Genomic DNA, 56,881 nt, shown 5'->3' on the forward strand with positions numbered 1-56,881 from the left:
CAATCAAAAAACAATCGGTATCAACAAACTTGGCACACTATTGAGTTCTCAAACAACAGGCACTACCGGCACCCAACACAACCAAAACACTGCGTCATCGCTCCGAAGCAACTTTACAAGCTTACCCGCACCAACCCGATCCCGCAAATCCGCTCCCCAGCCACACCACCAGGCAAAAACCCGGCACCACAACCAACCAGCAAACCCACACAACCGACCACGAAACCAAAGCCACCCCACCGCATGCACAGCACACGCCGGAACAACATCAACTTCATCAAAGGGGGATTGTCACCCACACCGGGGCAACTCCATAACTATACGACCACCCCACCCCCACCACCAAATCAACCCACACCCCAAGCAGGAGACCCGCGAACGGCGCGAGAAACAGCGCGAGCCGGCACCCACCCGAAGGAAGGTGCCGGCTCGCGCCGCCGCCGAAGAGGGAACGCGCCGATCAGCCGACGTCGAGCATGGCCAGGTTCCGCTTGCCACGACGGACCAGCAGGTAGCGCCCGTGCAGGAGGTCGTCCTCCCCGACGGTGTGATCGGCGTCGGAGATCTTCGCGTTGTTCACGTAGGCCCCGCCTTCGGCAACCGTCCGACGAGCAGCCGAGTTGCTGGGCGACAGCCCGGACGCAACCAGCAGTTCCACGATCCCGAGAGCGTCCCTCGACGTCGGGACGGAGTCGAGTTCGGCCGTAGCTGCCTGAAGTGTCACGAGATCGAGGGCTGCAAGGTCGCCCTGCCCGAAGAGGGCTGCGGACGCCGCGATCACCTTGTCGGTTGCGTCGGGCCCGTGGACGAGCGAGGTCACGTCGTAAGCAAGGGCACGCTGGGCTGCCCTCGCCTGGGGCCGTTCCACTGTTGCCTGCTCGAGCTCCTCGATCTCCGCCCGGGTGCGGAACGTGAAGATGCGCAGCCGCTCGGCGACATCGGCGTCGGAGGTGTTGAGCCAGAACTGGAACATGGCGTACGGGCTCGTCATCGCCGCGTCGAGCCAGATTGCGTTCCCCTCGCTCTTGCCGAACTTGGTACCGTCCGAGTTCGTGATCAACGGCGTGCCGATCGCGTGGACGCCCTTGCCCTCCACCTTCCGCACGAGCTCGGTGCCACTGGTCAGGTTGCCCCACTGGTCGGAGCCGCCGGTCTGGAGGACGCAGCCGTAGTCACGGAACAGCTGCAGGTAGTCCATGCCCTGCAGGATCTGGTAGCTGAACTCGGTGTAGCTGATGCCCTCGTCGGAGTTCAGGCGCTTGGACACCGTCTCCTTCTTGATCATCGTGCCCACACGGAAGTACTTGCCGACGTCGCGCAGGAAGTCGATGACGCTCATCGGCCCCGTCCAGTCGAGGTTGTTGACCATGCGTGCAGCGTTGCCACCCTCGAAGTCGAGGAACTTCTGCACCTGGCCCTGGAGGTAGCCGACCCACTCGGAGACGGTTTCCTTCGTGTTCATGGTCCGCTCTGCCGTCGGGCGTGGATCTCCGACCAGACCCGTCGATCCTCCGACCAGGCCCAGGGGCCGGTGACCGGCCAGCTGGAGGCGGCGCATCGTCAGGAGCTGCACGAGGTTGCCGAGGTGCAGGCTGGGAGCGGTGGGGTCGAACCCGCAGTAGAAGGTGATCGGCGAACCGGCCAGCAGTTCCTTCAACTCACCTTCATCGGTGGACACATAGATCAGCCCACGCCACACGAGCTCGTCGTAGATATCGTCGAACGACGGATCGTTGCGTTGGCCTTGAAGGCCACTGACCGGGGTACCTGTTTGCTGGGACACCCCTTCAAATTATCAGCCGGCGATACCAGCGGGAATTTCGCCCGATGAGATGACGCGGAGACGCTGCGTCGGCCGGGTCATTGCGACGTAAAGATCTCCGACCCTTGCAGTCGCGGAATCGAGCATCTCCTGGGGCTCGAGGATGACGACGCCGTCGAACTCCAGGCCCTTCGACTCCCGGGGGCTGATGACCACGATGTCCTGTCCGGGCCCACCGGCACCGGTCCCGACGCGATCGCGGTACTCGGGCGCCAGCGCCGCACGGACGTCGGGCAGTAGCCGCTCGGGCGCGATGACGGCCAGCAGGCCGCCGTCGATCGCGGCCAGTTCCTCGGGCATCGCGCGCACCAGGGACGGCACGAGGTCCTGCACTGTGTCGAGGACGGGCGAGAACCGGCCCTCCCGGACGGCCTTGGGTGCGGAAACCACGAGCCCGGCGGCATTGGCCATCCGCACGGCGGCTTCCGCGATCTGCGAAGGCGTCCTGTAGTTGACCGTCAGCTCCTCCAGCTGCCACCGCTCCCCCACGAACGGCTCGAGTGCCTGCTGCCAGGACCTGGAGCCGGCGGCTGAACTGGTCTGCGCGATGTCTCCGACGATCGTGAAGGACTTGAGGGGGCACCGCCTCATGAGCAGGCGCCACTGCATCGGGGACAGCTCCTGCGCCTCGTCGACGACGATGTGCCCGTAGGCCCAGGTGCGGTCGCCCGACGCGCGGTCGGCCGCGGACAGTCGCGTCACCGAGACGGCATTGTGCTGCGCCAGGTCCTCGGCCGTGAGCACACCGTCCACACCGGAGTCCTCGAGCGACGCGTTGACGTTCTCGAGGGTGCGCTCGGCATTGGCGAGATCGCGCTTCTGCTCCTGCTCCCGGGCGGCGGTGTCACGTCCCGCCGACACATCGAGATCCCCCAGGAGCTCCGCCGCCTCATCGAGCAACGGCACATCAGCCTCGGTCCACGGTGCGTCGACGGGCCGGAGCAGTGCTGCCAGTTCGGCGTCGCTCAGCGTGGGTGCGGCTGCGCGCAGCAGTTCGGGACGGGAGAACAGCTCCGACACGAGCTTCTGCGGTGTGAGCGGCATCCACGCGAGATTCAGCGCTATCCGCACGTCCCGCGAGCTGCGGACGTCTTCCGCGAGATAGGACCGGTCGGCGTTGTTGCCGCCGCCCGACGACTCTTCGAGCTTGTCCAGCAACTGCTCGGTGAGTTCACGCAACAGGATCTTGACGAAGGTGACGCGGGCTTCGTTGTGGGGCTTGCCGGTGGCGCGGGCACGTTCGCGCGCGCGGGCCACCTGGCGCGGCGTGAGCGTGAGCATCGTCCCTTCGACGTTCAGGCGCTTGTTCTCGGCGGGCACACGCTCCCGGTTGGCAACTGCAGTGCGGATGACCTCCGCCATCCCGATGCGGCCCTTGAGGGCGGCTGCCTCCTCGCTGGTTTCCTGCACCGTCGCGATCCCCGGCATGAGCGTGCCGATACCCGCCATGACGACGCCGGTCTCGCCGAGGGACGGCAGCACGCGCTCGATGTACTTCATGAACGCGTCCGTCGGCCCGACCAGCAGGACTCCGGCGGACTTCAGCCGATCACGGTGGGTATACAGCAGGTAGGCGGCACGGTGGAGTGCAACGGCAGTCTTTCCTGTGCCTGGTCCGCCCTGCACGACGGTGACGCCGGGCAGGGGCGCGCGAATGATGCGGTCCTGTTCTGCCTGGATAGTGCCGACGATGTCGGACATCTGGCCGGTACGCCGCGAGTTCAGGGCCGCGAGCAGGGCTCCCTCGCCCTGCAGGGAATCGTCATCGCCGAGCAGGTCGGCGTCCAGCACATCGTCCTCGATGGCGACCACGTCGCGCCGCGACAGGATGAGGTGCCGACGGCGTCGGACGCCCATACGCTCGAAGGCCGTGGCCTGGTAGAACGTGCCCGCCTCCGGTGCGCGCCAGTCGACCATCAGCTGCCGGAGGTCTTCATCCGAGAGCCCGATACGCCCGATGTACCTCTTGTTCCCGCTGTCGAGATCCAACCGCCCGAAGACGAGCCGGTCATCGACGGCGTTCAGCTGGGCGAGGCGGTCCTCGTACATGGTGGCGAAGGCGTCGCGCTCGGACCGGTTCTGGTGGGACCCTGCTGCCTGGGTGCGCCGGACGTCGGCGAGCTGCTCGGCTTTCTCGGCCCGGAGATCATCGAGGCGGCGGTACAGGCCGTCGACGTAGTCGCGCTCGCCTTGCAGCTCGGCTTTGGCCTGGGACGTCTCGTGCATCGGAAACTTCCTTCCAGAAAAAGGCGGACCGTCAAGTCTAGCGCGGCGCGGGCCGTACCATCTCCAGCGCGTGCACCGTACGGCCTGCCAGGGCGGTGCGTCCGCCAAGAGCGCCGAGTTCGAGAACCACTCCGCATCCGACGACGACGGCACCTGCCCTGTCGAGCAACGCACACGCCGCGGCGAGCGTTCCACCCGTGGCAAGGACGTCGTCGAGCACCAGGACGCGCGCCCCGGCGGGCAGGTCCGACTGGTGGATCTCGAGCGCAGCCTGCCCGTACTCGAGGTCGTACGACGCGCTGTACACGGCCCGCGGCAGCTTGCCTGCCTTGCGGATGGTGACGACGCCTGTGCCGGTCGCGTAGGCGACCGCGGCAGCAAGCAGGAAGCCGCGAGCCTCGACTCCGGCGACGGCGTCGAAGGTTCCGGCGAATGGCTCGGAGATGGCGTCGACAACTGCGTGGAAGGCCTCGGCGTCGGAGAAGACGGGGGTGAGGTCGCGGAACAGGATGCCCGGTGACGGGAAATCAGGGACGACGGCAGTCAGGCGGCCGAGCGCTTCTCTCGCTCGGAGAGCGAGCGCTGATGTCCCCCCTTGTGCGGCCGTTCCCGCAGCCAGGGTTCCGTCGGTATCCGTTTCGCTGTTCTTCACGGATCAACCTTACGGGCTGCGCGTGGTTTGCCCGGCCGGTAGCGGGACACCGTGGGGTCGTCCGGCAACCAGAAACGCCACGGGTACTCCCCGGTTCCGGCGGCACCACTCACACCGACGCGCGGCCCCCGTCGGACCTCCCGGGGGGGCTCCGTGGGCAGGACGAGCCGGAAGGGGTGCGCCAGAGCGTCAGCGCCGTCGAACCGACGGTCGAGTCCCAGCGCCTGGGCGAGTCGCGCAGGGCCGCGCGCGAGATCGAGGTCCGACGCCGGATGGGAACGGCGCCCGCGCGCGAGATCCACCCCCTCGACGATCTCCCCGGCGCGCAGCAGGAGTCCTGTGGCCCACCCCTGGGTTCCACAGACGATGTTGGCGCAGTAGTGCATTCCGTAGGTGAAATAGACATAGATGTGCCCGGCGGGGCCGAACATGGTCGCGTTCCGTGCGGTCTGCCCGCGGAACGCGTGCGAGCCGGGGTCGTCGGCACCGAGGTAGGCCTCCACCTCGGTGACCCGGACCGAGACTCGGCCGTCGTCGGAGTGGTGCGTCAGGTGCGCACCGAGGAGCCAGGGAGCGACGTCGAGCGCACTGCCTGCCAGCTTCTCCCTGACGCCCGGGTCCGTGCCGTTGTGCTCGATCACGCATCGACCGTAGCAAACGGGCACCTTCCGATGTCCTTCTGTCGTGTCCGAATCCCGCTAGTAGGACCCTGCGCGGGGTGACAGGATGACGGCATGGACTTCTGGCAGCAGTACCGGGCGATCGACGCCCGCGACGTGCGCTTCGACGGGCAGTTCGTGACTGCCGTCTCGAGCACGGGCATCTACTGCCGGCCCTCCTGCCCGGCACGAACGCCGAAGCCTGCCAACGTGACCTTCTACCGGACGTCCGCCGCGGCGCACGACGCCGGCTACCGTGCGTGCAAACGTTGCCTGCCCGAGGCGGTGCCGGGCGACCCCGCGTGGAATCTCCGCAGCGACGCCGCCGCGCGGGCTATGCGGCTCATCGCGGACGGCGAGGTGGACCGGACGGGCGTCGGGGGTCTCGCGTCGCGTCTCGGCTACTCCCCGAGGCACCTGAACCGGATCCTCAGGGAGGAACTGGGCGCAGGCGCGCTCGCGCTCGCCCGGGCGCACCGCGCACAGATGGCGCGGACCCTGCTCACGGCGTCACCCCTGCGGTTCGCGGACGTGGCCTTCGCTGCGGGGTTCGGCAGCATCCGCCAGTTCAACGACACCGTGCAACAGGTCTTCGACCTCACGCCCAGCCAGCTCCGACACGCATCACGGCAGGCTCCCCAGGGGAGGCAGGATGCAGGTACCGACGGCACGCCACGTGGCGGACCCGTCCGACTCTCCCTCTCCCTACCCGTGCGGTTGCCCTACGACAACGGCATCTTCCGGTTCCTGTCGGCGCGGGCCGTGGCCGGCGTCGAACGGGGGGACGAATCGACGTACGAGCGGCTCCTCCGGCTGCCGGCCGGACCCGCCTGGTTCGGAGCAAGCTCCGTGGAGCGACGCGGCGCCGGGCAGGCTGCGCTACCGGTGACGGTCTCTGTTGCCGGCCTCGGGGATCTCCCCGCGCTTCTCAGCCGGATCCGGCGGCTGTTCGACCTGGACGCGGATCCCGTGGCCATCGACGCCGTGCTTGCTCGCAGCCCCTCCTTCGCCGACCTCGCTGCATCGGTCCCCGGCCTGCGCCTCCCGGGATCGCTGGATCCGCACGAGACCTTGATCAGGGCGATCGCCGGGCACCAGGACCCTGTCACCACGGCGACGACATCCTTCGGCCGCCTTGCAGCGTCGGGCCCGCCGGTCGACGTCCCGGGCACCTCGCTCACCCGGATGTTCCCGTCGGCCCAGGACCTCGCCGACGCTCCCGAACCGCTGATGCCGGGCCCACGCCGACGCAACGACGTCCTTCGGGCCGCAGCTGCGAAGCTGGCGAGTGGAGACCTTCCACTCGGTGTCGGATCGGATCCGGCCGCACTGCGCGCGGACCTGCTCGACCTGGACGGCGTGGATCCCTGGATCGCCGATTATGTGGCGATGCGCGTCCTCGGGCACCCCGACATCCACCTTCCCTCCGATGCCGCTGTCCTCAGTGGCTGGTCGGAGGTCGGTCGGCAAGGCACCGGCCTCGACGAGGCCATGGACGCCGTCCGTCCGTGGCGTTCCTACGCGACCGCGCATCTCTGGCGAGTCGCCGACGGCATCGACCGGGCCGGAGCACGTGCCGGCTCTCCCCGACGTCAGCGCATGACTCCCCACCCACGTACCCACTCGCCCTCCATCGAACGGACGACCACGCCATGACCGCGTCACCCATAGCACCCGCTGCTCCCCCTTTCCTGCGGGGTACCACCACCACCACCATCGACACACCCGACGGCGCCTTCACGATGATCGAGGCGGAGGGAACGGTGCTGGCGTCAGGATGGACGGACCTCGTCGACGAGCTGACGGGACAGATCCACCCGAGCATCCGGTCGGCGCAGTTCGATCCGGCTGCGTCGGCCGTGCAGCCGATCCTGGACGCCGTCGCCCGCTATTACGACGGCGACTTCGCCGCGATCAGGACGGTGCCGGTGCGGCAGGTCTCGGGCCCCTTCCGGACCCACGCGTGGGACGTGCTGCGGGGCGTCGAACCGGGCGCACCCGTGACCTACCTGCAGTACGCCGAGCGGGCGGGGAACCCCACCGCCATCCGGGCCGCGGCGGCAGCCTGCGCGAAGAACGCCGCAGCGCTCTTCGTGCCCTGCCACCGCATCATCCGGACCGACGGCACGCTGGGCGGGTTCCGCTGGGGATTGGCCCTCAAGCAGCGTCTGCTGGATCGGGAGGGCGGGCGCCTGCCGGTGGCCTGATCCGAGGCGGAATCAGGCATGCGCGACGAGCCGCTGCCGGGCCGCCATGTCCCGGTACAGGTCACTGGTGTCCAGCAGCTGCTCATGCGTGCCGACGGCGGAGACTCGTCCCTGGTCCAGCACGACGATCTGGTCGAAGTCGGCGACGGTCGACAGGCGGTGCGCGACCACGACGACCGTACGATCGCGCGACGCCTCCCCCAGCGTCTGCTGCAGCAGCTGCTCCGTCCGCGAGTCGACGGCCGATGTCGGCTCGTCCATCAGCAGCACGGGCCGGTCGGCGAGGATGACACGTGCCCAGGCGAGGCGTTGCCGCTGCCCGCCGGAGAGACGGATGCCGTCCTCCCCGAGGTTGAGCTCGAGTCCGTCGTCGGACCGATCGCCGAGCTCGTCCAGACCGACGGCGGCGAGGATCCGGCGCAGCTGCTCATCCGTGGCGCCGGGCGCTGCCAGGCGCATATTGTCCGCGAGGGTCCCGCTGAGGACCGGCGCTTCCTGCTCCACGAGGCCGATGCGGGAGCGGAGTTCCGACCGCGGTATCTGCGACAGTGCGGCGCCGTCGAGGGTGATCCCGCCACCCGTCGGTTCGTAGAAGCGTTCCAGCAGGGCCAGCACGGTGGACTTCCCGGCGCCCGACGGCCCCACCAGCGCCGTCCGGCTCCCGGCAGGGACTGTGAAGCTGACACCGTCGAGGACGAGCTGTCCGCCGTCGCCGATCGGGTCCTGACGCTCCGAGCCCTGATGATCGCTCGTCGGACCGGTCGAACGGGACGGCCCGGATGCACGCGACACCTCGGCGTCGTCCTCCGCCACGGCGTACCTAAAACTCACGTCGCGGAGCTCGATCGTGCCGCTGCTGGTCGCGCCGGCGGGGCGCTCGCCGCTGACGGACGCGGGATGTTCCTCGTCCCGGCGCTCCGGCTCGAGCCTGGCGATCTCCTGGATCCGGTCCAGCGCCGCGAGACCGGACTGGATCTGGACGAAGGCGCTCATGGCGGAACCGATGGGCATGACGAGGAGGAAAAGATAGAGGATGAAGGCGATGAGGTCGCCGAGCTGCAGCTCACCTGCGGCAACACGGATACCACCCACCGCGAGTACGACGATGAACGCACCCTGGACGCAGATGGACATGATGGGCTGCACGGCGGCCTGGAGACGGGCCATCGCGATACCGGCACGGAACGCCTTGGTGGCTTCGACGTCGATCACCGCGGCCTCGCGCTCCTCCGCGACCGACGCCTTGATGGTGCGGATGCCGGAGAGCCCGCGTTCGACGGCGGCGGTCATCGAGCCGACGGCGTCCTGCACGTCACGGCTGCGCGTGCGGATCAGACGCCCGAGGAACAGGACGCCACCGGCGCCCAGCAGGACGGCGGTCAACGTGATGCCGAACAGCAGCGGGTCGATCAGCACCATCAGGACGACGGCGGCGCAGAACATGAGGATCGAGGACACGATCTCGAAGAGGCCCGACGTGATGACGCTGCGCATCAGGGTCGTGTCCGAGCCGACGCGGGACATCAGGTCCCCGACGCGCCGACGGTCGAACTCGCGGATGGGCAGGGCCAGCAGCTGCCCGACGAGGGAGCGTCGGACGCCGAGGACGACGGACTCCGCCGTCCTCTGCAGGAGGTAGGACTGCGCGGCCCCGAAGACGGCACCACCCAGGGTGATGACGACGAGGAACCAGACGAAGACCGTGGCGGGCTCGCTCGCGGACACCGCGTTGACGAGCTGCTGCACCATCAGCGGCTGGGCGATCGAGAGGCCGGTCGAGATCAGGGAGACGACGGCGACCAGGACGAGGACGCGGGCGTGGCCCCTGAGGTAGGGGAAGAACTCCCGCAGGGTGGCGCGCTGGGCGATGGGCTGCATGATCACACCCTGCGCCGGGCTCCCCGACGTGTCAAAGGACTTCGCGACAGGCGTAGCAGGCGAACCCCGGGTGCCGTCCGGCGTCCGCGGTTCGCATCGAAGGCAGTACCCGACTGCCGCCCGGACGCACCTACCGATCAGACGTGCAGCGTGGTTCCTGCGATGGAACCACGCCGCACCGACCCCTCACGCCCCTGCGTACGCCGCGACGCCGTCCAGCTCGGACTTCAGCGCGCCGAGCTGGCGCCGGACGGCCGCCGGAGCAGTACCGCCCTGTGCGTCCCGGCTCGCCAGCGATCCTTCGACCGTCAGAACCTCGCGCACCGCGGGCGTGAGCTGCGCCGAGATGCCGGCGAACTCCTCGTCGGTGAGGTCCCACAGCTCTACGCCGCGCTGCTCGGCGACGCGGACCGCCGCGCCCGAGAGCTCGTGCGCCTCGCGGAACGGGACGCCCTGCCGGACGAGCCATTCGGCGATGTCGGTGGCCAGCGCAAAACCCTGGGGCGCAAGTGCCGCCATCCGCTCGGTGTTGAAGACGAGCGTCGCGATCATGCCTGAAACCGCGGGGAGCAGGACCTCGAGCGTGTCGATCGCGTCGAACACCGGCTCCTTGTCCTCCTGCAGATCGCGGTTGTAGGCAAGCGGCATGCCCTTGAGGGTCGCCAGCAGTCCTGTCAGGTCACCGATCAGGCGTCCGGCCTTGCCACGCGCGAGTTCGGCGACGTCGGGGTTCTTCTTCTGGGGCATGATCGACGAGCCGGTGGAGAACGCGTCGTCGAGCGTCACGAAAGAGAATTCCTTGGTAGCCCAGATAATGATCTCCTCGCTCACCCGGGACAGGTCGACGCCGATCATCGCCGTCACCCACGCGAACTCCGCGTAGACGTCCCGCGAGGCGGTGCCGTCGATGGAGTTGTGCGTGGCGGAGAAGAAGCCGAGATCCGCGGCCACGGCCTCCGGGTCGAGGCCCAGGGACGAACCGGCGAGGGCACCGGACCCGTACGGTGAGACCCCTGCGCGACGATCCCAGTCCTGGAGCCGCTGCACATCACGCAGCAGGGCCCAGGCATGGGCCAGCAGATGGTGGCTCAGCAGCACCGGCTGCGCATGCTGGAGATGCGTGCGTCCGGGCATGGGCGCCTCGAGGTGCGCCTCCGCCTGGTCGACGAGGGCGCCGATCGTCGCGAGGACGCCCTGCGCAACGATCCTCGCGTGATCGCGCAGGTACATGCGTCCCAGCGTTGCCACCTGGTCGTTGCGTGAACGTCCGGCGCGCAGCTTGCCGCCGAGCGCCGGCCCTGCGCGCTCGATCAGGCCGCGCTCCAGGGAGCCGTGCACGTCCTCATCACTCTCCGCGGGAAGGTAGGCACCCGATCGCACATCGGCATCGAGGCCGTCCAGTGCCTCGAGCATCCCCGCCAGCTCGGCGTCGTCCAGCAGGCCCGCCCGGTTCAGCACCCGGGCGTGCGCGCGGGAGCCCTCGATGTCGTACGTCGCGAGCCGCCAGTCGAAGTGCGTCGACTTGCTGAGGGCTGCGAGGGCGTCGGCGGGACCGCCGGCGAACCGGCCACCCCAGAGCGAACCCTCGTTCGTCCCCGAACGCCCCCCTACCTCGCTCCGCTCGGCCGGGGACCCCTGCGTCCGTGGGCCCACCGAACTGCGCCCCGCGGAGAAGCCGCCGTCGTGCGCTGGAGCCATCAGGCGCCCGCCCGCTGGTCCCGGCTGGAGGCCACCTTGGAGGACAGGCCGAAGATCTCGATGAAGCCGCGGGCCATCGACTGGTCGAAGGTGTCGCCGGAGTCGTAGGTGGCGAGGTTGAAGTCGTACAGGGCGACGTCGGAGCGACGGCCCGTGACGGTCGCGCGGCCACCATGGAGGTCCATGCGGATATCGCCGGTGACGTACTTCTGCGTGTCGTCGACGAAGGTGTCGAGTGAACGCTTCAGCGGGGAGAACCACTGGCCGTCGTACACCAGTTCGGTCCAGCGCTGGTCGACGGTCTTCTTGAAGCGGGCCTGCTCGCGCTCGATAGTGACGTTCTCGAGTTCGCGGTGCGCGGCGATGAGGGCCATGGCGCCAGGCGCCTCGTAGATCTCGCGGCTCTTGATGCCGACCAGGCGGTCCTCGACGATGTCGATGCGGCCGATGCCCTGGGCGCCGGCGCGGCGATTGAGCTCCTCGATGGCCTGCAGCGGCGTGACGGTGTTGCCGTCGATGGCGACCGGGATGCCCTCCTTGAAGGAGATGATGACCTCGTCCGCGGCGGGCGGGAACTCGGGGGACTCGGTGTAGTCGTAGACGTCCTTGGTGGGCGCATTCCAGATGTCCTCGAGGAAGCCCGTCTCGACCGCACGGCCCCAGACGTTCTGGTCGATGGAGAACGGGTTTTTCTTCGTGGTCTCGATCGGCAGGCCCTTCTCCTCGGCGAAGGCGATGGCCTTGTCACGCGTGAGGGCGAGGTCGCGGACGGGTGCGATGCACTTCAGGTCCGGGCCGAGCGTCTGTATACCGACTTCGAAACGCACCTGGTCGTTGCCCTTGCCGGTGCAGCCGTGCGACACGGTGGTGGCGCCGAACTGGCGTGCGGCCGCGACGAGGTGCTTCACGATGACGGGGCGCGAGAGCGCGGACACCAGCGGGTACGCGTCCATGTACAGGGCGTTGGTCTTCAGCGCGGGCATGCAGTAGTCGGTGGCGAATTCCTCGCGGGCGTCGGCCACGTAGGCCTCGACGGCGCCGCAGCCGAGCGCGCGCTGGCGGATGGTCTCGAGCGATTCGCCGCCCTGTCCGACGTCGACCGCTACCGCGATCACCTCGGCTCCGGTGGCTTCGGCGATCCAGCCGATGGCGACGGAGGTGTCGAGTCCGCCTGAGTAGGCGAGGACGATGCGTTCTGTCACGGGATGTGCTCCTTCGTTTGTCCGGGGCGGAGCCCGGCGGTTCGTCTGTCGTGAATCTGTCGTGGATTTGGCGTGGAAATGTCGTGTGGTCTGTGGTGCTGCTTGCCGCGGCACAGGCTCTCCTGCCAGCCTAGCGGCGTGGTGCTCAGGCCGGCTCGGGGGACCCCTGCGGTTCCTGCGCGAGGCTGAGGAAGCGCTCCGCGACGGCCGCACCGCCGTCGGGCTCCCGGCTCACGAGCAGAACGGTGTCGTCGCCCGCGATGGTTCCGAGGATGGACGGGATCACGGAGTGGTCGATCGCGAGCGCCAGGAAGTTCGCCGCTCCGGGCGGTGTCCGGAGGATCACGATGTTCCCCGAGGATTCCGCGGTGACGAGCAGTTCGTTGCACAGCTTGGCGAGCCGCGCGTCGAGGATCTCCTGGGAGACTCCGCTCTGGACGTGGCGTCCCCCGCCCTCCACCGGCACCGCGTAGATGAGGGCGCCGTCCGCTCCGCGCACCCGGACGACGCCGATCTCCACCAGGTCCCGCGACAGCGTGCCCTGGTTCACCTGGACGCCCTCGGCCGCGAGGAGGGTCGCCAGTTCCGCCTGCGAGCGGACGGACTGCGCTGTCAGGAGGTCCGCGATCCGGGCGTGACGTGCGGTCTTCGTGACGGGGCGGATCGAGTCCCGGTGCACGGTCATGACGGTTCCTCCGACTGCGCGACAAGCCAGGTCATCAGTGCCTTCTGCGCGTGCAGCCGGTTCTCCGCCTCGTCCCAGACCACCGACTGCGGGCCGTCGATGACGCCCGCCGCGATCTCGTAGCCGCGGTACGCCGGGAGGCAGTGCAGCACGACGGCGTCCGGCGCGGCCTGGGCAATCGCCGCCTCGTCGACGGCGTACGCGCGGAACAGGTCCTGGTGCGCGGCTTTCTCGTTCTCCTGGCCCATCGACACCCAGGTGTCGGTGGCGACGACGTCGGCGCCGGCGAGCGCGACGGCGGGGTCGGTGGTCACGAGGACCGATCCCCCGGTCCCGGCGGCGCGCTCCACCGCGGCGGCGACGACGGCGGCATCGGGCAGGTAGCCCTCGGGGCCGGCGACCCGGACGTGCATCCCGGCGGTGACCCCTGCCAGGAGGTAGGAGTTGGCCATGTTGTTGGCGCTGTCCCCCAGATAGGTCATCGTGAGGCCCGCGAGCGTCCCCTTGTGCTCGCGGATGGTGAGCAGGTCCGCGAGCAGCTGGCACGGGTGGTAGTCGTCGGAGAGGGCGTTGATGACGGGGACCTTCGACGCCGCTGCCATCTCCTCGAGGCCGGCCTGGGCATAGGTGCGCCAAACGATCGTCGCGACCATGCGCTCGAGGACCTTCGCGGTGTCAGTGATGGACTCCTTGTGCCCGAGCTGCGAGTCACCCGCACTGATGATCAGCGGTACCCCGCCGAGGTCGGCGATGCCGGCGGCGAAGGACACGCGGGTGCGGGTGGACGTCTTGTCGAAAATGACCGCGACGGTCCTGCGCCCCGCACCGTCGCCGGCGAACGGCGCGTGCGCATAGGGATTCGCCTTCAGTTCCGCGGCGAGGTCGAGGACCTCGGCCTGCTCCGCGGGCGAGAGGTCGGTGTCGACGAGGAAGTGGCGCGTCATGCTGTTGCCTCCGTGGCGCTGGTGCGGGCAGTCGTGAGGATCGCGGGCAGGGCATCGATGAAGGTCGCGGCCTGCTCCTCGGTGAGGATCAGGGGCGGAGCGAGGCGGATGGTGGCGGGGCCTGTCGCGTTGATGATGAAGCCCTCGGCGAGGGCGGCCTGGACCGCTGCCGAAGCGTGGTCGCCGTCGAGGTCGAAGCCGATCAGCAGGCCCTCGCCCCGTACCGCCACGACACCGTCGACGTCCGCCAGCCGCCGCCGGAGGTAGGCCCCGACGTCGGTCGCGTGCCGCAGGGCGCCCGACGCCTCCAGCACGTGCAGCGTCGCCAGGCCGGCCGCCGTCGCCACCGGATTGCCGCCGAAGGTGGTGCCGTGCTGGCCTGCGCTGATGAGCGTCGAGACCCGCTCGCCGAATGTCACGAGGGCACCGATGGGGAAGCCTCCGCCCAGGCCCTTGGCGAGCGTCATGGCATCCGGCACCACGCCGTCCACCCACTGGTGCGCGAACCAGCGACCCGTCCTCGCGACGCCCGTCTGGACCTCGTCGAGGATCAGCAGGGCTCCGTGCTCGCGGGTCAGCGCCCGCGCCGCGCGGAGGTATTCGGGCGACAGCGGGCGAACGCCGGCCTCGCCCTGGATCGGTTCGAGGACCAGTGCGGCCACGGTGTCGTCCATCGCTGCCGTCAGGGCGTCGATGTCATCGAAGGGCAGGTGCTCGACGCCGCCGGGCAGCGGCTCGAAGGGCTCCCGGTAGGCCTTCTTCGAGGTGAGCGCGAGGGCTCCCATGGTGCGGCCGTGGAACGCACCGTCGAGCGCGATGATGCGGTGACGCTCCGGCGTACTGTTGCGGCGGGCAAGCTTGAAGGCGCCCTCGAGGGCCTCAGCCCCGGAATTGGTGAAGAAGACCCGCGACCCGCCGGGCGCTCGGGACAGCTCCAGCAACCTCTCGGCGAGTGCCACCTGCGTGGGACTCGTGAAGAAGTTCGAGATGTGCCCGAGGGTTGCAAGCTGGCTGGAGATGACCGAGGTGACGAACGGGTGGGCGTGCCCGAGCGCGTTCACGGCGATCCCGCCGAGGAGATCGAGGTACTGCTTTCCGTCCGCGTCCCAGACGTTGCACCCCGAGCCCCGGACCAGGACGCGTTGCGGTGTCCCGAACACTCCCATCAGGGCGCCGCTGTAGCGCGAGAGCCATTCGGCACCGGTGTTGCCGCCCGTCAGGACGTCGACGGTATCCCCGACCGGGTGCTGCGCTGCGTGCCGGCCCGAGGAGGCCGTCGTGGTTCCGGTCATGGCTGCGCTCCTGCATCTGCTGGGGTGGCGGCTGGATTGTCCTGCGGCTCGTCGGGCACGACCTGCGTCCCGATCCCCGCGGTGGTGAAGGTCTCCAGCAGCATCGAGTGGGCGAGGCGCCCGTCGACGATGTGCGCGCGCTCGACCCCGGCGTCGACGGCCTGGAGGCATGCGGTCATCTTGGGGATCATGCCCGATTGCAGGCTCGGCAGGAGCTCGCGGAGCTGGCTCGCCGAGAGGGACGAGATGAGCGAACTCCGGTCGGGCCAGGCCGCGTAGAGGCCCTCGACGTCGGTGAGGATCACGAGTTTGGAGGCCCCCAGGGCCGCTGCGAGGGCCGCCGCCGCGGAGTCCGCGTTGACGTTGAGGACCTGCTGGGTCGCCTCGCCGTCCGCGTCGTACTCGGGCGCCACGGTGGAGATCACCGGGATCCGACCTGCCTGCAGGATGTCGAGGATCGCTCCCGGGTGGACCGCCGTGACCTCGCCGACGAGGCCGAGATCGACGGGCTCGCCGTCGACGACGGTGCCGGTACGGACCGCGCGGAGCAGCCCCCCGTCCTCGCCCGAGAGACCGACGGCGTAAGGGCCGTGGGAGTTGATCAGGCCGACGAGTTCGCGGCCTACCTGGCCGGTGAGGACCATGCGGACCACGTCCATGGCCTCGGGGGTCGTCACGCGCAGGCCGCCCTTGAACTCGGACTCGATGCCCAGCTTCCCGAGCATCGCGTTGATCTGCGGTCCTCCACCATGCACGACGACCGGACGGATGCCCACATGGTGCAGGAAGACGATGTCCTCGGCGAACGCCCGGCGCATGTCGTCATTGACCATGGCGTTGCCGCCGTACTTGATGACCATCGTGGTGCCCGCGAACCGCTGGATCCACGGCAGCGCCTCCATCAGGGTGGCGGCCTTGTCCTGGGCGCGGAGGGTGGAGGCGGACGGGCCTGTCACGTCGGTTGCCGTGCCCGTCGTCGAGTCGGTCATGGTTCCTCCCATCAGCTCGAGTACGCGGAGTTCTCGTGCACGTACTCGTGCGTCAGGTCATTGGTCCAGATCGTCGCAGCTTCAGTCCCCGCGGCGAGGTCGATCTCGACCGTGACGTCGTGACCGGTGAGGTCCACGAGGTCCCGGGACTCGCCGATGCCTCCGTTGCGGCAGATCTGCACGCCGTTCATGGACACGTTCAGCCGGTCGGGCTCGAACACGGCGTCCGTGGTGCCGACGGCGGCGAGGACGCGGCCCCAGTTCGGGTCGTTCCCGAAGATCGCGGTCTTGAACAGGTTGGAACGGGCGACGGCGCGGCTGACCACCTCGGCGTCACGCTCGGAGGCTGCATTGAGAGTGGTGACGGCGATCGTGTGGCTCGCACCCTCGGCGTCGTGGATGAGCTGCGCGGCGAGATCGAGGCACACCTCCGTCAGGGCCGCTGTGAACTGCGCCTGGTCGGGCGCGATGCCGGCCGCGCCCGAGGCGAGCAGTACCACGGTGTCATTCGTCGACATGCAGCCGTCCGCATCCGTGCGGTCGAAACTGACGCGCGTGGCTTCCCTGAGCGCAGCATCGAGCGCTGCGGCATCCAGTGCGGCATCGGTCGTCAGGACCACGAGCATCGTGGCGAGTCCGGGGGCGAGCATGCCGGCTCCCTTGGCCATCCCGCCGATCGAGTAGCCCTCACTCGCGGAATCGGCCGTTGCCGGATACCGCGCCTCCTTCGCCACGGTGTCCGTGGTCATGATGGCCTCGGCGGCCGTGGGGCCGCCGCCCCTGCCCAGGGAACCGGCCGCGTCCGCCACGCCGGCCAGCAGCCTTTCCATCGGCAGCTGCTCGCCGATCAGGCCCGTGGAGCAGACGAATACATCGGTGGCCGAGACGCCGAGCAGATCGGCTGTGGCCTCTGCGGTTCGGTGCGTGTTCTGGAATCCCTCGTGCCCGGTGCACGCGTTGGCTCCGCCCGAATTGAGCACGACGGCGTCGACGCGGCCGTCGGAGACGACCTGGCGCGACCAGAGGACGGGAGCGGCGGCCACCCGGTTGGAAGTGAAGACGGCAGCGGCGTTGTGCAGCGGCCCATCGTTGGTGACGAGGGCGACGTCGGGCTTTCCGGTGCTCTTCAGGCCTGCGGCGACGCCGGCGGCCCGGAAGCCGCCCGGGTAGGTGATGCTCACGGTGCGATCCCCTGAATGGTCAGGCCGGCGGTCTCGTCGAGACCGAGGGCGATGTTCATGGACTGCACGGCTCCGCCGGCGGTCCCCTTGGTGAGGTTGTCGATGACGCTGCTGACGATGACGCGGCCCGCGTGCTCGTCGAACGCGAGCTGGAGGTTCGCGTGGTTCGAGCCGAGGACGGACTTCGTGGCGGGCCACTGACCTTCTGGCAGCACGCGCACGAACGGCTCGTCCGCGTAGGCCCGCTCCCAGGCTTCCCGGAGCTGCGCATAGCCGACGCCGCGACGGACCTTCGCCGTCGCCGTCGTAAGGATGCCCCGCGCCATGGGCGCGAGGGTCGGAGTGAAGGACAGCGAGACGCGCTCACCGGCAGCGAGGCTGAGGCCCTGCTCCATCTCCGGTGTGTGGCGGTGCCCTCCCCCGACGCCGTAGGGGCTCATCCCGCCCATGACCTCGGAGCCGATGAGGTTCGGTTTGGACGCCTTCCCGGCTCCGGAGGTTCCGGACGCCGAGATGATGACGACGTCGTCGGGCTCGAGGAGTCCTGCGGCGAAACCGGGGGTGAGGGCGAGGAGCACGCTCGTCGGGTAGCAGCCGGGGACGGCGATGCGCCGCGCGCCCACCAGGTCCGCGCGGTGCCCGGGTAGTTCCGGCAGGCCGTAGGGCCAGGTGCCGGCGTGCGGCGAGCCGTAGAACTTCTCCCACGCGGCGGGGTCCTGGAGGCGGTGATCGGCACCGGCGTCGATCACGAGGGTCTCCGCGGACAGCTGGGCGGCGATCTCCGCACTGGCACCGTGCGGGAGCGCGAGGAAGACGACGTCGTGTCCCGCGAGCACCTCCGGCGTGGTCTCCTGCAGCACGCGGTCCGCCAGGGAGTGGAGGTGCGGCTGCAGTTCACCGAGAGTCGATCCGGCATTGCTGTGCGCCGTGATGGCACCGATCTCGATGTCGGGGTGGTTCGCGAGGAGGCGCAGGAGTTCTCCTCCGGCGTAGCCACTGGCGCCGGATACCGCTGCGGTGAAGGTCATGGCCCAACGATACAACAAAGTATGCAGACCACCACATAGTTATGCAGTCACGTCGATGATGAAGCGGGAATAGCATGAGGGGACGCCACGGAAAGGAACAGCATCATGCCATCAGCCATCGTCGTCCGGCAGTCCGGCGGACCCGAGGTCCTCACCCTCGCCGCCAGCGACCGTCCTGAACCCGGACCCGGCCAGCTGCTCGTCAAGGTCGCGGCCGCCGGCGTCAACTTCATCGAGACCTACCAGCGCAGCGGCGCCTACACCGTCGAGCACCCCTTCACGCCCGGGGCCGAGGCAGCCGGGACGGTGGAGGCGCTCGGTGCGGATACAGCCGGCTTCGAGGCGGGCGACAGGGTCGCCTTCGCCGAGGGCAAGGGCACCTACGCGGAGTACGCGCTCGTCGATGCGGACCGGGCACTGCCCGTGCCCGACGGCGTGGACCTCGAGACCGCGGCGGCCCTCCCCCTGCAGGGCATGACCGCCCACTACCTGACGAACTCGACGTTCCCGGTGCAGCCGGAGCATACGGTGCTCGTGCATGCGGGCGCCGGCGGCGTCGGCCTGCTGCTGATCCAGCTCCTGAAGGCCAAGGGGGCGCGCGTCATCACCACGGTGTCCACGGACGAGAAGGAGGACCTCGCCCGCGGCGCGGGTGCCGACGAGGTGCTGCGCTACGACGGGTTCGCTGATGCCGTCAGGGCGTTGACGGACGGCACGGGCGTCGACGTCGTGTTCGACGGCGTCGGCAAGGAGACCTTCGACGAGTCCCTGCGCTCACTCCGCATCCGGGGAACGCTCGTGCTCTACGGGGCTGCATCCGGTGCGGTGCCGCCGCTCGATCTGCAGCGCCTGAACAGCGGCGGCTCGCTCTTCGTTACGCGGCCCACCCTCGTGCACTACCTGCTCTCCGCCGAGGAGCGGCGCTGGCGGTCGGAGGAACTCTTCGGTGCCGTCGCTGCCGGCCAGCTCGATGTGCGGATCGGCGCCCGCTATGCGCTCGCCGATGCGGCGCAGGCACACGAGGATCTGCAGGCACGGCGGACCACCGGCAAGGTGCTGCTGATCCCCTGAGGTCTTCGTCCCCGAACGACGAGGGCCCGCCCACACGCCGGTGTGGACGGGCCCTCGTTGTCTGTCAGGAACTGCTCCCGACGTCAGCGCTGTACGGCTCCGAACCGCTCGGCTGCGACCATCACGGCACTGTCACGTGCAGCGCTGGCCTCCTCCGCGGTGAGGGTGCGGTCGGCGGCGCGGAAGCGCAGGGCGAAAGCCAGGGACTTTCTGCCCTCGGGAATGCCCTGTCCGGTGTACACGTCGAAGAGGCTGACGTCCTCGAGGAGCTCACCCGCCCCCTCGTTCAGCGCCTCCAGCACGTCGCCCGCGACCACGTCGGCGTCGACGACGAGCGCCACGTCCTGGGTTGCCGCGGGGTAGGTGGACAGGGGTCGGGCCACGATGACGTCCGCGGCGGCCTCGAACAGGAGGTCGGCGTTGATCTCGAAGGCCACGGTGCGCACCGGTAGGTCCTGCGTGGCGATCAGCTTCGGGTGGAGTTCGCCCGCGTAGCCCAGCACCTCCCCGCTGCGCAGTGAGAACTCCGCCGTACGGCCCGGATGGAAGGCCTGGTGGCTCCCCTTCCGCACCACGACGTCGACACCGGTGACCTGCGCCATGAGGTGCACGACGTCGACGGCGTCGGCCCAGTCCCAGGCGCGGGGCGTGACGCCGGCCGACGGCACGAGCTCGTGTCCGGTGAACAGGGCCGCGATGGTCTGCGGCTGGTCGGGGATTCCCGAGTACAGCCCGTCGAGGACCGCGTCGTCGGGCTTTATGCCCAGCGGTGGGATGGACTCCGTGCCCATCGAGGTCCCCGGCAGGAAGACGGCACCCGATTCGAAGAGGGCCAGGTCGCGGAAGCCCCGCGAGTGGTTCCGCTTGGCGAGCTCGACGAGACCGGGCAGGATCGAGCGGCGAAGATAGCCGAGCTCGGCGCTCAGCGGATTCGCGAGCTTGACGGAGGGCGCAGCGTCTCCCTCGTGGGGCGTGCCGAAGACGGCGTTGGCCTGCTCACCGACGAAGGGATAGGACAGGACCTCGGTGAGTCCTGCCGCGGCGAGGGCATTCAGGAGCCGTCGCCGTTGCTGCTGCACGCGCGTGAGTCCGCGGCCGGGAGGTGCCACGGGGAGCGTCGAGGGGATGGTGTCGTACCCGACGAGGCGGATGATCTCCTCGGTGAGGTCCTCGCGGGTCTCGAGGTCCGTGCGCCAGCTCGGCGCCGTGACCCGGTACCCGCCGTCGGTCTTCTCGACCGTCGCGCCGAGGTCGGTGAGCGTTCCCGTGATCTGCTCGTCCGTGAACTCGCGGCCGATCAGGCGTGCCGGGAAGTCGGCGGCCAGCTCGATGACCCGGGCTTCGGGCGCCTGCCCGACGTCGGTGACGGCGTCGTCGACCGTACCGCCGGCGAGTTCCAGGAGCAGTTCGACGGCGCGCTGTGCCGCGATGTCCGCGATCTGACGGTCGACACCGCGCTCGAAGCGCTTCGACGCCTCCGACGGCAGCCTGTGCCGCCGTCGCGACCGTCCAATGCTCACGTCGTCGAAGTGTGCGGACTCGATGAGCACGGCGCTGGTGCCGTCGGAGACCTCGGTGGAGGCACCGCCCATGACGCCCGCGATGCCGATCGGGCCCGACGAGTCGGTGATCAGGAGGTCACCGGGGTCGAGCGTGCGCTCCTTGTCATCGAGTGTCCGCAGCTTCTCGCCGGGCAGGGCGCGCCGGACCACGATGTCGCCGGAGAGCCTGTCCAGGTCGTAGAAGTGGAGCGGCTGGCCGAGTTCGAGCATCACGTAGTTCGAGATGTCCACGACGAGGGAGATGGAGCGGATGCCTGCGAGGCGCAGGCGGGCGGACATCCAGGGCGGCGTCGGGCGCGAGGTATCGACCCCGCGCACTGTTCGCGCCACGAAGCGGTCGCAGCCGGCCTTGCCGTAGACCGGTGCGGAGTCCTCGAGCCGCACCGGATAGCCCCCGCCCGCGGCGGGCGGGACGACGACGGCGGCAGCGGGATCCGTGAAGGTCGTCCGGGTCGCGTGGGCATACTCGCGAGCCACTCCGCGGATGGAGAAGCAGTAACCCCGGTCGGGCGTGACGTTGATCTCCGCGGCCTCGTCGTAGAGCCCGAGGAGGTCCAGGGCATCGGTGCCGATCTCGGGGTCGAGGCCCAGGGTCGACAGGACGAGGATGCCGTCGTGGTCGTCGCCGATCCCGAGCTCCCGGACGGAGGCGATCATGCCCGCTGAGACGTGTCCGTAGGTCTTCCGGGGGCTGATCCGGAAGTCGCCGGGCAGAACTGCACCGGGAAGCGTCACCACGACCTTGTCGCCCTCGACGAAGTTGTGCGCGCCGCAGACGATGCCCTGCACGCCCGAGGGGTCGATGCCGTCGCCGGTCAGGGTCTGCTCGGCGCCCTCGGGCACGACGCGGACCTCGCACCAGTTGATGGTCTTGCCGTTGGACTGAGGTTCCTTCACGAGGCTGAGCACCTGGCCCACGACGATTGGCCCGGTCAGCTCGTCGGTGGGACGGTGGACGTCCTCCTCCTCCAGGCCCACTTTCACGAGCTCGGCCATCACGTCTTCCGCTGTTGCGTCCGCAGGTACGGCTGCGTATTCGCGCAGCCAGGACAAGGGGATTCTCACCTAGATCTCCATCCCGAAGTGTTCGCTGAAACGTACATCGCCCTCGATCATGTCCCGCATGTCGCCGACCTCGTTGCGGAACATGAGTGCCCGCTCGATCCCCATGCCGAAGGCGAACCCGGAGTAGACGTCCGGGTCTATGCCGGTGGCACGGAGGACATTGGGGTTCACCATGCCGCAGCCGCCCCACTCGATCCAGCGGGGCCCGCCCTTGGCACCCGGATGCCAGATGTCGAGCTCCGCGCTCGGTTCCGTGAAGGGGAAGTAGTTGGGGCGCAGGCGGACCTTCGCTCCATCCCCGAAGAGCTGCTGCGTGAAATGCTCGAGCGTTCCGACGAGGTCGGCCATGGTGAGGCCCTTGTCGATGGCCAGGCCCTCGAACTGGTGGAACACAGGCGTGTGCGTGGCGTCCAGTTCGTCCGTGCGGAACACCTTGCCCGGGCACAGGACATAGATGGGCAGCTCGCGCTCCAGCATGGAGCGGACCTGTACCGGTGACGTGTGCGTGCGCAGGACGAGGTGCGCCTCGGGAGGCTCGACGAAGAAGGTGTCCTGCATCTCGCGGGCAGGGTGGTCCGGCTTGAAGTTGAGGGCGTCGAAGTTGAACCACTCGGACTCGAGCTCGGGTCCCTCAGCGATCTCCCAGCCCATACCGACGAAGACGTCGCTGACGCGCTCCTGCAGGGTGGACAGCGGGTGGCGGGCGCCGGTGCGGCGACGGCGTGGGGCGGCCGTGACGTCGACGGCCTCCTCGACGAGGATCCGGGCGTCACGCTCGGCCTCGAGTTCGACGACCCGGGCTGCGAGCGCCTGGTTGATGCGTCCCCGCGCCGGTCCGATGTTCTTGCCCGCGGCGGACTTCTGCTCCTTCGGCAGCGCTCCGATCCCCCGATTCGCAAGGCTCAGGGGTGACTTCTCGCCGGAGTGGGTGATTCGGACCGCCTTGAGCCCATCGAGGTCGGCTGCGGCAGCGATGTCGGCGAGCGCGGCGTCGACGGCGGCGGCGACCGACGAGGCGTCCAGCGGATCGGGGACCTGGGCATCGGGGCCGGTGGGCCCGGCGTGCTCTGGGGTTTCGGACATGGGCGTTGCTTACCTAGCACTCTCGGACGTGCGGCGGGTGGGCTGCTCGGCAGACCACGCCGTGGACAGGAAAACGCCGGGTCGCAGCGTGGGCGCACCGGCGGGTCAAGTCTAGGCGACCGGTTCGGCGGCACCGCAACCCGGGCGGCCGGCGCTGGTACGTCGGCCACCCGGCCCTCCCGCCGGCGGCACCAGTACGATGGCGGCATGAACCGGAGGCTCGTGCCGTTCCTCAACTGGATCAATCTGTCGACGCCGTGCGGCCTCGCGCTGGCGGCCCTCTCCGGCTGCCGTATCTTCCGCGGCCCGCACGGCATCCTCCTGGCCGAGGGGTACAGGAGGCGTCTCCCCAGAGCCCGGGCCTTCACCGTGGGAAGCGTCGTCCTGCTGAGGGGCCGCGTGCCGCAGGGCGCACCTGCGGGCTTCGATCGGCTGCTCGAGCACGAGGCCCGCCACTGCCGCCAGTACGCCGCGTGCCTGGGACTGCCGTTCCTCCCTGCATACCTGCTGGCGGCCGCCTACTCGCTCCTGAGGACGGGCGATCCTGCGTCCCGCAATCTCTTCGAGCGCGGGGCCGGCCTGGCCGACGGCGGCTACCGGGAGCAGCCGCTTCGTCCCGTCGCAGACGTCGTGCGGGCCACCTTCGCTGCCAGGAGCCGGCGGCGATCCTAGGAGGCGATCCTCGCGGGAGTCGATCCTGGGCGCCGATCCTCACAGGAGTGGATCACCCTCGGCGATCGCCGACCCTGACCGCAGTGCGCGCCTGACCGTCGGACTAGTGCTCCGCGCCCGCCGTGACCCGGGCGTCCGTCGTCGTCCGTGCCGTCGTCGTGGCGATCGCAACGAGCGCCGCGGCCATCGAGTCGACGGCGAGGCCCGGCTTCCCGTTCGCGTCGCCCTGTTCCGTCGAGTACGGGACATGGATGAAGCCGCCGCGGATTCCAGTGCGGGTCGAGAGGTGGTGCATGAGGCCGTAGAAGATGTGGTTGCACACGTACGTCCCCGCCGTCTGCGACACCTCGACCGGGATGTCGAGGTGGGCGACCGCCTCCCGGCATGCCTTGATGGGAAGCGTCGAGAAGTACCCGGCCGGACCGTCCGCTGCCACGGGTTCGTCGATCGGCTGCAGGCCGGCGTTGTCGGGGATGCGTGCGTCGTCGACATTGATGGCGATGCGCTCGATCGAGATGTTCTCGCGACCTCCTGCCTGGCCGACACACAGCACGACCTCCGGCCGGTAGCGCTCGATGGCCTCCTTCAGGACCTTGACGGTCCGCCCGAAGACACAGGGGACTTCGACGGCGGCAGCCTCCCGGCCCTGCTCCCGCAGCAGGTCCGCCGCGCGCTGAGCGGCGTGCCAGGACGGGTTGGTCGATTCTCCCCCGAAGGGTTCGAAACCGGTGAGCAGGATCATGCATCCAGCCTAGGACACGGGCCGACGTGACACAGTATTAGTACACGTGTTCTACTTGCTGCATGCGGTGGGAAGGCCAGAAGATCACGGACGACGACGTCGAGGGCGCCTCCGTCGCCGAACCGGCCCTCGTACCCCTGGCAGGCCTGGTCAGGACCGTCAGGACTCCCGAATTCGCCGGCATCACCTTCCACGAGGTTGCCGCGAAGTCGGTCCTCAACAAGGTGCCTCCCACCTCATCCATGCCGTTCTCCTGGACCATCAACCCCTTCCGCGGTTGCTCCCATGCCTGTGTCTACTGCTTCGCACGCAAGACGCACAGCTACCTCAACCTCGATACGGGCCTCGATTTCGACGCTCAGCTCGTCGTCAAGATCAATGCCGCGGAGGTATTGGTACGGGAACTCTCCCGGCCGTCCTGGAAGCGCGACCATGTTGCGCTCGGAACCAATACCGACCCCTACCAGCGGGCCGAGGGTCGCTACAGCCTGATGCCGGGCATCATCTCTGCGCTGGCCGATTCGGGTACACCCTTCTCCATCCTGACGAAGGGCACCCTGCTGGCCCGGGACATCCCGCTGCTGAAGGCAGCATCGGAGTCGGTCAACGTCGGCATGGGCATCTCGCTCGCACTCCTGGATCCCGTCCTCGCGGATTCGATCGAACCGGGCACGCCTGCTCCGAAGGCACGGCTGGCTCTCGTCTCGAGGCTCAGGGAGGCGGGACTGCCCTGCGGCGTCATGGCCATGCCGATCCTCCCGTGGCTCACGGACGGCGACGAATCGCTCGATCAGCTCTTCGGTGCGCTCGCGTCCGCTGGTGCGACGGGCGTGACGGCGGGCCCTCTGCACCTGCGGCCCGGATCCCGTGAATGGTTCATGCAGTGGCTCGCAGCCCAGCATCCACACCTCGTGCCGCGCTACGAATCGCTCTACAGGGGCGGCAGCTATGCCTCGAAGGAGTACCGGGACTGGCTCTCGGGCAGGATCAGGGTGTTCCGTGCAAAGCACGGGCTCATGGCGGGTGCTGGTTTCTTCCGCAATCTCTCGGCTGCCGGACCAGCCGATTCCGGCGGCAGCAGCGCGTCCGGCCCGAGGCCCACCCCGTCAGCGGCAGACTCCGCTCGAGCGGTCCAGCCGTCCCTGTTCTAGGCGGGTCACCCGTCAACTGTCCGTCCCCGGACCGATCCTGGGCGACGGCGCGCACCGCTCGGCGATCAGGCGGACGGGACCCCGCCGAATGAGGACGGGACCTCGCCGAGTGCGGACCGCAGAGCAACGAGGATCGGCTTGTCCGCGGGAATCCAGGGAAGGTCCTCGACCTCGGTCCCGGCGTCGAGGGGCACCCAGCGCAACTCATCGTGGTCCTGCAGCGCCTCGGGCTCACCGGCGGTCACCTCGACGAACCAGACGCGCATCGCGGCCTTCCCGTTGAGGGGCCAGCCCTGGTCCGCCGGGCCGGGGATCTCCGCACCCAGCTGGACGTGAATGCCCAGCTCCTCGTCCAGTTCGCGGCGCAGGGCAGCCTCGCAGGTCTCGCCCGCCTCCACCTTGCCGCCCGGAAACTCCCACATGCCTGCGAACTGGGGCGGTGACGTACGCCGTGCGACAAGGAGCCTGGTGGGCTGCTCGAGGGAGTCGACGACGGCCGCTCCGACGATCTGGAGGGGCTGGTGGAGGGCTGAAGAGGTCACGAGCCGAGTGTAGCGAGGTCCGCGAGATCAGCTTTCTTCCGGGGAGGCGAGTGCGCCGCCCGGCTTCGTCTGATGCTCCGGATTGTCCTGGCGCCGGTACTCCCCGTGCGGACTCAGACCGGGAACCTGCTGTCCGGCGTTCAGCTCCGTCGAGGTGAAGGCGTCTTCGGAGAACTCGGCCGCGCTTTCGGTTCCAGGCTCCTCAGGGAGGTTGATGTCCTCGCGTAGGTGCTCCGTCTGCGGCAATTCATATGAATGCGGTGTCCAACCCATCGTTAAATTCCATCAGGCGGACGACCCGAATTCCAGCGTGGGCGCAAGCGGATCGGGCCTTGACGCAACCCGGGACCCCGTCCTCGTGCTGCCAAGGACATTCCCGCCGTCGTCCCGGTCATCACCTAGGCTTGATGATGACGACGGCGTCCGCGTCGCCCCGACCGAACATGCATGCCCGCTTCGGCCGGCACAGCGGCCGAACCCTATTCTTCGACTACTTTTGCCGCTAGGACACCCATGACTGCCTCCGCTCACCCGACACCTCCGTCCCAGCGCCTGTCCGGCCGTCGCCTTACCCTCGCCATCGGTGCCCTGGCGGTCGGCGGCTTCGCCATCGGAACCACCGAGTTCACCATCATGGGACTGCTGGAGGAGATGCGTGCGGACCTGGGCGTCGACTACGCGCAGGGCGGCCACGTCATCTCGGCCTACGCTCTCGGCGTGGTCATCGGCGCTCCGATCCTCGCGACCATCGGCGCGAAGAAGCCCCAACGGACCGTGGCACTGGCCCTCATGATGGTCATCACCCTGGCAAACATCTCGTCCTTCTTCGCTTCCGGCTTCGGCTGGATGCTGGCCTCGCGCTTCCTGTCCGGACTCCCCCACGGCGCGTATTTCGGCGTCGCTGCCGTTCTCGCCGCGACGCTGGCCGACCCGGCCAGACGCGGACGCGCCATCTCCATGGTGATGCTCGGCCTCAGCATCACGAACGTGGTGGGAGTGCCCTTCGCGACCTGGCTCGGCCAGCAGTTCGGCTGGCGCTCCATGTTCCTGCTCGTGGGAGTGATCGGCATCGGGACCCTCGTGCTCATCCGCGCCTTCGTACCGGCAGTCCCGGTACGGCCGGGCGCCAGCATCCGCACGGAACTGGGGGCATTGCGCCGGCCCCAACTGTGGATGACCCTGCTCATCGGCATCGTGGGTTTCGGCGGCTTCTTCGCCGTGTACTCGTACATCTCGCCGATCATGACGGAGGTGGCGGGGCTGGATGTATCGCTGTTGCCCCTCGTCGTCGCCCTGTACGGCGTGGGGATGGTCGTCGGTAACATCCTCGGTGGACGACTCGCCGACCGCTCCATCATGGGGAGCATCTACGGGGTCATGGCGGCCATCACGGTGGTCCTGCTCCTGTTCCCCCTTGCAGCATCGACACCGTGGTCGGCCTGCCTCTTCGTCTTCCTGGTGGGAGCCAGCGGATCGACACTCATCCCGCCCCTGCAGGCCCGCCTCCTGGACGTGTCGCCCGGCGCGCCGTCACTCGCCTCCTCGATGAACCACTCGGCCCTCAATACCGCCAATGCACTGGGCGCAGCGGTGGGAGGCGCCGTCATCACCGCGGGCTGGGGCTTCACCTCGCCGGCGCTGGTCGGCGCCGGCCTCGCTGTCCTCGGACTCGGCGTCGCCTTGATCAGCGGCCGCATGGACCGCGGCAATGCGTCGGCAACGTCGTCGGAGGCTCCTGATGCCCCGCAGACGACGTCGGTCGCCTCAGACCAGACGCTGCGCGCGCGCTGAGGCGTACAGGCAGACCGTTGCGGCCGTTCCTACATTGAGGGACTCGGCGCTGCCGTAGATCGGGACGGCGACACGGGCGTCGGCGGCCTCGGTCAACTCGGCGGTGAGTCCCTGTGCCTCGTTACCGAAGAGCCAGGCTCCCGGATCCTCGAGACGCACGGAGCGGACGGGTTCTGCCGCGCCACGGGCCTCAAGACCTGATCCCCGTGCCGGCAGCGCGTCCGACGACGGAAAGTCCCCGCCGCCGGAGTTCTGGCCCGGCTCTCCTGCCCCGAACCTTCGCGCGGCGCTGGCGTCCTGCAGGTCGTCGAGGCTGGTGGTGCCGTGACCGTCCGCGGCGAGCACCGTCATCCCGGCGGACCGCAGGCGTTCGGTGAGCCCCTCGAGCTCCACGCCGATGACGATGGGCAGGTGGAACAGTGAACCCACCGTGGAACGGACGGTCTTCGGGTTGTACGGATCGACGCTGGAACCGGTCAGGATGACCGCGTCGGCGCCGGCGGAATCGGCTGCGCGGATGATGGTGCCGGCATTGCCCGGATCGCGCACCTCGACCAGCACGGCCACGAGCCGTGGACCGGAAGCGAGGACGTCGTCAAGCGGGCTGTCGACGAATCGGCAGACCGCGATGAACCCCTGGGGCGTGACGGTGGAGGACATGGCGGCCAGCACCTCTGCCGTCACCATCCGGACGATCGGGGCACCACCGGACGCGAGGAGGTTGGCGATGTCGTCATGGCGCTCGAGCGCCTCGGCCGTCGCGTACACATCGACGACAACGCCGTCCGCACCGTCGTCGTGCTTCTCGAGGTGCAGTCGTAGTGCCTCACGTACGGCCTGGGGTCCCTCAGCCAGGAACTCACGCCGCCTTAAACGCGACGGACGCCCGGCCAGGCGTGCCACCTCCTTCACCCGATCAGCCTGGGTGTTGGTCATCAGTGGAGCCTGGGGGCGTCCGTTCACAGTCATCATCTACCGGGTGCGCGGGCCGAAGGACCCGCGGCAGCCGATGTGCCTAGGCCGAAGCCTTGAGCGGAGCCGACGTGTCGGCCGGCAGGGCGTTCTTGGCGAGCTGGACGAGCGCAGCGAAAGCGGCGCCGTCAGTCACGGCAAGATCGGCGAGCATACGGCGGTCGACCTGGATCTCGGCAGCCTTGAGGCCCTGGATCAGTCGGTTGTAGGTCAGTCCATTGGCGCGGGACGCAGCGTTGATGCGCTGGATCCACAGCCGGCGGAAGTCGCCCTTGCGCTTGCGGCGGTCGCCGTAGCTGTAGACGAACGAGTGGAGCAGCTGCTCCTTGGCCTTGCGGTACAGGCGCGAGCGCTGTCCACGGTAGCCCTTGGCGCGCTCGAGGATGACGCGACGCTTCTTGTGGGCATTGACTGCCCGCTTCACACGTGCCACGTGTGTACTCCTTCAGTTCTTCTCCGGTCACGGCCGTAGCCGCAGCACCGCACCGATGGTGCGCGCGCTTTCCCGAAGGGATGGATTGGTGGTTAGATGCCGAGCATCTTCTTGATGACCTTGGTGTCGGCCTTCGAGACGATCTTGTCGCTTGCAAGGCGGCGGGTCAGGGTCGAGGACTTGTGCTCCAGGTAGTGGCGGCGGTTGGCCTGCTGGCGCTTGAGCTTTCCGCTACCGGTCAGCTTGAAGCGCTTCTTGACGCCGCTGTGGGTCTTCATCTTCGGCATGGGAACCGATCTCCTTCTTGTAGCCGGGGCGGATGCACCCGGAGGTCGGCACCCGAGGGTGCCTGCTGGTTGTCGAACATGCCCGGCAGGGACAGGGCGCGAGCCTAGTCCGTGCTTCCGGGCTTGGGACGGCTGGTCGGGCTCTTGGAGGGAGCCGCCCTGCCGGCAGGCTTGGGGGTCGCCGACGGCTTCGGCGCTCCGGGCTTCGGCATGGCCGATGGCTTGGCTGCCGGCTTCGGTGCCGCGGCGGCTTGAGGTGCAGTCGCTGTGCCGGGAGCGGGTGCCGGAGCTGCGGCAGGATTCGGTGCCGGGGCTGTTGCCGGCCTCGGTGCGGACGAGGTCGTTGCCGGCCTCGGTGCGGACGAAGCCGGACGGGTTGGTGCCGAACGCTCTGTAGCAGGCCTTGGTGCGGACGAAACCGGACGGGACGCTGCCGGACGCTCGCCGGCCGGCCTGGAGGACGTCGACCGCGGGGCCGACGACGGAACGCGCTCCGGAGCGGCCTTCGGCGACTCCGACCTGGGTGCCGACGTCGTCGCTGCTTCGGTCCTCGGAGCGGCGGCAGCCTGTGGCTGATCCGCAGTCTCTGCCACCTCGACCGCAGGTGTCTCCGGTGCGGCCGCTTCGGGTGCCTCGGGCTGCGTGTTGATGGCGTAACCCTCCGGCAGCAGGTCCGCGAGGGACTGCGTGAACGGAGCATTATCGCTACCTGACGTGTCCACGCGTACGGGACCGTCTCCGGACTTGGCAGCCTCGTTGGCCGCCTTCGCGTCGGCGCGCTGGGTCTCGCGTCGGGCTTCCGCCTTTGCCTCGGCCTTGTTCTTCGTGGGGCCGATCACCATGACCATGTTGCGTCCGTCGATGCGCGGAGTCGACTCCACGACACCGACCTCGGCGACGTCATCCGCGAACTTCTGCAGCAGACGGATACCCATCTCGGGGCGCTGCTGCTCACGTCCGCGGAACTGGATCATGGCCTTGACCTTGTCGCCGGCACCGAGGAAACGCATGGCGTGCCCGCGCTTCGTCTCGTAGTCGTGCGTATCGATCTTCAGGCGGAAACGAATCTCCTTGAGGACCGTGTTGGTCTGGTTCTTCCGCGCCTCGCGGGCCTTGACGGCCGCTTCGTACTTGTACTTACCAAAATCCATGAGCTTGGCCACCGGAGGCTTTGCCTGCGGTGCTACCTCAACCAGATCCAGGTCGGACTCGGCGGCAAGTCGGAGGGCGTCTTCGATACGGACGATTCCTACCTGTTCGCCGGCAGGTCCAACCAACCGCACCTCGGGAACGCGGATACGATCATTGATTCTTGGCTCGCTAATGTGTGGCTCCTGTAAATTTCTGAACGGAAACCGCCTGCAGACGAAAGAAGGCCTTCCATTGCATGCGCAATCGAAGGCCTCGGTAACCGGTTCTGGGAATTCGGGGGAAGCGTGAGCCTCCCGCACGATCATCTGCAGGACCGACCAGGTGACCCGGCTGCCTGCAATGCGGCCAAGGGCCGCACCAGGCAAACGCGGGTGGGAGAGGACTCCGCTTGCATTCCGGTCGGTTGCAGGTGGCTCCTTGCAGAGCACAGCGAGTAACAGTGACCGGTTGGTCTGTGCCAAGCTTACCAGTATGAACACGGCACACGACAATCCGCAGCACTCCCCCGATCCCGAACCTGCGAACCCGTCCCGGCGCAGCTTCACGGAGGAGAACCAGGATGGCCCGGACGCGGCGGAGCAGGACGTCCGTCAGCAGATGCGCGACATCTCCGAGGTGGCCGCCGTCGAGGTCATCGTCACGTCGGCCGTCCACCTCATGAGCGCAGCGGCCGTGAAGTGCGGCCTGGGGCACGAGGAGAATGCCGAGCAACTCAAGGACCTCGACGAGGCGCGCAAACTCATCACCGCCCTCGCCGGCTTCGTCACGGCAGCTGCGCCCGAGATCGGCTCCCAGCACGCCGGTCCCTTGCGCGACGGCCTCCGGTCACTCCAGCTCGCGTTCCGGGAGGCGTCCATCATCCCCGATCCTCCGGGAAAGGGGCCCGGCGAGAAGTACACCGGTCCGGTCAACTGACCGGCCTGCACCACTACGGCTGTCCCGCGGGAGGCCCGCACCGATGGACGGTGCGGGCCTCCCTTGTTCCCGACACCTTCCTCCTGCTGCTTCCTGCCCTACTCCTGTCCGTGCCGTCGTACGCACGTGCAGGTCTTCTCGAGGCAGGGGTACCGCCTACCGCAGCGCCTGCGCTGCGTCGGGCCGGATCGGTCCCAGGGGTCTGGTGCGCATCGAGAGGCCGACGACGCCGATCAGCGAGGACACCACTGCCACGGCGGTGAAGCCACCCCAGGGTCCGGTCGCGTCGATGAGGACGCCTGCGACGGGAGCTCCGAGAGCGACCCCCGAGGTCAGCGCTGATCCGTACCAGCCCATCGCCTCGCCCCTGCGGTCCTCCGCCACGAGATCTGCGACCTTCTCCGAAGCTGCGGAGAGGACCGGCGCGCACAGCAACCCCGCAGGGATCGACAGCAGGGCCAGGGACAGCGTCGTGTCGGCGAAGGCCAGGGGCAGCGTCAGCAGTGCCATGCCGAGCAGGAGGAGCGACGGCGGGATGGGCCGGTGCAGAGCCCCGTAGAGGACTCCACCCACCACGGATGCCGCGCACCAGGCGACGAAGACCAACCCGAGTTGCTCCTCGTTGCCGGAGAGCTCGAGCGCCGCGATGATCCCGACCTCGGTTCCGGACAGCACGAGCCCGGCCCCGGCGGCGACGACCATCACGATGACGAGGGGGACTGTCAGCCACGGCAGTGCCCTGCGCACACCCCTGCGGACGAGTGAGTCCTTCGCGGCGGGTTCGGCGCCGGTGTTTCGCGCACCGATGAGGTCGGCTGCAGCTTCGCCGACGTTGGACGGGGCGGCCGCGGTGACCGTGACGGCGTCGGGCAGTTGCTCGGAGCGTGTCGGCGGGTTGAACCACATGAGGAAGAGCCCCGCCGACGCCGTGGCGATTCCCACGAGCGTCAGACCGAGCACGGTGGAGACCTGCGTGGCGAGGACGACGCCCACCGCCGGACCCGCCATGAAGATAACCTCCGTGGAGATCGCGTCGAGGGTGAACGCGGTGCGCCGGCGGTTCCCCTCGACGAGGACGCCGAGGGCCTGACGGATGACGGAGAAGGCCGGCAGGGTGAACAGGCCGCCCACGAGGGCGGCGACGAGCAGCCAGTGGTAGGGCAGGTGCGGGGCTACGGACCAGATGATCGCCTCGGCCACCACCGACGGGATCAGTGCACGCCGCAATCCGGCGCTGTCGATCCGCCGGCCACGCCAGGGGGCACCGACGGCTATGCCGATGGTGACGACGGCGGCCACCGCGCCCGCCTCGGCATAGCCGCGGTCGAGGGTCTGCACCACGTGCAGTGTCAGCAGCACGCCCGCAGCCGAGTGCGGGAAACGGGCGATCATCCCGACGATCAGCAACCTCCGGACGGAGCGGATGCGCAGCAGGTCCCGGTATACGGCGAAGTTCACGTGTCGTCTTTCTGGCCGACGCCTCCGTCAGCTGATGAGTTTGATGTCGAGCGAGTCGACGCGTTCCACGAAATCGGTGAGCCCGAGCAACGTTCCCCGGAGCGAGGCGACGGCGTCGCGCACCCCCTCCGAGGTCAACCCGGGGCGGAGCCGGACGTCCATACGCAGCTCGGGCCCCGATCCTCCACCGCAGGCAATGCTACCGTCGGCGCTCCGGCTGAGGACGCCGGCGCCGGGCCGCAGCGCGACGGTGATGATGTCCTGGTGGTCGAGCGCGGCAGCCCCGACGAGCGAGGACAGCGTCTCGTCCTCATAGGACGGCGTCCACTCGATCTGCTGGGCGAGAGCCCACACGGCAGGACGGCGCACGACGAAAGTCAGGTCGGCGCCCGGGTCGAGCACCATGAGTTCGGCGCCCTCGGCTACCGCGGCCAGGGCGGCGCGGGAGGCGTAGGCTGCGACGGGCCGTGCATCCGCGTGCCAGCGCTCGAGAGCCACGGTGGACGAGAAGACGGGCAATGCCTTCCGACCGTCAGGAGCCGTGAGCGTGACGAGCGCCATGTCGGCTTCCTTGTCGGACTGCATGCCGGCGCGGGACGCGGCAGCGGCCTCCCCGGGCTCGCTTAGCCGGGCCACGATCGGGATGAAGACCCGCGCCGTGGTGAGCGATTCGAAGACCTTCCGCTCGAACGGTCCGGGCTGGTCCGGCTGCAGGACGACCAGCGCCGCCACGGCGGCAGCGAGCCGGGGATCGGCGGTGCCGTCGTCGTCGTCGAATGCGTGCAGGGGATTGTCCGGACCCGAGAGGTCGCGGCCGGCCCACGGCCGACCCGCGGAGTCGCCGGTATTACCCGCGAGTGCAGCGGCGATATGGGCGGGGAGCTGCCTGCCCGTCACGCGTCCGCGCCGGGCAACCCTGCGACGTCGAGCGCCTGCGGCAGGGTGAAGGCGCCGGCGTAGAGCGCCTTGCCGACGATCGCTCCCTCGAGGCCCCTCGGCACGAGTTCCCGGAGTGCCGCGATGTCGTCGAGGCTGGAGATGCCGCCCGATGCGACGACGGGGCGCGTGGTCCTGGAAAGGACCTCCTTGAGCAGCTCGATGTTCGGCCCCTTCAGGGTCCCATCCTTGGTCACGTCCGTGACGACGTACCGGGCACAGCCGGCGTCCTCCAGGCGCTGCAGGACCTCCCACAGGTCCCCGCCCTCCTCGGTCCAGCCCCGGGCTGCCAGGGTGGTGCCCCGGACGTCGAGGCCGACCGCGACGGCGTCGCCGTAACGGGCGATCGCGAGCTCCGTCCACTCGGGGTTCTCGAGGGCAGCCGTGCCGAGGTTGACGCGCGTGGCGCCGAGTTCGAGGGCCGCGTCCAGCGAGGCGTCGTCACGGATGCCACCGGAGAGTTCCACCTTGATGTCGAGGTGCTTCACCACGCGCTCGAGCAGGGCTCGGTTCGAGCCCCTGCCGAAGGCCGCATCGAGGTCGACGAGGTGTACCCACTCGGCACCTGCTTCCTGCCAGGCGAGTGCGGCGTCGAGGGGATCCCCGTAGTTCGTCTCGCTGCCGGCCTCGCCCTGGACGAGGCGGACGGCCTGGCCATCGGCGACGTCGACGGCCGGAAGGAGTTCGAGGGTGGGCGATTCGGAGAAGGGGCTCATGGTCTGCTTTCGTACGGGCGGGTGACCGCGCTGTCAGGTGGTGAATGAACCGGCTAGTCGCCGGGAAGCGTGAACAGGTAGGCCGCGAGGAGCGACAGACCGGCCAGCGCGAGGAAGGCGATCCACACCCACCGCGGGAATTCCTGGCTGCGCAGGGAGAACGCCCCGCCGATGAGGAGGCCGGCGACGCCCATGAGCACCAAACTCAGCATCCGGTCATCGCAGGCCCTCGATCCAGTTCCGAAGGAGCTGCGCCCCGGCGTCGCCCGACTTCTCCGGGTGGAACTGCGTGGCGCTGAGGGGCCCGTTCTCGACCGCGGCGATGAACGGGCCGCCGTGATTCGACCAGGTGACCTGTGGGGGCTTCATGGCGGGTTGCGTGACGTCGAAGGACCAGTCCTGCACACCGTAGGAGTGGACGAAGTAGAACCGCTCGTGCCCGATACCGTCGAAGAGGACGGTGTCGTCAGGGGCCTGCACGGTGTTCCACCCCATGTGCGGGACGACATCGGCCTTGAGTCGCTCGACGACGCCTGGCCATTCAGCCATGCCGGGGGTGCGGACTCCGTGCTCCACCCCCTCGTCGAAGAGGACCTGCAGTCCTACGCAGATTCCGAGGACGGGCCGGCCGCCGGCGACCCTCCGGCCGATCATGCGTAGGGCGTCGACATCCTTCAGGCCCTTCATGACCGCCTGGAAAGCGCCGACTCCCGGCACCAGCAGTCCATCGGCGTTGAGGACGTCGTCGGGTTTGGCGCTGAGGATGACGTTCGCACCCACGTGCTCGAGGGCTCGCACCACCGACCGGACATTGCCCGACCCGTAATCGAGCACGGTGACGGTACGCGCTGTCATAGTGCTCCCTTCGTGGACGGAATGCCCTCGACCCTCGGGTCCTGCTCGACGGCTGCGCGCAACGCCCGGGCGAGGGCCTTGAACTGCGCCTCGACGATGTGGTGCGGATCGCGGCCCGCAATGACGGTGATGTGCAGGCAGATCCGGGCGTGCAGTGCCAGCGCCTCGAAGACGTGGCGGGTCAGGGACCCGGTGAAGTGCCCGCCGATCAGGTGGTACTCCTGGCCCGCCGGCTCGCCGCCGTGTACGAGGAACGGGCGTCCGGAGATGTCGACGACGGCATTCGCGAGGGCTTCGTCCAACGGCACCGTCGCTTCACCGAAGCGGCGGATGCCGGCCTTGTCCCCCAGCGCGACGCGCAGCGCCTCACCGATGGCGATCGCCGTGTCCTCGACGGTGTGGTGCACATCGATATGCGTGTCACCGGAGGACTTGATGGTCAGGTCAACCAGGGAATGCTTCGACAGCGCGGTGAGCATGTGGTCGAAGAACGGGACGGTGGTGTCGATCGACGACACTCCTGTGCCGTCGAGGTCCAGCTCCACGAGGACGCTGGATTCGCTCGTGACGCGCTCGATGCGGGCCGTGCGGCCGCGGGCGGCAACTACAGTCATGTCATTCCTTCTGTGCGCTGCCGGTCATCCGGGCGCTGATCGACGAGAGGTCAGGCGTGTACTGGTGCCCGATCCGGGAGGCTCACCACGATCGGGCCCTCCAAGTCTAGGAGACACCGGCCGAGCAAGCCCGCCCGGCCTTGCTACAGCAGCTTTTTCAACGCTGAAAGGAACGCCGTGGTCTCCTGCTCTGTTCCTGCAGTGACGCGCAGGGACCCTGGTATACCGACATCGCGGATGAGCACCCCGGCCGCCAGGAGACCCTCCCACACACGATGGGGATCCGCCAGACCACCGAAGAAGACGAAGTTCGCGTCCGACGGCGCCGGCGACAGCCCGAGGGCCTCGAGTTCGCGCACGATGCGGTCCCGCTGGACCTTGATCGCCTCGACGTTGGACAACAGGGTGTCGGCATGGGTGAGGGCTGCGTTGGCTGCTGCCTGGGTGATGGCGGACAGGTGGTACGGGAGGCGGACGAGGCGGAGGGCGTCGGCGACCTCAGGGGCGGCGGCCAGATAGCCGATCCTGGCGCCGGCCAGAGCGAAGGCCTTGCTCATGGTGCGCGACACGAGCAGTCGCGGACGCCCGGGTAGGAGCGTGAGTGCGCTCGGGGTGCCCTTCTGCGCAAACTCGCCGTAGGCCTCGTCGACGATGATGATGGCCCGCGCGTCCTCGCCGGCCTCGTAGGCTGCTTCGATCACGTCGAGGTCGAGCGCGGTGCCGGTGGGGTTGTTCGGCGAGCAGAGGAATACGATATTGGCCGCCGAGTCGCGCACGGCACGGGCTGTGGCATCAGGGGTCATGGCGTAGGCGGCGCCGCGCGCTGCGGTGACATAGCGGGTACCGGTACCGCTGGCCAGCAGGGGATACATCGAGTAGGTCGGCGGAAAACCGATCGCCGTGCGCCCCGGGCCACCGAAGGCCTGGAGGATCTGCTGCAGCACCTCGTTGGATCCGTTCGCGGCCCAGAGCTGGTCCGGGGTCAACCCGTGCCCGAGGTAGGTGGCCAGGTTCCTGCGAAGCTCGGTGAACTCCCGGTCCGGATAACGGTTCAGCCCGTGGGTCGCCGCTGCCACGGCCGCCACGATCGCTGTGTGTACGTCCGTCGGAACTCCGTGGGTGTTCTCGTTGACGTTCAGGAGAATCGGGACGTCCAGCTGCGGGGCGCCGTAGGGGTGCAACCCGACGAGGTCATCACGCAGGGGCAGGTTCGCTAGGGCGTCGACAGATGAGGGCACCGCTCCAGCTTAAAGGATGCCAACCGGCACAACGGCGAGGACGGTCCCGGCCGGTTCCGGGTCCAGGACGACATCCGCGATCGATGGTGCCCCTAGCCGCGGGACGGGATCGAGATGCTCTGCCCTGCCTGGACGAGCGACGAGCGAAGGTCGTTCAGCTCCACCATCTCGGCTACTACTTCGCGAGGGTCCCGCTCGGGGGCGTAGTGCACGGCGAGGTCCCAGAGCGACTCACCCGCTGCGACATTCACCTCGACGATCGGCGAGGACACGGGAGCGGCCTCGCCGGCCTGCGCCTGCGATGTGAGGAATGCGCCGAGGATGATCAGCGCCACCACACCGACGGCGATCGGAAGACCTACCAGGAGCAACCTCCCACGCTGAGTGAGGGTGACGGGACGTTTCGCAGTCCGCTGCCTGGAGGTGCGCTCCGCCCCTGCATCGCACCGGAAGTCAACAGCTCGCTCGGCGTCGCCTTCGTACTCATCCGGGCGGCGGCCGGCCGGCACCGGCGTGCCTGCCTGTAACCCGAGAGCAGGAACGAGCCGGAGGCCGGCGCCGGTCTCCGGTCGGGCGGGCTTCAGTGCCCACAGCGCCGTGCTGCCGTGCAGTACTGGTGCTTCAGCCATCGCCATTCCTCTTTCCCTTCGAATACGTCCGTGATCGAACGGCCTTCTTTCGAACACCTGTTCTAATTCGTCTCTGCTTATTTCTAGCACCTGTGAACGACCATTGTCGAGACTCGGTCGAACATATGTTTGAAAAGTGCTCCGGTCTGTCCTAGCGTGAACACGACAGGACATCATCGGTCGAAGCTGCTGCAACCCCGCAGCTGCGCCCCTGATGTTCTCCAGACAACCACCCGCCACTGACAAAATGGCTCCTCGGTCCTCGAGGAGCTGGACGGCGGGGATGACGGGACGGACAGTCCCAGGCGAGAGGCGCAACAGTGGCGGAACCAACACCGGCGGCCCGACAGGAATCGAACATCGCTGACGTCCGGACCGGCGCCGTCCCCCTGACCGCCGCTCGTGGCCGGCCTCGTGGCCGCTCGGTGTCGAAGGGCCTGACTGCGCGTCAGCTGACGATCCTGGAGACCATCCAGCGCTCGATCGCCGACAAGGGCTACCCGCCCTCGATGCGGGAGATCGGGGACACCGTGGGATTGGCGAGCCTCTCGAGCGTCACCCACCAGCTCTCGCAGCTCGAGCGTCTGGGGTACCTCCGGCGCGACCCCAAGCGGCCCCGTGCCATGGAGGTACTGCTCCCCCTGACGCTGCCGTCCGAATCATCCGGTGATTCGAGCACCCTCTCGACGGAGCAGCGGCTCTCCGCGGAGCACCGGGTGGCAATGGACACGGCACTCGTCCCGCTCGTCGGCCGCATTGCGGCGGGTGGACCGATCCTCGCCGATCAGGTCGTCGAGGACGTCATGCCGCTCCCCCGCCAGCTCGTGGGTCATGGGGACCTCTTCATGCTCAAGGTCTCGGGGGACTCCATGGTCGACGCCGCGATCTGCGACGGCGACTGGGTGGTCGTCCGCAGGCAGCAGAGTGCGCAGAACGGCGACATCGTCGCTGCCCTGCTCGATGATGAGGCGACGGTGAAGACGTTCCGCCAGCGGGACGGGCACACCTGGCTCCTTCCGCAGAACACGCGCTACGAGCCCATCCTCGGTGACCATGCGAGCATCATGGGGAAGGTCGTCTCGGTGATGCGCGCGCTGTAGGAAGCAGGTACTGGTGGGAGGACGCCCGGGTAGGGCATGACTCCCAGAAGGGCGCGCTGCAGTCCCAGGACCGCGGCGCCCTTCGTGTTGCCAGGAGGAGTGCGGCCGGGAGGTTCCTCCTTCACCCCCACGAGCGGAGCGATCAGCGTCCGGAAAGCCTTTCGAGGATGCCCGTGACCGTCGCCCTGTCCGTCGTCGCCCAGAAGGGCGGTAGGGCCGCGCGAAGGAATCCTCCGTATCTCGCCGTCGCCAGGCGGCTGTCCAGGACGGCCACGACTCCCCGGTCCCCTGTCGCCCGAATGAGGCGACCGGCGCCCTGCGCCAGCCGAACGGCTGCATGGGTCGCGGAGACGCTCATGAATCCGTTGCCGCCATTCCGGGCGACGTCCCGGGTGCGCGCCGTCATGAGTGGATCGTCAGGACGCGGAAAGGGGATGCGGTCGATCACGACGAGACGGCAGGACTGACCCGGCACGTCGACGCCCTGCCACAGGGACATCGTGCCGAACAGGCAGGTATCCGGCTCGTCGGAGAATTGCGTGACCAAAGCGTTCAGCGAGGATTCCCCCTGGCACAGGATCTCGAAGTCGACTTTCGGGCGAAGCGCCTCCGCGGCTTCCTCCGCGGCCCGCTTGGAGGAGAACAATCCCAGCGCTCCCCCGCGGGAGGCCTTGAGGAGGGTCAGTAATTCTTCGAGTTGCGCGTCCGATGTCCCGCGGTCCGGCTTCGGCAGGTCCTTCGCCACGTACAGGACCCCTTGGCGCGGGTAGTCGAACGGGCTTCCGACATCGATACCGGTCCAGGCCGGGGCACCCGGACCGCTCAGTCCGAGCGAACCCGCCACGGGGCCGAATTCGGATCCGATGGCGAGCGTCGCCGATGTGAGGATCACCGTGTGACCCTCGAAAAGGCCCTCCCGGAGCCGCCCGGCGACCGAGAGCGGCGCTACGTTCAGCGTCGCGGGTGCGCTCTCGTCCGGCTGCGAGTAGCCCGATCCGGGCGTGAAGCTGCTGGGTCGGGACGCCCACACCACCTCCTTGAGATCGGACGCCGCGAGGATCCGCTCGGCGAGCTCGAAAACGAGGGTGACCCGTGACCGGGCCATCTGTCGGCCGCCGTCGGCGTCGGCTTCGGACTTACCGTCCGTCTTCGTATCGGAGAGAGCTGCGCGCGATGCGTCGCGGACCTGCACCAACGCCTGCTCGAGATCATCCGGAAGCCCACCCGGCAGGAGGCCGGAGGTGACCAGCTCGGCGGCCGCCTCGAATGCGGTGGCGGCGGTATCGAGGGCGGTCGTGCTGATGGAGGCATGCCGGCGCAGGCCGGTGGCGGCAGCGCCGACCATGGAGGGGGAAAGCTGACCGGACACGGCGCCCGTCACCCGGTCGTGCAGCTCGTGCGCCTCGTCGATCACGACGACGTCGTACTCCGGCAGCACGGCCAGGCCTTCGAAGGCGCTGATCGCAAGCATCGCGTGGTTCGTGATGATGATGTCGGCGTCGGCGGCGGCGGAACGCGCCTTCTCGCTGAAGCACGCCTGGGCCGCGGGACAGCGGGCAGCACCGAGGCATTCCATACTGGACACCGACACCTGGCGCCACGCCCTGTCGCTCACCCCCGGCAGGAGATCGTCGCGATCGCCCGTCGTCGTCTCTTCCGCCCACTCGCGCAGCCGGACCACCTCCCTGCCCAGCGCGGAAGCGGGAGCGTTACCTCCGACGGCTGGAGATGGATGGGGAACAGCGTCCTCGCCGAGGCTGAAGAGCGCGTCCGGAGCGTCCTCCTCGGGGAAGCCACCTCCGGTCTTGTGGAGGCAGACATAGTTGGATCGCCCCTTGAGCAGCGCGATGTCGACCGGTCGGGCCAGTGCCGGCTGCACGGCTTCGAGCAGGCGCGGCAGATCCCGACCGATGATCTGCGCCTGCAGCGCAAGAGTCGCCGTGGACACGATGGACGGGCGGTCGCTATCCATGGCGTGCGCGATGAGCGGCACCAGGTAGGCGAGTGATTTGCCCGTTCCGGTTCCGGCCTGGACGAGCAGGTGACCGCCCGAGTGGATCGCCTCACTGACCTGCCGCACCATCTCGTGCTGGCCGGAACGCATCTCGCCGCCCATTGCCGATACGGCCGCATCGAGCAGCTCGAGCGCCTGCCGCGATTCGGGTGAGGGGCGTACCGCGTCCGGCGCCGCTACGGCTGCGCCGGACCGCGTGCTGTCACTCATGCCTGATGTACGGCTCCAACTCGGCTGCCAGGCCCTCGCGGACCATCACTTCGAGGCGGGTTCCTTCGTCGACATGATCCAGGCCGAGGATCTCCACGTCCTCCTCGTGCAGGCGGCTCAGGATCTCACCGTGCTCGTAGGGCACGAGGAGATCGAGTTTCACGCCGGGACGCGGGATGTTGGTGCTGATCAGCTGCCGGAGCTCGGTCAGGCCCGCACCTGTGCGAGCGGACACGACGACGGTTCGAGGCTCCCGCTGCCGAAGGCGCTCGATGACGAACGGGTCGGCGGCGTCGGCCTTGTTAAGCACGATGATCTCGGGGATCTTCCGCGCATCGACCTCGGTGAGCACGGCACGGACAGCGGCGATCTGCCCCTCGGGGTCAGGATGCGAGGCATCCACGACGTGCAGGATGAGGTCGGAATCGGCCACCTCCTCCAGCGTCGAACGGAAGGCTTCGATCAGCTGCGTGGGCAGCGAACGGACGAACCCGACGGTGTCGGCCAGCGTGTACCCGATCCCATCAGGCGTCTCCGCCTTGCGGACCGTAGGATCGAGCGTCGCGAACAGCGCGTTCTCGACGAGCACCCCGGCGTCCGTGAGCCGGTTGAGCAGGGAGGACTTTCCGGCGTTCGTGTACCCGGCGATCGCGACGGACGGTACCTGGTTCCGCCGCCGGTTCGAGCGCTTGGTCTCGCGGGCAGGCTTCATCGCGGTGATCTCGCGCCGCAGCTTCGCCATGCGGGTACGGATCTTGCGTCGGTCGAGCTCGATCTTCGTCTCACCCGGGCCGCGCGACCCCATGCCCGCGCTTGCGCTACCGACCTGGCCGCCGGCCTGGCGGGACATCGACTCACCCCAGCCTCGAAGCCTCGGCAGGAGGTATTCGAGCTGCGCCAGTTCGACCTGCGCCTTGCCCTCGCGGCTCTTGGCGTGCTGCGCGAAGATGTCGAGGATCAGGGCCGTCCGGTCGATGACCTTCACCTTGACGATGTCCTCGAGGCCGCGGCGCTGCGAAGGGGACAACTCGCTGTCCACGATGACCGTATCGGCTCCCGTGGCCTCGACGATCGTCTTCAGCTCCTGGGCCTTGCCCGAACCGAGAAAGGTTCCGGGATCCGGCTTGAGGCGACGCTGGACGATACCGTCCAGCACCTCGGAACCGGCGGTCTCGGCCAGCGCAGCAAGTTCCTGGAGCGAGTTCTCCGCGTCCTGCGCGGTGCCCTCACTCCAGATGCCCGCAAGCACGACCCGCTCGAGCCGGAGTTGCCGGTACTCGACCTCGGTGACGTCCTCGAGCTCCGTGGAAAGGCCTGCGACGCGACGGAGGGCACGCCGCTCCTGGAGGTCCTGCTGGTCGCCGTCGGCCTCCGACGGTCCGTCCTCACCCGACAGCGCGAGTGCCCGTGATCGCCAGGTCTTCTCGGTCGGTGTCTTCTCGCCCGGCGCCGCTCCCTGGTCGGGTGCTGTCCCCTTCTTCGACTTCGCTACGGCAGCTTCGTCGCTGGCGAGGATCCGATCGATGACAGCCTGGATCTCCTCCGGGCCCATGTCGGCTCCGGTGGAGTGTCCGTTATTCGTGGTCATAATCTCCCTAGTAATCTGTTCCTCAATTCTACGTCCGCCGGAGTCGGCATCGCAGCCTCTTCTCCCAGCGCGAAATCGGGACCGAACGGGCTTGTCACGCCGCTGCCGCTAGGCTTTCCTTCATGGAGTCCCAGCACTATTTCAGCGCGCAACCGTCCGGACCGGACACGCGCAAACCCCTTTCCGTCGTCCTTGCCGGCGAACGGCGGGAACTCGTCACGTCCTCGGGTCTCTTCAGCCCCGACGGAGTCGACAAGGGGACGGCCATCCTCCTCGACACCGTGCCGGCCCCTGAGGGCTCGCGACTTCTCGATATCGGTTGTGGCTGGGGCCCGATCGCCCTTACCATGGCGCTCGCGTCACCGGATGCGGAGGTCTACGCCATCGATGTCAATGAGCGGTGCATCGCGCTCACTGCCGAGAATGCACAACGCCTCGGCCTCGACAACGTCACAGCAGGCACCCCCGACGACGTCGACCCGTCCCTCCAGTTCGACACCATCTGGTCCAACCCCCCGATCCGGATCGGCAAGCAGGAGCTGCACGCGCTGCTGCTCCGCTGGCTGCCCCGACTCGCTCCGGATGGACGCGCGTGGCTCGTGGTGCAGAAGAACCTCGGCGCCGACTCGCTCCAGCGATGGGTCGCGGGAGAGCTCGGCGAGGGGTTCACCGTGCGTCGGGCGGAGACGTCGAAGTCATTTCGGATCATCGAGGTGCACCGGGTCGTCGCCTGAGGCGTCCGCTGCCTTCGGAAGGCCCGCAGCCCATGGCTAGGCCCCGGGCAGCAGGATTCCCTCCGCTACGAGGACGGCCGGCCCACTGAGCTGGACGTGCTCGCGGCCTTCGGGTCCGTCGAAGAACGTCACGCCGACGATACCGCCGGGTACGGTCACGAGCCATTGGGCCGGTGCTCCCTCGCCGGCCCAGAACCGCGTGGCTGCAGCTGCAGCACACGCGCCGGTTCCACAGGACTGCGTCTCGCCGACACCCCGCTCATGGACGCGCATGGTCAGCCGGCCGACGCCGTCCTCCCCTACCAGCGGGTCCGCTGGAACGACGAGCTCGACGTTGGTGCCCTCGGGGGGCAGGGGCCGGACGGCCGGTGCGCTGTGCAGTTCGGTGCGGTCGAGCTCTGTCTGTTCAGCCAGCGCGACGACGGTGTGCGGGTTGCCCATGCTGATGGACAGGGCCGGACGGTCGACGTCGAGCCCCCCGATCGCGACGAGGGAGTCCGTCCCGCGCGCGATGGCAGCCTCCGGCACGATGAATTCCCAGGGGCCCATGTCGACGGCGTAGCCATCACCCGACCGGGTGACCCGCTTGACGCCGGCACGCGTCCCGATCGCCAGTTCGCCGCCCTCCGGGAGCTCGGCTGCCGACCTGGTCAGGAGGAAGTGCGCGAAGACGCGCACTCCGTTTCCGCACATCTCGGATACCGACCCGTCACCGTTGCGGTAGTCCATGAACCACTCCGCACCGGGGTCCGTCTGCAGGAGCGCGCGACCCTCGGGCAACGCGGACGACCGGACTGCGCGGATGTAACCATCCGCGCCGATACCGCGGTGGCGGTCGCACAGGGCCGCGACGAACGCGGCGTCCGTCGGCGCCTCGCCCTCGGGATCGAGCGTCAGGACGAAGTCGTTACCCGTTCCGTGGCCCTTGGTGAAGGACAGCCGGGAGGACTGCTGGGTGGGGCTTGCCGTGGGGGCTGCGGTGTCGCCGCGGAAGTCGGTCACCGTCCTAGGATAGGTCCCCGGAGCTGCGCACGAGCCCAACGGCTGTCTCGACGATTTTCGGCTCCTGCCAGTCCAGCCAGTCGACGCGCGGGTCGCCGCGGAACCAGGTGAGCTGGCGTCGGGCGAAACGACGGGTGGCGCCGATCGTGTCCTCGATCGCTTCCGATTCGGTCAGGGCGCCGTCGAGGACCTGGAGGAACTGAACGTAGCCGAGGGCTCGGGATGCTGTCCGGCCGTTCCTCAGGCCGGCCGCTGCCAGCTGCTCGACCTCCGAGAGCAGGCCCTTCCGGACCATGCCGAGGACGCGGTCGGCGAGCCGTTCCCGCAGGAGGTCACGGTCGACGCGGAGCCCGATCTGGACCGCCGGCTGGTGGTATTCACGGCGTGGCATGAAGGCGCTGAACGGGCGGCCGCTGATCTCGTGGACCTCCAGGGCCCGGATGAGTCGACGGTCGTCCTCGATACGCGCGGCCGACACGGAATCCACGAGCCGGAGGCGTTCCCGGAAGGCGGAGCTGCCCGCATCGGCGAGCTCCGCCTCCAGCCGGGCACGGACGGCAGGGTCGGTCGGTGGGAAGTCGAGGCGATCGAGGGCCGCCCGGATGTAGAGCCCGGAACCGCCGACCAGCACAGGCACACGGCCGCGACCGCGGATCGCGTCGATGCTGCTCCGGGCCTCCTGCTGATAGGCCGCGACGCTGGCTTCCTCCGTGATATCGAGGACATCCAGCAGATGGTGTTCGATCCCCTGCCGCTCCTCCGGTGGGAGCTTGGCCGTGCCGATGTCCATGCCGCGGTAGAACTGCAGGGCATCAGCATTGATGACCTCGCCGTTCAGCCGTTGCGCGAGCGCCACGCCGAGGTCGGACTTGCCGGAACCCGTAGGGCCCACGACGGCGATGACCGGCAGGGTCAACGAGCGTTCCCCCGCACGGGCAGCGCCGGCATTCCCAGCGAGACCGCGCGCGGGGCGCCGTCCGACACGGCGGGGACGCTGCAGGATTCGGCCTGACTCCTGTCCCAGGCATCGCCCGCACGGGATCGACGCAGGGAGTACTGCCCGGGCATCGGATCGGACAGCAGGTGGAAGGATGCCGCCTCGGTGATCAGTAGCGTGACGACATCACCCGGACGCGGGGTCCCCGCTCCCTCGGGTACGGAGAAGTGGACCAGACGCTGGTCACGGGCCCGCCCGGTGAGGCGATGCGTCTCGCTCCCCTTGCGGCCCTGCTGGTCGGTGACGAGCACCTCGACCAGTTTGCCGACCTGACGTGCGTTCTCCTCACGCGCGATCCGATCCTGGAGAGCGGTCAGCCGCTCGAAGCGTTCCTGGACGACGGCCTTGGACAGCTGATCGGGCAGGTCGGCCGCAGGGGTGCCCGGGCGCCTGGAGTACTGGAAGGTGAACGCTGTCGCGAAGCGGGACTGTTCGACGACGTCGAGCGTCGCCTGGAAGTCCTCCTCGGTCTCCCCGGGGAAACCGACGATGATGTCGGTCGAGATGGCGGCATCCGGCATGCGTTCCCGGACGCGCTCCAGGATGCCGAGGAACCGGGAGGAGCGGTAGGACCGGCGCATGGCCTTGAGGACCCGGTCCGAACCCGACTGCAGGGGCATGTGCAGTTGGGGCATCACGTTCGGCGTCTCTGCCATGGCGTCGATCACGTCGTCGGTGAAGGCTGCCGGGTGCGGGCTCGTGAAGCGCACGCGCTCGAGCCCCTCGATGGAACCGCAGGCGCGTAGGAGCTTGGCGAAGGCACCCCGGTCCCCGAACTCGACGCCGTAGGAGTTGACGTTCTGTCCGAGCAGGGTGACCTCGACGGCGCCGTCCGCCACGAGCGCCTCGATCTCGGCGAGGATCTCGCCGGGCCGCCGGTCGCGCTCCTTGCCCCGGAGCGCGGGGACGATGCAGAACGTGCAGGTGTTGTTGCAGCCGACGGAGATCGAGACCCAGCCCGCATAGACGGATTCACGTCTGGTCGGAAGCGTGGACGGAAAGACGTCGAGGGACTCGAGGATCTCCAGCTGAGCTTCCTGGTTGTGGCGGGCCCGCTGCAGCAGGGCGGGCAATGCCCCGATGTTGTGCGTTCCGAAGACTGCATCGACCCACGGGGCCTTCGCGAGGATCGTTTCCCGATCCTTCTGCGCGAGGCAGCCGCCGACCGCGATCTGCATGTCAGGCCGTTCGTCCTTGACTGCTTTGAGCATGCCGAGGTTCCCGTACAGCTTGTTGTCCGCATTCTCGCGGACGGCACACGTGTTGAAGACGACGACGTCAGCCTGACCGTCCTCGACGCGGGTCAGGCCTGCATCCTCGAGCAATCCGGAGATGCGCTCGGAGTCGTGCACGTTCATCTGGCAACCGAAAGTCCGCACCTCATAGGTACGGGTTCCGGCAGGCTCCGGCGGGCGCGCGAAATCGCTGGTGTTGTCGAGGGGGGTGGGAAGTGTCATGCTCACACCCTTAAGCCTACGGCTGGCGCCCGGGGCGCCCACAATCGCGGCGCACGGCCCCTCACTCCGACGCTTCCGACGCCGCCGCGTCAGCCAGAACGTCCTTGACGATCGAGAAGGCACTACCCGGGTTGTATCCCTTCCGCGCGAGGACACCGACGAGGCGGCGTATCTCCTTGTCCCGCTCTGCGCGGTCGGACAGGTCGGCACCACTGCGACGCTTGCGGCGGACGACGTCACGGGCCTGCTCGAGTTCATCCTCGTCGGAGATCTGCTGCAGGGCGTCTTCCGCCAGTTCCGTATCGATTCCCTTGTCGGCGAGCTCGCGACGCAGGGATGATCTGGACAACGACTTCGCTGCGGTGCGCGTCCGTACCCACATGCGGGCGAACTCCGCGTCGTCGATCAGTTGCACCTCCTCGAACCGGTCCAGCAGCGCAGCAGCAACCGCCGGAGGAACTTCCCTGTCGGCAAGTTTCCGGCTAAGTTGCTGACGGCTCCGGGCCCCCAGGGCCAGCTGGCGCAGCATGACGGACCGACCCTCCGACGCCCACTCCTCGTCGCTCCTGGTCGCGGTGCCGTCCGCAGGATCACCGTCGATGGCCGGGGTTGAGCCGGGATACCGCCCCGCAGCATCGCCAGCGCGGTGCCTCTTCGTCCGACGGCCCCCGTCGGACGAAGGCACTGTGCCCTCGTCCGCTGTGGAAGCATCGGCCGAGGATCCGACGACAGGGCCGAAAGGATCATCGAACGGGCGACCGCCGGCGCCTCGGGGGCGTCGGCGTTCATGCGCCTTGCTCTGTCCGTTCCCGGTTTGTTGCCCCCCGCGCTTCTTGCCGGTACCGAACGACGATGAACTACCGAAGGAGGACGAGCTACCGAAGGACGAGGACGCCGAGCGTTTCAGCCCTTTGCGCTTGGAGGGAGTGCGCCCGCCCTCCGGCTCGGGACTTGGCGGCTCAGCAGAGCTGTCGGAACCGAACCGGTCGAAGGAAGCTCCCCAGCCGCCCGATGGGGAGCCGACGTCGCGTGGCATGCGGGCTACTCGCCGCTGACGGCCTTGAGCTTGGGCGCTTCCGGCTCTGCGGGCTGCACGCCGATACCCAGCTTGACCCTGATCTTCTGCTCGAGCTCGTCGGCCAGGCCGGGATTATCGATGAGGAACTTGCGCGCGTTCTCCTTGCCCTGGCCCAGCTGGTCGCCGTCGTAGGTGAACCAGGCACCCGACTTCTTGACCAGCCCGTTCTCGACTCCGACGTCGATGAGACCGCCCTCACGGGAGATTCCGTATCCGTACAGGATGTCGAACTCGGCCTGCTTGAAGGGCGGGGCCATCTTGTTCTTGACGATCTTGGCGCGGGTCCGGTTACCGACCGGATTCACGCCTTCCTTCAGGGTCTCGATGCGGCGCACATCGATACGGACCGACGCGTAGAACTTCAGTGCCTTACCACCCGTGGTGGTCTCGGGACTTCCGAAGAAAACGCCGATCTTCTCGCGCAACTGGTTGATGAAGATGGCTGTCGTCTTGGTCTGGCTCAAGCGACCGGTGATCTTTCGCAGGGCCTGGCTCATCAGTCGGGCCTGCAGACCGACATGGCTGTCACCCATCTCTCCCTCGATCTCGGCACGCGGCACGAGTGCGGCGACGGAGTCGATCACGACGATGTCGATGGAACCCGATCCGATCAGCATGTCCATGATCTCGAGTGCCTGCTCACCGGTGTCGGGCTGTGACACGAGGAGTGCGTCCGTGTCGACGCCGAGCCTCTTGGCGTACTCAGGATCCAGGGCGTGCTCGGCATCGATGAAGGCAGCAATACCGCCGTTGCGCTGGGCGCTGGCGACTGCATGCAGGGCGACGGTGGTCTTACCGGAGGATTCCGGACCGTAGATCTCGACGACCCTGCCGCGCGGAAGGCCGCCTATGCCGAGTGCCGCGTCCAGCGCGATGGAACTCGTGGAGATGGTTTCGATGGGAGCCCTGATCTCGTCTCCGAGACGCATGATCGAACCCTTGCCGTACTGCTTGTCAATCTGAGCGAGAGCTGCTTCGAGGGCTTTCTCGCGGTCTGGAGCGGCCATTCTTCACCTCGGTTTTACTCATGGCCAACAGGCCTGTTTACGTGTTCGTTCCGACTGTATTCGTCTGCGCCGACAGTTTGAGGTGAGCCTGCCGCTATGTGCACAAGAGTGCTCCGCCTCCATGGATATTCTATCCCTGTCCGAACAGATATTCGATTAATCAGTCCGCGTCCCGCGTGTTCGATCACCCGTGGAGGCACCCTCAGCGGGGCTTGATATCCCTGCCGAGCCACCGCTCCTTCGGCACGTCCTGGGCGCGACATACTGCCTCCCATACCGCCTTCGGGTCCGCCCCGGCCTTGAGGGCCTCGGCCGCGGTCCTGTCACCAAGGCGATCCACCACGAGATCCCGGGCGAGGGACCGTGAATACTGCTCTCCGAACTCGTCGTCCATCAGTCGCCAGAAGTCGCTCAACCGCATGTGGAGTTTCCTGCTTTCGTCGTCGATCGGGATCGGTGTGGTCCTGCATGGTGTCGACCCCCTCGCGGAACCCTACAATGGCCCCATGAACGCGAAGCCGAGCACCACCGAACCCGGCCCGGGCCTTGCAGCCTACCCCGGTGACGATGCAGACACAGACGCTGCCATCGAGGCCCTCGAGCAACAGCTGAGCATGCTGTGGCGACGCGCCAGGTCCAACTCCTACAAGGTGGCCCGGCGCGTGCACCCCGATATGGAGCCCGCCGCCTACGGTCTCCTCGTGATCCTCCAACGGGAGGGATCCATGCGCCTGACGGACATCGCGGCCAGCGTCGGGGTCGGCAAGCCGTCGGTGAGCCGCCAGATCGCGATGCTCGAGCAACTCGGGCTGGTTCAGAAGGAAGCTGATCCGCTCGACGGGCGCGCGCAGTCCATCTCACTCACAGCGGCAGGAACCCGCCAGCTCGAGGCGGCCCAGACGGCGCGCAAACAGGCATTCCATCAGCTGATGGAGGACTGGGAGGTCGAGGACCTGACGCGGCTCGGTACCCTGATCGCCCAGCTGAACAACACCTACACCAAGGACAACTGGTAGCAGACAGCAGGAAGGCCCGTCCCCACGGGGACGGGCCTTCCTTGTCGTGGGCGACTAGCGGTTCGTGGCCGCGAGTCCCCGACGGAAGTCGTCATTGAGTTCATCGGTCAGGTCATCCCCGAATTCCCGGGAGAACTCCTGGGGGATGGTATCCGGGATGGATACCCCTTCTGCTTCTGCCAGGCGGTCGCTGACTTCCCGCAGCATCGAGGAAAGCGGCACCTCGAGTGCACTGCAGATTGATGAGAGGAGTTCAGAGGATGCTTCCTTCTGTCCACGCTCGACCTCGCTGAGGTATCCGAGGGAAACCCTCGCACTGTGCGACACCTCACGCAGGGTACGGCCCTGGCGCTGGCGTACGTCCCTGAGGACGTCACCGATCTCATGGCGGAGAACCACCAATTTGCGCTCTTTGGGCTTGCGTTGTGCATCATCTGCCAACCCCACATCACGCCAACGGACCACGCCGTTTACGGATACGGGCTGCTTTACCATCTGTATCGCCTTGCTCCCTCATATGTGCGGCACACCGTATCGGTGTGCCCCGTGATGATGACCTGCCCGATCTGCTTGAGCTTAGATCGCCAACCATATCAACGGCCGGCAGTGTTTATAACTAACCCCGTTGACGGTTTGTTCCCTTCGAGAGCTCCTGGAGGAGCTCGATCAGGACGGCGTCGCGTGTGGCCTCCCGGACCGCGTCGCGACCTCCGGGGAAGTGGTGCTCGAATGTCGCCGTATGCGATGCCGTCGAAATCGCGGTGAAGACGGTGCCCACGGCCTTTCCCTGGTGGGCTGCGGGACCGGCGACGCCCGTGGTGGCGACGCCGATATCGGCCGCCAGCGCGAGCCGGGCACCGTTCGCCATGGCGGCGGCGACACGGGGATCGACGGCGCCGGCGGTCGCCAGCAGCTGCGCATCGACGTTCAGGAGTTTTTCCTTGACGGCGACCTGGTAGGCGACTATGCCGCCCTGGAGGACGGCCGAGGCACCCGGCACATCGGCGAGTACCGAGGCAACCATCCCGGCGGTGAGGGACTCCGCGGTGGCGATGGTGAGACCGAGTCGGGACGCGAGTGCGACGACGTCGGCCGCAGCTGCGGGCCGTTCCGTTCGCCCGGGCTCTGCTCCTCCTGCGGTCACCCTTCGCTCATCGGCGTGCACCAGCCCGAAGGCGGATCGCCTGGAGGACGTAGTCGACGCCTGTCACCACGGTGATGACGACCGCGGCTGCCATCACGGCTGCGGCGACCCACCAGGTCCACTCTCCGGCGATCGCCTGCAGCGGGATGAGGAACAGCAGGATGGCCACGGTCTGGACGACGGTCTTCAGCTTGCCGCCGCGGGACGCCGGCATCACGCCGTATCTGATGACGGCGAAACGGAGCACGGTGATGCCGAGCTCCCGCGCGAGGATGACGACCGTGACCCACCACCACAGCTCACCCAGGACGGACAGCAGGACCAGCGCGGATCCGATGAGGAGCTTGTCGGCGATCGGATCGGCGATCTTGCCGAAGTCGGTGATCAGGCCCCTGCTGCGGGCGAGGTCGCCGTCGAGCTTGTCGGTGTAGATCGCCACGACGAACGTGGCGACCGCCAGCCACCGGTACAGGCCGGAGCGCCCGTCGTCGAGCAGGAGGAACCAGATGAAGAACGGGACCAGGAGGATCCGCACGACGGTCAGGACGTTTGCGATGTTCAGCACCGGTACCGCCGGGCTCGGGGAGCTACTCACGATGTCAGGCTACCTGCCGGTGAGCTTCCAGGCGTCGGTGTCGCCGTCGTCATCGGAATCGTCCGCACCGTCATGGTATTCGGCGGCCTGCGCCCTCGACGCGAGATCGTCGGCGACGAGGTCGATCGGCGCCTGTGCCTGTGCCTGTGCCTGGCGCGGCTGCGCTGCGGGCTCGTCACCCCGCATGGCCGCGAGGACCGGCTCTAGGTCGTCCGGCTTCACCAGGACGTCGCGGGCCTTGGAACCCTCCGAGGGACCGACCACGCCACGCGACTCGAGGAGGTCCATGAGCCGACCGGCCTTCGCGAACCCGACCCGCAGTTTGCGCTGAAGCATGGATGTCGACCCGAACTGCGTGGTGACGACGAGCTCGGTGGCCTGCAGGAGGACGTCGAGGTCATCTCCGATGTCGTCCTCGATCTGCTTCTTCGGCGCCTCGACCGCGACGTCCTCGCGATACACCGCCTGGAGTTGGCCCTTGACATGCTCGACGACGCGATGGATCTCCGATTCGGTGACCCAGGCTCCCTGCACGCGCATCGGCTTCGAGGCGCCCATCGGCAGGAACAGGGCGTCGCCCTGGCCGATCAGCTTTTCGGCGCCGGGCTGGTCGAGGACCACGCGGGAGTCCGTGACCGACGACGTGGCGAAGGCCATGCGGGAGGGGACGTTGGCCTTGATGAGGCCGGTGACGACGTCGACCGACGGGCGCTGCGTCGCGAGCACCAGGTGGATGCCGGCGGCGCGTGCGAGCTGCGTGATCCTCACGATCGAGTCCTCGACGTCCCGGGGCGCGACCATCATGAGGTCGGCGAGTTCGTCGACGATGACCAGGAGGTACGGGTAGGGGCGCACGACGCGCTTGGATCCCTCGGGCGGGATCACCTTCCCGTTCCGCACTGCCTTGTTGAAGTCGTCGATGTGCTTGTAGCCGTAGTTCGCGAGGTCGTCGTAGCGTGTGTCCATCTCGCGGACGACCCACTGGAGGGCTTCGGCGGCCTTCTTGGGGCTCGTGATGATAGGCGTGATCAGGTGCGGGACGCCCTCGTACGCGGTGAGTTCCACGCGCTTCGGATCCACCATGACCATGCGCACCTCGTCCGGCGTGGAACGCATGAGGATCGAGGTGATCATGGAGTTCACGAAGGACGACTTGCCTGCACCCGTGGCACCCGCCACGAGGAGGTGCGGCATCTTGGCGAGGTTCGCGACGACGAATCCGCCCTCGACGTCCTTCCCGACGCCCATGACCATCGGGTGGTCGGTCTTGCGCGCGTTGCCGGACCGCAGTACGTCGCCGAGGGAGACGGTCTCACGATCGGTGTTCGGGATCTCGATGCCGATGGCCGACTTGCCGGGAATGGGCGAGAGGATGCGGACGTCGGAGCTCGCGACGGCGTAGGAGATGTTCTTCGACAGGGCGGTGACGCGCTCCACCTTGGTTCCGGGTGCCAGCTCGATCTCATAGCGGGTGACCGTGGGCCCGCGCGAGAACCCGGTGACCTTCGCGTCCACGTTGAACTGGTCCATGGTGTACGTCAGGGCTGCGACGACGGCGTCGTTCGCTTCCGAACGCTCCTTGGGCGGCGTGCCGGCGGGCAGGTAGTCCGACGGCGGCAGCGTGTAGGCGACGTCGCCGGCGAGCTGCAGCTGCTCAGTGCGCTGCGGGATAGGCGTCGGCGGCATCTGGGGCTGCACCGGGGTGGAGGGAACGATCAGGGCCTTCGCGGCCGGGACGAGATCGATCGCCTCGGTGGCGCCTTCCGGTGCCCGCTCGGGAGCCTCGGCAGGCGGGACGCGGACGGCGTTCGACCGCTTGAGCTCCTCTGCGGCGAGCTCCTGCTTGGTGGGGCGACGGACACCGGCCGGTACTGCGGCCTCGGCCTCGCGGGCGCGGCGTTCCTCGTCCTCGATGACGGCACGTTCGAACGCCTCGTCGCCCACATAGCCGTCGGCGTCGTGCCCGGAGTGCTCGCCGTCGAAGGGGGCCTCCTGCCGATCCTTGCCGAACAGCCGCTTGCGGCGCTTCGGCTCCGGCTTCGCCGTTGCGCCGTGCGCCTCGTACAGGTAGCTCTGGTCGTGGCCGTCCGCGCGGCGATGGGCGGCGTCGTCGTCGGGGTCCTGGCCCATCAGGTGCTCGTAGAGCGTGCGCAGGCGGGATGGGATGTGGCGGAAGGGGGTGGCCGTGACGATGAGGATGCCCAGGAAGATCGCCATGACCAGAAGGAGTGCTACCGGCCACGCCGTGAGGATACTGCTGAGCGGTCCGGCGACCAGGAAGCCTGCGACACCCCCGGCACGCCACAGCGCATCGAGTCCGTCCGAGAGGCCGGGCCGGCCCCCGACCAGGTGGGCGATGCCGGATCCTGCGAACAGGATGGCGAGCTGCCCGATGGCGATGCGGTTGTTGGCGCGATGGCGCTCCGGGTAGCGGAAGAGCCGGACGGCGCCGATGCCGAGCATGAACGGGAGGAGCAGTGCCATCCAGCCGAACGTTCCGCCGGCCACAGCGTGCACGACATCGGCGGGCGTTCCGGTCAGGGCCCACCACTCGACGGCGGCGATGGCCAGGGCCGACAGCAGGAGGAAGAAACCGGAGCCGTCACGGCGGAGCTCGCGATCGGGGTTGACGTCGTGCCCGAAGGTGCGGACCCCCGACGCGACAACGCTCGCCATGCCCATCCAGACGGCCCGCAGCGCCCTCAGGGGGAAAGCCGGACCGTCCTCGTGCTGAGGCTCCGGGGCGACCGGGACCGGACGGGTCTTCGCCGGCGTGCGGGCGGTTCCGTTCGTCGGCGCCTTGCTCCGGCCTGTGCCCGCAACGGCGGACGCTCCCTTGCTGCGGGTCTGTTGCCGGCCCCGCGGGGCAGGGGACGTTCGAGTGGCCATGATCTTCACGGTACCCGACCGATCCCTCGAATCGTCGGATTTCCGCGCCCTGGCGGGCCCGCTGGGACGAGGGAGGATGCCGGTTGCGACCGTGCAGGAGCCGCCGCGTCAGGCCTCGAGGACCACTGGGATGATCATGGGGCGCCTGCGGTAGCGGCGATTGACCCAGGTGCCGACGATGCGCCGGACCACCTGCTGCAACTGGTACGTCGAGTGGTCCCTGGTGTTCATCACGGCCTCTTCGAGGGCCTGGTTGATCTTCGGCTTGATCTCGTCGAAGACGGACTCGTCCTCGGCGAAACCCCGTGCATGGATGTCGGGCCCGGAAACGATCTTCCCCGTGGTGCGGTTGACGACGGTGATGATCGAGATGAAGCCCTCCTCCCCGAGGATGCGGCGATCCTTGAGGTCAGCGTCGGTGATCTCGCCGACGCTGGAGCCGTCCACATAGACGAAACCGCACTCGACGGCGCCCACCACGCGAGCCTTGCCGTCCACGAGGTCGATGACGGAACCGTCGTCGGTCAGCAGCACGTTGGCTGCCGGGACGCCGGTCTGCTGGGCCAGTTTGCCGTTGGCGATCAGGTGCCGTGTCTCGCCGTGCACGGGCATGACGTTCTTCGGCCGCAGGATGTTGTAGCAGTAGAGGAGCTCGCCCGCCGCAGCATGTCCGGACACGTGTACCTTGGCGTTGCCCTTGTGGATCACGTCGGCGCCCAGCTTCAGCAGGCCGTTGATGACGCGATAGACGGCGTTCTCGTTGCCGGGGATCAGCGAGGACGCCAGGATCACGGTGTCCCCCTTGCCGACCGTGATCCGATGGTCGCCGTTCGCCATCCGGGACAGCGCGGCCATCGGCTCGCCCTGTGATCCGGTGGACATGAGCACCACGCGGTCGTCGGGCAGGTCGTCGACGTTCTTGATGTCCACGAGGATCCCGTCGGGCACCCTGAGGTAACCGAGCTTCGCCGCGATCGCCATGTTTCGCACCATCGACCGCCCGGCGAAGCAGACGAAGCGGTCATGGGCGCGGGCGGCGTCGAGCACCTGCTGCACCCTGTGCACGTGGGACGAGAAGGAGGCGACGATGATGCGCTTCCGCACCTGCCCGAAGAGGCCCTCGAGGACGGGGCCGATCTCGCGTTCGGCCGTCGTGAAGCCCGGGACATCGGCATTCGTGGAGTCGACCAGAAGAAGGTCCACGCCCTCCTCGCCGAGGCGGGCGAAGGCCCGCAGGTCGGTGATGCGGCCGTCGAGTGGCAGCTGGTCCATCTTGAAATCACCGGTGTGCAGGACGTTGCCCGCCTCGGTCCGGATGAAGACTGCGAGGGCATCGGGGATGGAGTGGTTGACCGCGACGAATTCGCACTCGAAGGGACCGAACTGCTCGATCTGCCCCTCGGACACGGTCAGTGTGTAGGGGCGGATGCGGTGCTCCTGCAGCTTCGCCTCGATCAGCGCGAGCGTCAGCTGCGAGCCGATGACGGGAATGTCGGCCTTCAGGCGCAGCAGGTACGGGACCGCGCCGATATGGTCCTCGTGCCCGTGCGTCAGGACCAGGCCCACGACGTCGTCGAGCCTGTCCTCGATGTAGGAGAAGTCCGGCAGGATGAGGTCGACACCTGGCTGGGTCTCCTCGGGGAACAGCACGCCGCAATCGACGATCAGGAGCTTGCCGTCGATCTCGAAGACCGCCATGTTCC

General features: G+C 68.3%; 53 protein-coding genes (1 of these 53 cut by a window edge). 10 read left to right on the top strand and 43 right to left on the bottom strand.

From position 1 onward, the window contains the following. Positions 1–460: 460 nt before the first annotated feature. Genes tyrS through RCH21_RS14415 form a run of 4 tightly spaced genes read right to left on the bottom strand, consistent with a single transcriptional unit; the run spans position 461 to position 5,341 of the window. Positions 461–1,783: a tyrosine--tRNA ligase gene (gene tyrS, locus RCH21_RS14400; RefSeq protein ID WP_326964974.1), complete on the bottom strand. Its 1,323-nt coding sequence runs from the start codon at positions 1,781–1,783 to the stop codon at positions 461–463. A 12-nt stretch (positions 1,784–1,795) separates the two neighbouring features. Next, a complete protein-coding gene (locus tag RCH21_RS14405; protein ID WP_326964975.1) occupies positions 1,796–4,048 on the bottom strand; it encodes a HelD family protein in 2,253 nt (750 codons plus the stop codon). Positions 4,049–4,085: 37 nt separating this feature from the next. Further along, the gene (locus RCH21_RS14410; protein ID WP_326965066.1) at positions 4,086–4,667 is read right to left on the bottom strand and encodes an adenine phosphoribosyltransferase; all 582 of its coding nucleotides are present in this window, start codon (positions 4,665–4,667) and stop codon (positions 4,086–4,088) included. Between the two features lie 29 nt (positions 4,668–4,696). Next, positions 4,697–5,341, bottom strand: coding sequence for a DNA-3-methyladenine glycosylase (locus RCH21_RS14415; protein WP_235830577.1), 645 nt, complete (start codon positions 5,339–5,341; stop codon positions 4,697–4,699). A gap of 93 nt (positions 5,342–5,434) precedes the next feature. Between RCH21_RS14415 and RCH21_RS14420 the strand changes: the two genes are divergently transcribed. Both RCH21_RS14420 and RCH21_RS14425 read left to right on the top strand, forming a co-directional pair. Continuing rightward, positions 5,435–7,015: an AlkA N-terminal domain-containing protein gene (locus RCH21_RS14420; protein WP_326964976.1), complete on the top strand. Its 1,581-nt coding sequence runs from the start codon at positions 5,435–5,437 to the stop codon at positions 7,013–7,015. Then, positions 7,012–7,566: a methylated-DNA--[protein]-cysteine S-methyltransferase gene (locus RCH21_RS14425; RefSeq protein ID WP_326964977.1), complete on the top strand. Its 555-nt coding sequence runs from the start codon at positions 7,012–7,014 to the stop codon at positions 7,564–7,566. The genes RCH21_RS14420 and RCH21_RS14425 overlap by 4 nt, the downstream gene beginning before the upstream one ends. Positions 7,567–7,578: 12 nt before the next feature. Here the strand turns inward: RCH21_RS14425 and RCH21_RS14430 are convergent, their stop codons facing one another. The 9 genes from RCH21_RS14430 to argC all read right to left on the bottom strand — a co-directional run bounded on the left by RCH21_RS14430 (position 7,579) and on the right by argC (position 18,463). Next, complete coding sequence (locus tag RCH21_RS14430) at positions 7,579–9,444, bottom strand: ABC transporter ATP-binding protein (RefSeq protein WP_326964978.1); 1,866 nt, start codon at positions 9,442–9,444, stop codon at positions 7,579–7,581. Between the two features lie 186 nt (positions 9,445–9,630). Continuing rightward, positions 9,631–11,142 carry an argininosuccinate lyase gene (gene argH, locus RCH21_RS14435; protein WP_326964979.1) on the bottom strand — a complete coding sequence of 504 codons (1,512 nt, stop codon included), beginning with the start codon at positions 11,140–11,142 and terminating at the stop codon, positions 9,631–9,633. After that, positions 11,142–12,344 carry an argininosuccinate synthase gene (locus tag RCH21_RS14440; protein WP_120148073.1) on the bottom strand — a complete coding sequence of 401 codons (1,203 nt, stop codon included), beginning with the start codon at positions 12,342–12,344 and terminating at the stop codon, positions 11,142–11,144. The genes argH and RCH21_RS14440 overlap by 1 nt, the downstream gene beginning before the upstream one ends. Positions 12,345–12,489: 145 nt before the next feature. After that, entirely contained in the window at positions 12,490–13,029 is a 540-nt protein-coding gene (locus RCH21_RS14445) for an arginine repressor (protein ID WP_326964980.1), read from the bottom strand. Beyond that, positions 13,026–13,973, bottom strand: a complete 948-nt coding sequence (argF, locus tag RCH21_RS14450; protein ID WP_326964981.1) for an ornithine carbamoyltransferase — start codon at positions 13,971–13,973, stop codon at positions 13,026–13,028. Before argF ends, RCH21_RS14445 begins: the two co-directional genes overlap by 4 nt. Beyond that, positions 13,970–15,265, bottom strand: a complete 1,296-nt coding sequence (locus tag RCH21_RS14455; RefSeq protein WP_326964982.1) for an acetylornithine transaminase — start codon at positions 15,263–15,265, stop codon at positions 13,970–13,972. The genes argF and RCH21_RS14455 overlap by 4 nt, the downstream gene beginning before the upstream one ends. Beyond that, positions 15,262–16,254: an acetylglutamate kinase gene (gene argB / locus RCH21_RS14460; protein WP_442784718.1), complete on the bottom strand. Its 993-nt coding sequence runs from the start codon at positions 16,252–16,254 to the stop codon at positions 15,262–15,264. Before argB ends, RCH21_RS14455 begins: the two co-directional genes overlap by 4 nt. An 11-nt stretch (positions 16,255–16,265) precedes the next feature. Further along, positions 16,266–17,435 carry a bifunctional glutamate N-acetyltransferase/amino-acid acetyltransferase ArgJ gene (gene argJ, locus RCH21_RS14465; protein WP_326964983.1) on the bottom strand — a complete coding sequence of 390 codons (1,170 nt, stop codon included), beginning with the start codon at positions 17,433–17,435 and terminating at the stop codon, positions 16,266–16,268. Beyond that, positions 17,432–18,463 carry an N-acetyl-gamma-glutamyl-phosphate reductase gene (gene argC / locus RCH21_RS14470; protein WP_326964984.1) on the bottom strand — a complete coding sequence of 344 codons (1,032 nt, stop codon included), beginning with the start codon at positions 18,461–18,463 and terminating at the stop codon, positions 17,432–17,434. Before argC ends, argJ begins: the two co-directional genes overlap by 4 nt. 105 nt (positions 18,464–18,568) lie before the next feature. On the opposite strand from argC, the gene RCH21_RS14475 reads away from it, so the two are divergent. Further along, entirely contained in the window at positions 18,569–19,534 is a 966-nt protein-coding gene (locus RCH21_RS14475; RefSeq protein WP_326964985.1) for a quinone oxidoreductase family protein, read from the top strand. Between the two features lie 83 nt (positions 19,535–19,617). Here RCH21_RS14475 and pheT read toward each other — a convergent pair whose 3' ends face one another. Further along, entirely contained in the window at positions 19,618–22,161 is a 2,544-nt protein-coding gene (gene pheT, locus RCH21_RS14480) for a phenylalanine--tRNA ligase subunit beta (protein WP_326964986.1), read from the bottom strand. After that, entirely contained in the window at positions 22,162–23,244 is a 1,083-nt protein-coding gene (pheS, locus tag RCH21_RS14485) for a phenylalanine--tRNA ligase subunit alpha (protein ID WP_326964987.1), read from the bottom strand. Positions 23,245–23,451: 207 nt separating this feature from the next. Between pheS and RCH21_RS14490 the strand changes: the two genes are divergently transcribed. Then, the gene (locus RCH21_RS14490; protein WP_120148083.1) at positions 23,452–23,916 is read left to right on the top strand and encodes an eCIS core domain-containing protein; all 465 of its coding nucleotides are present in this window, start codon (positions 23,452–23,454) and stop codon (positions 23,914–23,916) included. 103 nt (positions 23,917–24,019) lie between these two features. Here the strand turns inward: RCH21_RS14490 and pcp are convergent, their stop codons facing one another. Continuing rightward, on the bottom strand, positions 24,020–24,658 hold the full coding sequence (gene pcp, locus RCH21_RS14495; protein ID WP_326964988.1) for a pyroglutamyl-peptidase I: 639 nt from the start codon (positions 24,656–24,658) through the stop codon (positions 24,020–24,022). Positions 24,659–24,720: 62 nt separating this feature from the next. Here pcp and RCH21_RS14500 point away from each other — a divergent pair, with 62 nt between their 5' ends. Further along, positions 24,721–25,809, top strand: coding sequence for an Rv2578c family radical SAM protein (locus RCH21_RS14500; protein WP_326964989.1), 1,089 nt, complete (start codon positions 24,721–24,723; stop codon positions 25,807–25,809). A 65-nt stretch (positions 25,810–25,874) separates the two neighbouring features. Here RCH21_RS14500 and RCH21_RS14505 read toward each other — a convergent pair whose 3' ends face one another. Together RCH21_RS14505 and RCH21_RS14510 are read right to left on the bottom strand one after the other, a co-directional pair. After that, complete coding sequence (locus tag RCH21_RS14505) at positions 25,875–26,351, bottom strand: (deoxy)nucleoside triphosphate pyrophosphohydrolase (RefSeq protein ID WP_326964990.1); 477 nt, start codon at positions 26,349–26,351, stop codon at positions 25,875–25,877. A 27-nt stretch (positions 26,352–26,378) separates the two neighbouring features. Beyond that, positions 26,379–26,624, bottom strand: a complete 246-nt coding sequence (locus RCH21_RS14510; RefSeq protein ID WP_326964991.1) for a hypothetical protein — start codon at positions 26,622–26,624, stop codon at positions 26,379–26,381. 240 nt (positions 26,625–26,864) lie between these two features. On the opposite strand from RCH21_RS14510, the gene RCH21_RS14515 reads away from it, so the two are divergent. Further along, positions 26,865–28,142, top strand: coding sequence for an MFS transporter (locus RCH21_RS14515; protein WP_326964992.1), 1,278 nt, complete (start codon positions 26,865–26,867; stop codon positions 28,140–28,142). Here RCH21_RS14515 and RCH21_RS14520 read toward each other — a convergent pair. The 4 genes from RCH21_RS14520 to infC all read right to left on the bottom strand — a co-directional run bounded on the left by RCH21_RS14520 (position 28,116) and on the right by infC (position 31,117). Then, positions 28,116–29,111, bottom strand: coding sequence for a TrmH family RNA methyltransferase (locus tag RCH21_RS14520; protein WP_326965068.1), 996 nt, complete (start codon positions 29,109–29,111; stop codon positions 28,116–28,118). The genes RCH21_RS14515 and RCH21_RS14520 overlap by 27 nt on opposite strands. A 46-nt stretch (positions 29,112–29,157) precedes the next feature. Continuing rightward, positions 29,158–29,547, bottom strand: coding sequence for a 50S ribosomal protein L20 (rplT, locus tag RCH21_RS14525; RefSeq protein WP_120148089.1), 390 nt, complete (start codon positions 29,545–29,547; stop codon positions 29,158–29,160). A 92-nt stretch (positions 29,548–29,639) separates the two neighbouring features. Next, positions 29,640–29,834 carry a 50S ribosomal protein L35 gene (gene rpmI, locus RCH21_RS14530; protein ID WP_026531962.1) on the bottom strand — a complete coding sequence of 65 codons (195 nt, stop codon included), beginning with the start codon at positions 29,832–29,834 and terminating at the stop codon, positions 29,640–29,642. A gap of 104 nt (positions 29,835–29,938) precedes the next feature. Next, positions 29,939–31,117 carry a translation initiation factor IF-3 gene (gene infC / locus RCH21_RS14535; protein WP_442784719.1) on the bottom strand — a complete coding sequence of 393 codons (1,179 nt, stop codon included), beginning with the start codon at positions 31,115–31,117 and terminating at the stop codon, positions 29,939–29,941. 340 nt (positions 31,118–31,457) lie between these two features. On the opposite strand from infC, the gene RCH21_RS14540 reads away from it, so the two are divergent. Further along, positions 31,458–31,901 carry a DUF1844 domain-containing protein gene (locus RCH21_RS14540; protein WP_326964993.1) on the top strand — a complete coding sequence of 148 codons (444 nt, stop codon included), beginning with the start codon at positions 31,458–31,460 and terminating at the stop codon, positions 31,899–31,901. Positions 31,902–32,057: 156 nt separating this feature from the next. On the opposite strand, the gene RCH21_RS14545 is transcribed toward RCH21_RS14540, so the two are convergent. From RCH21_RS14545 to RCH21_RS14580, 8 genes are all read right to left on the bottom strand, one after another. Further along, positions 32,058–33,359, bottom strand: coding sequence for an MFS transporter (locus RCH21_RS14545; RefSeq protein WP_326964994.1), 1,302 nt, complete (start codon positions 33,357–33,359; stop codon positions 32,058–32,060). A gap of 27 nt (positions 33,360–33,386) precedes the next feature. Continuing rightward, positions 33,387–34,256: an SseB family protein gene (locus RCH21_RS14550; RefSeq protein WP_326964995.1), complete on the bottom strand. Its 870-nt coding sequence runs from the start codon at positions 34,254–34,256 to the stop codon at positions 33,387–33,389. After that, positions 34,253–35,011: a bifunctional 1-(5-phosphoribosyl)-5-((5-phosphoribosylamino)methylideneamino)imidazole-4-carboxamide isomerase/phosphoribosylanthranilate isomerase PriA gene (priA, locus tag RCH21_RS14555; protein ID WP_120148092.1), complete on the bottom strand. Its 759-nt coding sequence runs from the start codon at positions 35,009–35,011 to the stop codon at positions 34,253–34,255. The genes RCH21_RS14550 and priA overlap by 4 nt, the downstream gene beginning before the upstream one ends. 53 nt (positions 35,012–35,064) lie before the next feature. Beyond that, on the bottom strand, positions 35,065–35,223 hold the full coding sequence (locus RCH21_RS14560) for a hypothetical protein (protein WP_326964996.1): 159 nt from the start codon (positions 35,221–35,223) through the stop codon (positions 35,065–35,067). 4 nt (positions 35,224–35,227) lie between these two features. Continuing rightward, the gene (gene hisH, locus RCH21_RS14565; protein WP_120148093.1) at positions 35,228–35,866 is read right to left on the bottom strand and encodes an imidazole glycerol phosphate synthase subunit HisH; all 639 of its coding nucleotides are present in this window, start codon (positions 35,864–35,866) and stop codon (positions 35,228–35,230) included. Then, the gene (hisB, locus tag RCH21_RS14570) at positions 35,863–36,480 is read right to left on the bottom strand and encodes an imidazoleglycerol-phosphate dehydratase HisB (protein WP_326964997.1); all 618 of its coding nucleotides are present in this window, start codon (positions 36,478–36,480) and stop codon (positions 35,863–35,865) included. Before hisB ends, hisH begins: the two co-directional genes overlap by 4 nt. Before the next feature lie 143 nt (positions 36,481–36,623). Continuing rightward, a complete protein-coding gene (locus RCH21_RS14575) occupies positions 36,624–37,718 on the bottom strand; it encodes a histidinol-phosphate transaminase (RefSeq protein ID WP_326964998.1) in 1,095 nt (364 codons plus the stop codon). 92 nt (positions 37,719–37,810) lie between these two features. Beyond that, the gene (locus RCH21_RS14580; protein ID WP_326964999.1) at positions 37,811–38,347 is read right to left on the bottom strand and encodes a LysM peptidoglycan-binding domain-containing protein; all 537 of its coding nucleotides are present in this window, start codon (positions 38,345–38,347) and stop codon (positions 37,811–37,813) included. Between the two features lie 389 nt (positions 38,348–38,736). Here RCH21_RS14580 and lexA point away from each other — a divergent pair, with 389 nt between their 5' ends. Continuing rightward, complete coding sequence (lexA, locus tag RCH21_RS14585) at positions 38,737–39,447, top strand: transcriptional repressor LexA (RefSeq protein ID WP_442784722.1); 711 nt, start codon at positions 38,737–38,739, stop codon at positions 39,445–39,447. Positions 39,448–39,589: 142 nt separating this feature from the next. Here the strand turns inward: lexA and RCH21_RS14590 are convergent, their stop codons facing one another. Beyond that, positions 39,590–41,671, bottom strand: a complete 2,082-nt coding sequence (locus RCH21_RS14590; protein WP_326965000.1) for an ATP-dependent DNA helicase — start codon at positions 41,669–41,671, stop codon at positions 39,590–39,592. Further along, a complete protein-coding gene (hflX, locus tag RCH21_RS14595) occupies positions 41,664–43,259 on the bottom strand; it encodes a GTPase HflX (RefSeq protein WP_326965001.1) in 1,596 nt (531 codons plus the stop codon). The genes RCH21_RS14590 and hflX overlap by 8 nt, the downstream gene beginning before the upstream one ends. Before the next feature lie 122 nt (positions 43,260–43,381). Between hflX and RCH21_RS14600 the strand changes: the two genes are divergently transcribed. After that, complete coding sequence (locus RCH21_RS14600) at positions 43,382–43,993, top strand: class I SAM-dependent methyltransferase (protein WP_120148099.1); 612 nt, start codon at positions 43,382–43,384, stop codon at positions 43,991–43,993. Positions 43,994–44,029: 36 nt separating this feature from the next. Here RCH21_RS14600 and dapF read toward each other — a convergent pair whose 3' ends face one another. From dapF to RCH21_RS14630, 6 genes are all read right to left on the bottom strand, one after another. Next, entirely contained in the window at positions 44,030–44,995 is a 966-nt protein-coding gene (gene dapF / locus RCH21_RS14605) for a diaminopimelate epimerase (protein WP_326965002.1), read from the bottom strand. A gap of 4 nt (positions 44,996–44,999) precedes the next feature. Further along, complete coding sequence (miaA, locus tag RCH21_RS14610) at positions 45,000–45,911, bottom strand: tRNA (adenosine(37)-N6)-dimethylallyltransferase MiaA (protein ID WP_326965003.1); 912 nt, start codon at positions 45,909–45,911, stop codon at positions 45,000–45,002. Further along, positions 45,908–47,455 (bottom strand): tRNA (N6-isopentenyl adenosine(37)-C2)-methylthiotransferase MiaB, encoded by a 1,548-nt coding sequence (gene miaB, locus RCH21_RS14615; protein WP_442784720.1) that lies wholly within the window; start codon positions 47,453–47,455, stop codon positions 45,908–45,910. The genes miaA and miaB overlap by 4 nt, the downstream gene beginning before the upstream one ends. Before the next feature lie 55 nt (positions 47,456–47,510). Then, positions 47,511–48,485: a regulatory protein RecX gene (locus tag RCH21_RS14620; protein WP_326965005.1), complete on the bottom strand. Its 975-nt coding sequence runs from the start codon at positions 48,483–48,485 to the stop codon at positions 47,511–47,513. A 5-nt stretch (positions 48,486–48,490) separates the two neighbouring features. Next, positions 48,491–49,534, bottom strand: a complete 1,044-nt coding sequence (gene recA, locus RCH21_RS14625) for a recombinase RecA (RefSeq protein WP_120148103.1) — start codon at positions 49,532–49,534, stop codon at positions 48,491–48,493. A 202-nt stretch (positions 49,535–49,736) separates the two neighbouring features. Then, entirely contained in the window at positions 49,737–49,955 is a 219-nt protein-coding gene (locus tag RCH21_RS14630; protein ID WP_120148104.1) for a DUF3046 domain-containing protein, read from the bottom strand. Between the two features lie 85 nt (positions 49,956–50,040). Between RCH21_RS14630 and RCH21_RS14635 the strand changes: the two genes are divergently transcribed. Continuing rightward, positions 50,041–50,550: a MarR family winged helix-turn-helix transcriptional regulator gene (locus tag RCH21_RS14635; protein ID WP_120148440.1), complete on the top strand. Its 510-nt coding sequence runs from the start codon at positions 50,041–50,043 to the stop codon at positions 50,548–50,550. 54 nt (positions 50,551–50,604) lie between these two features. On the opposite strand, the gene RCH21_RS14640 is transcribed toward RCH21_RS14635, so the two are convergent. The 5 genes from RCH21_RS14640 to RCH21_RS14660 form a co-directional block, all read right to left on the bottom strand. After that, the gene (locus tag RCH21_RS14640) at positions 50,605–51,045 is read right to left on the bottom strand and encodes a helix-turn-helix domain-containing protein (protein WP_120148105.1); all 441 of its coding nucleotides are present in this window, start codon (positions 51,043–51,045) and stop codon (positions 50,605–50,607) included. Positions 51,046–51,166: 121 nt separating this feature from the next. After that, on the bottom strand, positions 51,167–51,694 hold the full coding sequence (locus tag RCH21_RS14645; protein WP_326965006.1) for a CinA family protein: 528 nt from the start codon (positions 51,692–51,694) through the stop codon (positions 51,167–51,169). Positions 51,695–51,701: 7 nt separating this feature from the next. Beyond that, a complete protein-coding gene (gene pgsA / locus RCH21_RS14650; protein ID WP_120148107.1) occupies positions 51,702–52,289 on the bottom strand; it encodes a CDP-diacylglycerol--glycerol-3-phosphate 3-phosphatidyltransferase in 588 nt (195 codons plus the stop codon). 9 nt (positions 52,290–52,298) lie between these two features. Then, the gene (locus RCH21_RS14655; RefSeq protein WP_326965007.1) at positions 52,299–55,178 is read right to left on the bottom strand and encodes an FtsK/SpoIIIE family DNA translocase; all 2,880 of its coding nucleotides are present in this window, start codon (positions 55,176–55,178) and stop codon (positions 52,299–52,301) included. Positions 55,179–55,286: 108 nt separating this feature from the next. Continuing rightward, positions 55,287–56,881, bottom strand: the 3' portion of a protein-coding gene (locus RCH21_RS14660; RefSeq protein WP_326965008.1) for a ribonuclease J. The gene runs 106 nt beyond the window's last position; the window shows 1,595 of its 1,701 coding nt (coding positions 107–1,701); the start codon falls outside the window, past its right edge — the gene reads right to left on this strand; it ends in the stop codon at positions 55,287–55,289.

Source organism: Arthrobacter sp. PL16, from assembly GCF_035985055.1.
GTDB classification, from domain to species: domain Bacteria; phylum Actinomycetota; class Actinomycetes; order Actinomycetales; family Micrococcaceae; genus Arthrobacter_D; species Arthrobacter_D cheniae.

What these genes read in the sequence shown, in the direction of transcription:
- RCH21_RS14405 (WP_326964975.1), bottom strand. Translation starts at nt 4,048, where the DNA reads ATGCACGAGACGTCCCAGGCCAAAGCCGAGCTGCAAGGCGAGCGCGAC.
- RCH21_RS14420 (WP_326964976.1), top strand. Translation starts at nt 5,435, where the DNA reads ATGGACTTCTGGCAGCAGTACCGGGCGATCGACGCCCGCGACGTGCGC.
- RCH21_RS14425 (WP_326964977.1), top strand. Translation starts at nt 7,012, where the DNA reads ATGACCGCGTCACCCATAGCACCCGCTGCTCCCCCTTTCCTGCGGGGT.
- RCH21_RS14430 (WP_326964978.1), bottom strand. Translation starts at nt 9,444, where the DNA reads ATGCAGCCCATCGCCCAGCGCGCCACCCTGCGGGAGTTCTTCCCCTAC.
- argH (WP_326964979.1), bottom strand. Translation starts at nt 11,142, where the DNA reads ATGGCTCCAGCGCACGACGGCGGCTTCTCCGCGGGGCGCAGTTCGGTG.
- RCH21_RS14445 (WP_326964980.1), bottom strand. Translation starts at nt 13,029, where the DNA reads ATGACCGTGCACCGGGACTCGATCCGCCCCGTCACGAAGACCGCACGT.
- argF (WP_326964981.1), bottom strand. Translation starts at nt 13,973, where the DNA reads ATGACGCGCCACTTCCTCGTCGACACCGACCTCTCGCCCGCGGAGCAG.
- RCH21_RS14455 (WP_326964982.1), bottom strand. Translation starts at nt 15,265, where the DNA reads ATGACCGGAACCACGACGGCCTCCTCGGGCCGGCACGCAGCGCAGCAC.
- argB (WP_442784718.1), bottom strand. Translation starts at nt 16,254, where the DNA reads ATGACCGACTCGACGACGGGCACGGCAACCGACGTGACAGGCCCGTCC.
- argC (WP_326964984.1), bottom strand. Translation starts at nt 18,463, where the DNA reads ATGACCTTCACCGCAGCGGTATCCGGCGCCAGTGGCTACGCCGGAGGA.
- RCH21_RS14475 (WP_326964985.1), top strand. Translation starts at nt 18,569, where the DNA reads ATGCCATCAGCCATCGTCGTCCGGCAGTCCGGCGGACCCGAGGTCCTC.
- pheS (WP_326964987.1), bottom strand. Translation starts at nt 23,244, where the DNA reads ATGTCCGAAACCCCAGAGCACGCCGGGCCCACCGGCCCCGATGCCCAG.
- RCH21_RS14490 (WP_120148083.1), top strand. Translation starts at nt 23,452, where the DNA reads ATGAACCGGAGGCTCGTGCCGTTCCTCAACTGGATCAATCTGTCGACG.
- pcp (WP_326964988.1), bottom strand. Translation starts at nt 24,658, where the DNA reads ATGATCCTGCTCACCGGTTTCGAACCCTTCGGGGGAGAATCGACCAAC.
- RCH21_RS14500 (WP_326964989.1), top strand. Translation starts at nt 24,721, where the DNA reads ATGCGGTGGGAAGGCCAGAAGATCACGGACGACGACGTCGAGGGCGCC.
- RCH21_RS14510 (WP_326964991.1), bottom strand. Translation starts at nt 26,624, where the DNA reads ATGGGTTGGACACCGCATTCATATGAATTGCCGCAGACGGAGCACCTA.
- RCH21_RS14515 (WP_326964992.1), top strand. Translation starts at nt 26,865, where the DNA reads ATGACTGCCTCCGCTCACCCGACACCTCCGTCCCAGCGCCTGTCCGGC.
- RCH21_RS14520 (WP_326965068.1), bottom strand. Translation starts at nt 29,111, where the DNA reads ATGACTGTGAACGGACGCCCCCAGGCTCCACTGATGACCAACACCCAG.
- rpmI (WP_026531962.1), bottom strand. Translation starts at nt 29,834, where the DNA reads ATGCCGAAGATGAAGACCCACAGCGGCGTCAAGAAGCGCTTCAAGCTG.
- RCH21_RS14540 (WP_326964993.1), top strand. Translation starts at nt 31,458, where the DNA reads ATGAACACGGCACACGACAATCCGCAGCACTCCCCCGATCCCGAACCT.
- priA (WP_120148092.1), bottom strand. Translation starts at nt 35,011, where the DNA reads ATGAGCCCCTTCTCCGAATCGCCCACCCTCGAACTCCTTCCGGCCGTC.
- RCH21_RS14560 (WP_326964996.1), bottom strand. Translation starts at nt 35,223, where the DNA reads ATGCTGAGTTTGGTGCTCATGGGCGTCGCCGGCCTCCTCATCGGCGGG.
- hisH (WP_120148093.1), bottom strand. Translation starts at nt 35,866, where the DNA reads ATGACAGCGCGTACCGTCACCGTGCTCGATTACGGGTCGGGCAATGTC.
- hisB (WP_326964997.1), bottom strand. Translation starts at nt 36,480, where the DNA reads ATGACTGTAGTTGCCGCCCGCGGCCGCACGGCCCGCATCGAGCGCGTC.
- RCH21_RS14580 (WP_326964999.1), bottom strand. Translation starts at nt 38,347, where the DNA reads ATGGCTGAAGCACCAGTACTGCACGGCAGCACGGCGCTGTGGGCACTG.
- RCH21_RS14590 (WP_326965000.1), bottom strand. Translation starts at nt 41,671, where the DNA reads ATGAGTGACAGCACGCGGTCCGGCGCAGCCGTAGCGGCGCCGGACGCG.
- hflX (WP_326965001.1), bottom strand. Translation starts at nt 43,259, where the DNA reads ATGACCACGAATAACGGACACTCCACCGGAGCCGACATGGGCCCGGAG.
- RCH21_RS14600 (WP_120148099.1), top strand. Translation starts at nt 43,382, where the DNA reads ATGGAGTCCCAGCACTATTTCAGCGCGCAACCGTCCGGACCGGACACG.
- RCH21_RS14620 (WP_326965005.1), bottom strand. Translation starts at nt 48,485, where the DNA reads ATGCCACGCGACGTCGGCTCCCCATCGGGCGGCTGGGGAGCTTCCTTC.
- recA (WP_120148103.1), bottom strand. Translation starts at nt 49,534, where the DNA reads ATGGCCGCTCCAGACCGCGAGAAAGCCCTCGAAGCAGCTCTCGCTCAG.
- RCH21_RS14630 (WP_120148104.1), bottom strand. Translation starts at nt 49,955, where the DNA reads ATGCGGTTGAGCGACTTCTGGCGACTGATGGACGACGAGTTCGGAGAG.
- RCH21_RS14635 (WP_120148440.1), top strand. Translation starts at nt 50,041, where the DNA reads ATGAACGCGAAGCCGAGCACCACCGAACCCGGCCCGGGCCTTGCAGCC.
- RCH21_RS14640 (WP_120148105.1), bottom strand. Translation starts at nt 51,045, where the DNA reads ATGGTAAAGCAGCCCGTATCCGTAAACGGCGTGGTCCGTTGGCGTGAT.
- RCH21_RS14655 (WP_326965007.1), bottom strand. Translation starts at nt 55,178, where the DNA reads ATGGCCACTCGAACGTCCCCTGCCCCGCGGGGCCGGCAACAGACCCGC.